Origin of the sequence: Curvibacter sp. APW13 (assembly GCF_032337135.1) — a bacterium.
Classification (GTDB): domain Bacteria; phylum Pseudomonadota; class Gammaproteobacteria; order Burkholderiales; family Burkholderiaceae_C; genus Allorhodoferax.
On record NZ_JAVXZZ010000001.1, the window covers coordinates 1,378,320 to 1,435,990 of the forward strand.

A 57,671-nucleotide genomic window follows, 5' to 3' on the forward strand; every position below is an offset into this window, starting at 1 on the left:
CCTGAGCCGCCCGCGGGTGCGCTGCAGGCTGGTCGTCGGGCCGCCAAGGTGACAGACAGCCGAGAGCAGGGGGAGCAGACTGGGTCAGCACTTGCGTGGCTTGTTGCCACCGGGCGTGAACCATGGAATTCAATTTCTCTCCAGAGACCCTGGCCTTGCGTGCACGCGTACGCAGCTTCCTCGACACCTATCTGCTGCCGTACAACGCGGCCTGGCACCAGGCCGTGGCGCAGGGCCAATATCCACCGCCATTTCTTGAAGACCTCAAGAGCCTGGCCCGCGAAGAAGGGCTGTGGAATTTCTTCCTCCCCGAATTGCCGCCCGGCGTCCCCGGCCAGGCCTTGTCCAACGTGGACTATGCGGCGCTGGCCGAAGTCATGGGTCGCCTGCCGTGGGCCAGCGAAGTCTTCAACTGCAGCGCACCGGACAGCGGCAACATGGAGTTGCTGCTGCGCTTTGCCAACCCGGAACAGGCACGGCAATGGCTGCAGCCGCTGCTCATGGGTGATATCCGCTCGGCCTTTGCCATGTCGGAGCCCGACGTGGCGTCCAGCGACCCCACCACGCTGCAGACCGAGTTGCGCAGTGGACCGGATGGCATGGTCCTCCATGGGCGCAAGTGGTTCATCACGGGGGCGGCCCACCCGGCCTGCCGATTGCTGATCGTCATGTGCCGCGATGCTGAGGTCGGCGAGGATTCCCACGCCCAGCACAGCATGGTGCTGGTTCCGATGGACTCCCCGGGGGTACAGGTGCTGCGCAATATTCCGGTGATGCAGCACCAGGCCCCCGAGGGCCACTGCGAGATCCGCTTCGAGAATGTCCGCATCCGGCCGGAGCAGGTGCTGGGAGCGCGCGGTGCCGGGTTTGCCATGGCCCAGGCGCGCCTGGGGCCGGGCCGCATCCACCACTGCATGCGCACCATCGGCCAGTGCGAGCTGGCACTGGAGTTGATGGCGGCGCGCGCGCTGGAGCGGCGCAGTTTCGGGCACTACCTGGGCGAGTTTGCCAACGTGCAGGAATGGCTGGCCGATTCGCGCCTGGAAATAGACCAGGCCCGCTTGCTGGTGCTGCAGGCGGCCTGGCGGCTGGACCAGGGCGGCCTGCAGCAGGCCCCGCACCAGGCCCGCGCCGATGTCGCCGGCATCAAGGTGGTGGCGGCGCGGCTGCAGACGCGGGTGGTGGACCGTGCGATGCAGGTGTTCGGTGCCATGGGGCTGTCGCCCGATACCCCGCTGGCCTACCTGTGGACCTGGGGACGGGCCATGCACCTGATGGACGGGCCCGACGAGGTGCATTTGCGTACCGTGGCCCGCCAGGTGCTGGAGCAGGCACGGGCCGTGCAAGGCGATACCGCGGCCTACTTCACGCTGCCGGAGCAGATGGCGGCGCCGCCACGCCTGCGCCTTTGAACGACAGCGGTGGATCTTGATGCAAGTCAAAGATCGCGCAACTGGCACCGTGGACTGCCAGCGAAAACCCGTGGCGAAATTGATCTGAATCTAGAATGACCACTTTGTTGTGAGGGTCTTGACATGCGCGGGCTTCGATCGTGGTCTCTTCTGGTTTGTCTTGCTGTCGGCAGTCACATGCTGTCGTCAACTGCTTTCGGGCAGACCACCAAGGCACGCGCCGAGGTCGATTACGCAGCCCGACTCAAGGAAGTGCAGGCCAACCCGAAGCAGCTGGAAGAGGCCATGAAGACCGGGCGCCGCGTGGCCGGCTTCTGTGCCAACTGCCACGGTGAGGGCGGCAACAGCACCAACCCCGATATCCCGAACCTGGCCGGTCAGAACCCGGGCTACCTGCTGGACCAGGTGCGCCAGTTTGCCGAAGGGCGGCGCAAGAACGAATTCATGGAAGGCATGATCCGCGCGCTCAAACCCGAGGAGACCATCGGCATGGTGGTGTTCTTCGGATCCCAAGCCGTGCTGCCGCACCGCAGCGGCGCCAACCCGGCCCAGGTGGCCAAGGGGCGTGAGCTGTTCAGCAAGAACTGTTTCCGCTGCCACGGCGAGAACGGCCTGGGCAGCGAGCGCTTCGCCCGCATTGCCGGTCAGCAAAGCGGCTACCTGGCCAAGACCATCAAACGCTACCGTGCCGGCAGCGTGCAGCGCAGCGACCCGCTCATGGCCGCTGCCACCAGCCTGCTCAGCGACGCCGACGTGGAGGCCCTGGCGGCCTATGTTTCCGGCATGGAATAGGCCGAATTCCTCGCTGATATTGTGTAGCTCGCTACGCTATTGGTAGCAACAGGGCACTGGCCAGCACCGCCAGTGCCGCCGTTTCGGTGCGCAGCACGCGCGGCCCCAGGCCGGTAGGAACAAAGCCACGCTGCAGCGCCAGCCGTTCTTCGTCGGGGCCCAGCCCGCCTTCGGGTCCGAGCAGGAAACACCCTTCCCCATCACCCACTGCCAGGGTTTGCAGCCGTGCCTGCAGCGGCTGGCTGCCCTGCGCCAGCGACAGTACGTGGCGCACGCCCGTGGCGGACGGCGCCGGTTGGTCCAGCCAGCGTGCCAGCGTCTGCACCGGGTGGATGAGGGGCACGCGATTGCCTCCGCACTGTTCGCAGGCGGACACCGCCACGCTTTGCCAGTGCGCTTGCTTCTTGTCGGCACGCTCGCCACTGAGGCGCAGCACGCTGCGCTCGGTCATCAGCGGCTGGATGCTGGCCACACCCAGTTCGGTGGCTTTCTCCACCAGCCAGTCCATGCGTTCATTGGCGGGCATGCCCACGGCCAGGTGGATGCGCAGGCCCATTTCGCGCTGCACCGGGTGGAATGCCCCCACTTCGACGTCCACGTCCGAGCGCCCCATGCGGGTGATGGTGGCGCTGAATTCACCTTCTGCACTGGCCTCGCCGGTGAACAGGGTCAGCGTCTGGCCAGGCTGCATGCGCAGCACCTGGACGTGGCGGGCCGCGCCCGGTGGAAGCGATACCTGGGCACCGGGCAGCAGCGGCAAGGGACAATGGATGCGTGGCACTTGCTATGCAATCAGTAGCTGCCTACGCAGTCAATATGCGGGCTAGGGGTTGATTTCATGCCTAAACCCGGCCAAAGGCGTAAGCGCTGGGGGCTTCAATGCCTTCGATGCTTTCCACCAGCCGCAGCAGCGGCTTGAGTTCGATGTAACGGCTGCAGGTGGCGCGGATATAGTGGATGAAGCGTGGGGTGTCGGCCAGGTATTTGGGCTTGCCGTCGCGCAGGGTCAGGCGGGCAAAGATGCCTGCCACCTTGAGGTGGCGCTGCAGGCCCATCCATTCCACGGCGCGGTAGAAATCGCCGAAATCGTCGCCCACGGGCAGGCCGGCCTTGCGCGCCTTGTCCCAGTAGCGGATGGTCACGTCCAGGCAGAACTCCTCGTCCCAGCTCAGGAAGGCGTCGCGCATCAGGCTGGCTATGTCGTAGGTGATGGGGCCGTAGACCGCATCCTGGAAGTCGAGTACGCCGAGCTTGTGCGTGAGCGGCGCTGGGCCGCCCCGAGCCGCGATGGCCCCCTCGGGGGGCAGCGAGGATGCGCCAGCGCCGAGCGTGGGGGCCACATCCACGCCCACCATCAGGTTGCGCGGCATGAAGTCGCGGTGCACATAGACGCTGGGGCTGGCCAGGTTGGCGCGCACGATGCGGGTGAAGGCTTCGTCGAGGGTCTTGCGCTGGGCTTCGTCGAGCGAAACGCCGCGGTGCTGGGCGATGTACCAGTCGGGGAACAGTTCCAGTTCACGGCGCAGCAGTGCCTCGTCATAGGGCGGCAGCACGCCTGGCTGCGAAGCCTTCTGCCACTGCACCAGGACATCGACGGCCTCCAGGTACGCCGCCAATGGCGGGGGAGCCTCGGGGTCGATGGTCTGCATCAGCGTCTGGCTGCCCAGGTCGGACAGCAGCATGAAGCCATGGGCCTCGTCCCAGGCCAGGATCTCGGGCACGCGCAGGCCTGCGGCCTGCATCAGCCGGTCGATTTGCACAAACGGCAGGCAGTTCTCCTTGTCGGGCGGGGCGTCCATGATGATGCGGCTGCCCTGGTCGCTGTCCACACGCAGGTAGCGGCGGAAGCTGGCATCGGCCGACGCCAGGCGCACGGTGTCGGTGCGCAGCCCATGCTGCGGCGCAATGGCCCACAGCCATTGCAGGAACAGGGCCTGGCGCACCGGGTCATTCCAGACTACAGGGGCTTCCGCCAAGGGAGAAGAGGAGGTGGGGGAGGGAGGTGTGGCACTCATGGATAATCCATTTTACAAAGCCGACCCTGCCGACCTTCCCTCTTCATGCGTTTACCGCCGCGCTGGCCGCGACCCCCTGCCCCCACCTTGCTGACACTGGCGCTGCTGTGTGTCGGTCAGGCTGCGTCTGCCCAGGACCCGGCGGAGACCCCCGATCCGCAGGAGCCCGCCGCCCTGCGCAGCACCAGCGCGATGCCGGAAGCGCTGCCGGCATCGCAGGTGCGCCAGAGTCCGGTGTTTCTGGAGGGCGACCAGTTGCAGGGGCGCCCGGAAAAGGAAACCGTGGTGGAAGGCGACGCCGTGCTGCGCCGTGCCGGTACCACCGTGCGTGCCGACCGGCTGGAGTACGACCCCGCCAGTGACCGGGCCCGGGCCACCGGCCAGGTGCGGGTGAACCGCATGGGCAACGTCTACGAGGGGCCGGTGCTGGAGTTGGGCGTGGAGAAATTCCAGGGCCACTTCGAGGCGCCACGCTACCAGTTCCTGCAGAACGATGCTCATGGTGAAGCGACACGCGCCGACTTCATTGATGAAAACCATACCGTGGTGCACAACGCGACGTACACCACGTGCCGGCGCAAGCCGGGCCCCGACTGGCTGCCGGACTGGATCCTGCGCGCCGACAAGCTCGAACTCGACAATGAGGACGATAGCGGCGTGGCGCATGGCGCGGTGCTGAGCTTCAAGGGTGTGCCCCTGCTGCCGGTGCCCGCCATCAGCTTTCCGCTGAGCGACAAGCGCCGCTCGGGTTTTTTACCGCCCACCATCGGGGCCGACAGCAACAACGGTACCGAAATCCTGGCACCCTACTACTGGAACATTGCGCCCAACCGCGACGCGACCATCACGCCCACGCTCATGACTGCGCGCGGGGTGGATCTGGGTACCGAGTTTCGCTACCTGGAGCCGCGCTACAGCGGCACGTTGCGCGCCAATTACATGCCTTCCGATCGGCTGCGCGGCATAGACCGGTGGGGTTACTCCCTGACCCACAACGGGAGCGTCGACACCGGTGTTGCGGCCATTGGCGACGTGGCCCTGTCCGTATCGCTGAACCACGTGAGCGACAACGACTACTGGACCGATTTCACGCGCAGCGGCACGCTGACCCAGCGCCTTCTGCCCAGCCAGGTGGTGACGAGTTGGGGGCGTGGCCCCTGGTCGGTCACGGCCAATGTGCAGCAGTACCAGACACTGCAGAGTGCTACCTCGCCGATCACGCCACCGTACGACCGCGTTCCGCAGGTGGTGGCCCGTTACACGCAGTACAACAACCACGGCATGGACTGGTCAGTCGAAGGCGACATGACGCGCTTCGAGTCGGACCCTACCAAGACCCTGCAGCCCAATGCCCAGCGGGCCTATAGCCAGATGCAGGCAGCCCTGCCCTTGGTCGGCGCCGCAGGCTACCTGACCCCCAAGGTGCAACTGCATGCTGCGGCGTACCAGTTCGATACCCCGTTGTCGGTGAATGGCGCCAGCAGCCAGAGCAGCGTGGTGCCGACTTTCAGTCTCGACAGCGGTGTGGTGTTCGAGCGCGACACGAGTTTCTTCGGCACGGGCTTTGTGCAGACGCTGGAGCCACGGGCGTTCTACGTCTACACGCCCTACCGCAACCAGAGCATGCTGCCCAACTACGACACGGGCATCAAGGACTTCAACTTTGCCAGCATCTATACCGAGAACGCCTTTGTCGGACACGACAAGATTTCCGACAACAACCTGCTGACCCTGGGCGTCAGCAGCCGCTTGCTCGATGCCGAGACCGGAGCGCAGTTCCTCAAGCTCGGCGTGGCCCAACGTTTCCGCTTCGAGGACCAGCAGGTCACCTACCTGAGCACCGATGCGCCCGCCAAGGCCGGTTTCAGTGACGTGCTGCTCGGCGCATCCGCCAACGTCAACGAGCGCTGGACCCTGGATTCGGTGGCCCAGTACAACGCGCTCAACGGGCTGTCCGAGCGTTCCACGGTATCGGCACGCTACAACCCGGGCCACTACCGCGTGCTCAACATGGCCTACCGCTTTGCCCGCAACCAGAGCGAGCAGGTTGACGTGAGCTGGCAATGGCCGCTCAACGACCTGTGGGGTGACAAGGGGCAGGACCTGGGCTATGGCCGTGGCCAGGGCGAAGGGCGCTACTACGCCGTCGGACGCATGAACTACAGCATGAACGAGAGCCGGCTGGTCGATACCGTGCTGGGGCTGGAGTACGATGCCGGATGCTGGCTCAGTCGCGTGGTGCTGGAGCGCACCTCGACGAGCGTGAACTCGGTCAACCAACGCATCATGTTCCAGCTCGAATTCGTCGGGTTCACCAAGCTCGGGATCAGCCCGCAACGTACCTTGACATCGAATATTTCACGCTACCAGAATCTGCGCGACGCTGGCACCAGCTACAGCCGATTCAGCAACTACGATTGATGACCATGAAAGTGAAGTTGGGGGCCTGGGCCCTGGCCTGTGCGATGGGAATGGCTGCGGTACCGGCGGTCTGGGCACAAAGTGCGCGTGCTGCCGATTACATCGTTGCCGTAGTCAACTCCGAGCCCATCACCAACGCCGAATTGCTGGCCGAAGTGGCGCGGGTGGAGCGCTCGCTGCGCCAGCAGAAGCAGGCCGTCCCCGCCCCGGCGGAGCTGCGCAAGCAGGTGCTCGAGCGCCTGATCAACGAGCGTGCGCAGCTGCAACTGGCCCGCGAAACGGGCATCCGGATCGACGCGGCATTGGTCGAGCAGGCCGAGCAGGCCGTTGCACGCCAATCCGGTGTCGACGTTGCCGAGCTGCACAAGCGCCTGGCCAGCGAAGGCTTGGATGTGAGCGCTTTTCGCGAACGGCTGCGCAACCAGCAGCTGCTCGAACGCCTGTACGAGCGCGAAGTGGGCAGCCGCAATCGGGTGAGCGAGCAGGACATCGACCAGTACCTGCAGGAGATGCAGGCCAAGAACAACGACCCGTTGACGATGGACATCAACCTGGCCCAGATCCTGGTGGCCCTGCCGGAAAAGGCCAGTGCCGAGCAGGCTGCGGCGCTGTTCGCGCAGGCCCAGAAGCTGCGCGAACGCATCCGTCAGGGGGAGTCTTTCGAGGCCTTGGTGCAGCAGGTCTCTGCGGCGGATCGCAGCAATGGCGGCCAGTTGGGGCTGCGCCGCGGTGACCGCTATCCGGGGCTCTTTGTCCAGGCTACCAAGGATCTGCCCATAGGCGGCGTCTCCGAGGTGGTGCGCTCGGGCGCCGGATTCCACATCCTCAAGGTGGTCGAGCGCCGTGCGCCCGAAAAGCTGACCCGATCGGTGGTGCAGACCCATGCGCGCCACATCCTCCTGCGTACCGGCCCGGAGTTGACGCAGGCCCAGGCCATCGAGCGTCTGGCTGCGGTGAAGAAGCGTATTGCGTCCGGTGCCACTAGCTTTGCTGCCGCGGCACGCGAGATGTCGCAGGATGGCAGTGCGGCACAGGGGGGCGATCTAGGCTGGGCCAACCCGGGCATGTTCGTGCCGGAGTTCGAAGAGGTCATGAACAAGCTCGATGATCTGGAAATCAGCGCGCCCTTGGTGTCGCGCTTCGGAGTGCACCTGCTGCAGGTGATCGAACGGCGCAAGGTGGATCTGAATCCCCGCGAGCTGCGTGAGCTGGCGCGCATGGAATTGCGCGAATCGCGGTATGAAAAGGCGTTCGAGTCCTGGGCCCAGGAAGTGCGCGGCCGGGCCTTTGTCGAGTACCGCGAGGCGCCGCAGTAAGCCATGCAGCACGTCGCACGCAAACGCTTCGGGCAGCACTTCCTGTGCGATGGCGGCATCATCGATGCCATTGTGGACGGTATTGCACCGCGCCCGGGCGACGCCATGGTGGAGATCGGCCCGGGGCTGGCGGCGCTGACCCAGCCGCTGGTGGAGCGCATCGGGCAATTGACCGTGGTGGAACTGGACCGCGACCTGGCCCGGCGACTGCGTGAACACCCGCAGTTGCGGGTCATCGAGTCCGATGTGCTGCGGGTGAACTTTGCTGACGTGGCCCAGGACCTGGGAGCGGTCGGTCGCCTGCGCATCGTCGGTAACCTGCCCTACAACATCTCCACACCGATCCTGTTCCACCTGCTGCAGTATGTCGACGTGGTGGCCGACCAGCACTTCATGCTGCAAAAGGAAGTCATCGACCGCATGGTGGCGCAACCATCCACCTCGGATTACGGCCGCCTGAGTGTCATGCTGCAGTGGCGCTACGCGATGGAAAATTTCCTGTTCGTGCCGCCGCAAAGCTTCGACCCCCCTCCCAGGGTCGACAGCGCGGTGGTGCGCATGGTCCCCCACGCCGCCCCCGCAGTTCTGGATGTACAGTGTCTGGAAACGCTGGTGCAGGTGGCATTCAGCCAACGCCGCAAGCTGCTGCGCCATACGCTGGGGCGCTGGTTGCAGGAGCAGGGTTTTGCGGGCACATTCGATGAACAGCGTCGCGCTGAAGAGGTACCGGTGCAGGAGTATGTAGCATTGGCACAGGCCCTGTCGGCGTCCAAGGCGGGGTGACCAACGCGTAAGCAAGGAGGTGCATGGATGAAGCGCAAGTTCCTGAAAACACTGCTGGCATGGGCAATCGTGGGGGCGACCGGTGCGGCGGCCCAGGCCCAAACCGCCACCTACACCTTTTCCCCGGTCAACCAGCACGACATCAACCTGACGGCGGCCTACTGGAATCCGATCATCAACTACGTGTACGAGAAGTCGGGCATCAAGCTCAATCTCAAGATCGGACGCACCTCGGCCGACACGACCAGCTACGTGTTGGCCAAGGAGGTGGAGTTCGTATTCACGAACCACCTTTTTTCTCCCGAACGTGAGCAGCTAGGGTGGAAGGTGTTCGGGCGCCGACAGACTCCGCCAGTGCATGGCGAGATCGTGGTGCCTGAAGATTCGCCGATCAAGGATCTGGCGCAGCTCAAGGGGCAGGATGTGGCCTTTGCCGGCCCCGAGGCTTTCCTCGTCTACAAGGTGCCCTATGCCCACCTGCTGTCCAAGGGTATCGATGTGAAGCCGGTGTTTGCCGGCAACCAGACTGCTGCCTTCGCGCAACTGTTCAGCGGCAAGGTGCCGGCCAGCGGTGGCAACTCGCAGCTGGTGGAGGCCTACGAGCGTCGCGAGGGCAAGAAGTTCCGGGTGCTGTGGAAGTCCGAGCCCTTCCTTGACCTCGCCCTCATGGCCTCGGCAAAGGTGCCTGAGAAGGACGTGAAGGCCGTGGCCAATGCCTTCTTCGAGATGGGCAAGGATCCCAAGGGCAAGGAAATACTGCATGAGGTCTCCAAGACCATCGGTTTGGGGCAGGATGCGGTCTTCATTCCGGCCAGCAATGCCGACTACGCAGCCTACCGGCGCTTCTACCAGACTGCCCCCAGCATCCTGCATTAAGCTGCCATGGGCCTGATCCGCCAGTTCCTGCCCAAGACGCTGGTCGGGCGGATCTTCGCCCTGTATGCCGCCACCTTGCTGGTGTTCACCTGCAGCGGTCTGCTGCTGTTCTATCGCTACCAGTTCGAACGCCACGTGCAGGAAGAGGTCCTGGCCGGCGAGATGATGATGAACGTGGCCGCTCCGTCGGTGGCCGACAGTGCCGTCATCGGCGATTACGACACCATCGGCAAGACCCTCGAACGGGCCATCGACCGGTCACCGTTTTCCCGGGCCCAGTTCATCGACACCTCCGGCGGCATCATCAAGGCTGAGCAATCCGGCACGCCGCGCTGGCGTGCTCCCGACTGGTTGCTGCAGCGATTGCAGGAACAATTGCTGGACATCAACCACAACATCCGTGTGGGCGGCAAGGACTACGGAGTCATGCGCCTGTCGTTCGATGTCGACCTCATCGCTGCGCAATTGTGGGAATTGTTGGTGCTGGTCTCAGGACTGGCCGCGGGTGCCACCCTGTGCGGAATGGGGCTCATGGGCATTCCGCTCAAGCGCTGGCTCGGCAATTTTGACCGCGTCCGAGCCCACGAAGATGCCATCCTGTCGGGTGCCGTGGAAGTGGGTGCCCTGTTGGATTCCGATGCGCCGGCCGAGATCCGGCATACCTTCGAGATCCTGAGTCACGCAGCCAGCAGCCTCGCGGCGCAGCGTACCCAGGCTTCCGTGATCCTCAATGCCATTGCGGATGGGGTTCTCAATGTTGGTGCGGATCTGCAGATTCGTAACTGCAATCCTGCTGCACAGATCATGTTGGGCGGCGGGGCGACCGACATCCTGGGACATCCGGTGAGCGATTGGCTTCCGGGGCTGGCCTTGCCGACGGTAGAGGCATTGGACTGGAAGCTCCAGCGCATGGAGTTGCAGGGGGCGCAGGGTCGCCGAACGGTGATCGACGTCACGATCTCTGCAATACATTCCGCCGATGGGCTCCGCTCGGGATTCGTGCTGGCATTGCGTGACGTGACCCAGCAATTCCTGGCAGACCAGCAGTTGCGGTCTGAGCTGCAGATGCGTCGGCGCGCGTTGGATGCATTGCAGCGCATCCTGCAAGACCTCGATTCCGCTCCGGCGGGCAAGACTCCCTCTTCGGAACCGGCCGACCTGGACGCCCTGGCTGAGCGGGTGGCCGCGCTCATGCGCGAGCGCGAACTGGGTCGCCGCGCGCTGGACAACCAGAAGTTCGCGCTGGATCAGCATGCGATCGTCAGCATCACCGATCTGCAGGGAACCATCACCTACGCCAATGACCGCTTCTGCGCCATCAGTGGGTACAGCCGCGAGGAATTGATTGGGTCGAATCACCGCATCGTGCGTTCCGGCGTGCACGACGCCGCTGTGTTTGCCGGGATGTGGGACACCATCACTCGCGGGCAGGTCTGGCATGGGGAGATCTGCAACCGGGCCAAGGACGGGCATGCGTACTGGGTGGCTGCCACCATCGTGCCCCTGTTGGGGCTGGATGGCTTGCCCGAGCAGTACATCGCCATCCGGACGGACATCACTGAGCGCAAGGCAGTCGAGACCAAGCTGGCGGAACAGCTGGGATTTGTCGAGGTCCTGCTGGATGCCACGCCCACAGCCATCTATCTCAAGGATCGACACGGACATTACCTGCGCTTCAACCGGGCGTTTGAAGAACTGTTCGGCATCGAGCGCAGCCAGTGGATCGGCAAGACGGTCTTCGACCTGGTGCCCGGCGATGCGGCGCAACTGATGCATGAGAAGGACATCGAACTGTTCGCGCAGGATCGCGTGCAGACCTATGAAGCCCAGTTCACCAATCGCCGCACCGGCGCCGTGCGTGACGGCCTGTACTGGAAGGCACCGGTGAAGAACATCGACGGTGAGATTACCGGCCTGGTTGGCACCATTCTGGATGTGACCGAGCGCAACCGCATGGCGGCTGAGTTGCGGGAATCGACCTTGCGCGCCGAAGCGGCCAGCCAGGCCAAGAGTGACTTCCTGGCCAATATGAGCCATGAAATCCGCACACCCATGAATGGGGTCATCGGCATGACGGAGCTGGCGTTGGACACCGAGCTCACGGCGGTGCAGCGCGAGTACCTGCGCACGGTCAAGAATTCGGCCCATTCGCTGATGGTGATCCTCAACGACATTCTCGACTTCTCCAAGATCGAGGCTGGCAAACTCAGCATCGAGTCGGTCGCCTTTGCGCCGCGTGAGCTGGTGCGTGATTGCCTGCGTAGCCTGCAGGCACGGGCCCAGGCCAAAGGGCTGCGGCTGGATCATGACCTTCCCCCCGGCTTGCCGGAGCAATTGCTTGGTGATCCGGTGCGCATCGGCCAAGTACTGACTAACCTGTGCGACAACGCGGTCAAGTTCACTGCGCAAGGCAGCATCACAGTCACCGTGACGGCGTTGCCGGGTGCCGAAGCGGCACATTGCCTGTTGCAGTTTTCGGTGCGTGACAGCGGCATCGGCATTCCCGCGGACAAACAGGCCAGCATTTTCGAAGCGTTCAGCCAAGCCGATACCTCGACGACGCGGCAGTATGGTGGTACCGGCTTGGGGCTGACCATCTGCGCCCGTCTGGTCGACCTGATGGGGGGGCGCATCTGGGTCGAGAGCGAGCCCGGGGCCGGAAGCACCTTCCATTTCACGGTCCGGCTGGAGCGACCTGCTGCAAGGCCGACGACATCCCCTGTTCCGGGTCCCGCTGCAGCCAACGAGGCACCAGCAAACGCGCCTGGGTTACGCATCCTGCTGGTCGAAGACCATCCGGTCAATCAGAAGCTGGCGGCGACGATATTGAAGAAGTGGGGGCACGAAGTGTCGATTGCCCACAATGGTCAGGAGGGTGTGGAGCAGGCGATCCAAGGTGGTTGGGACCTGGTCTTCATGGATATGCAGATGCCCGTGATGGGTGGCATCGAAGCGACCCTCGCGATCCGCGCCCATGAAGCCCAGCACGGCGGACATGTTCCCATCATTGCCATGACGGCCAATGCAATGGATTCAGACCAGCAGGCCTGCCTGGAGGCCGGGATGGACGATTTCGTGGCCAAACCTTTCAATGTGGCCACCGTCAAGGCTGCCATGGAACGCGTATTGCCGACCTGAAGTCGTCGGCCGCCCTGCACTTTCGCGAATGGGGGAAGCAAAAAAAACCGACCGAGAGGGCCTGGCCCCGTCGGTCGGTCTGATCGCGTCGCGCTCGCTCAGGCGGCGGTGAGCCAGTAGCCCGAATTGAAGGGGCTGCTCATGCGCAGTGCCAGGGGCGATACGTCCACCAGTTTGTCGGTGGGCATCTTTTCGCCACTGTCATCTTGTGCTTCGGCTGGGGTTGCGACTGCTGCGGTGTTAGCCTCGTTCGCCCGTTCTGCTTGGCTGGTTTGTGCAGAACGGGCTACAGAAAAGAATAGAAGCAGCGGAACGGTATTTTCCGGTCCCCCCAGTAGTCGGCTGTGTCGCGGAAGATGTCGAGCAACTGCTCACGGGCTTCCTTGTCGAATTTCACATTGGCCGGAATGTGCTCCAGCACCACGATGAAACCGGGCTGCGGGCCCGACTTGTGCACCGGGTCGGTGAGGCTGTCGTACAGGGCGTCGAAGTTCTTGCCCTGGTTGATGGTCAGCATGAATTGCTGACCGATCAGGTCGAGCACGTCCTGCTTGCTCTGGGCGGCAGCCAGATTGGCGTACAGGAAGTGGTGACCCAGGCCCTTGGCGGCGTCCTGGAGATCCTGCACCCGAAAGGCGCGAATCGATTGCACGATGTTCGTGCGCACGTTTTTCAGCGGTTGGTCCGCCGCAGCGACGCCCGCAGGCGCGGCATCCTGACGAAGTGGCATGTTCATTTCCCCTTCACTCTCCACAAAACAAGACATTCCTCACGGCACGATCCTGCGAAAACTATCGTAGTGATCGGCCGTGTAATAACAAACTTCCGGTGTGGTGGCTGGCCCTCCACACACAATGCGTCGTGCGCCGCGGTCCTTGGATCTTGGCGTCTTGACCGTGTACTCTCGGTAGTAGCCGCGCTTGTTGGCGGGCAACAGCCGTTCCCGATTGCCAAACACGGAACCGTCCTTCTCGAAGGGAAAAGGACCGCCACGGAGAATCAACTGGTACGTTTCCTGACCCTGGGCAGGCAAAGCCTGCAAGGGAATGACAGCCTGGCTGGCACTGGTGCTGGATTCCTTGCCCACGGCGGGCGCCATCGCAAGGAAGGCGCCGACCAGTGTGCAGGCAAGTGCTAACTTTGTTGTGCCCCAGCGCACTGCGATACCCTTTGTTGTATTCGGGTAAACCCGAAAAGATCAGGAGGCGTAGTGTGCTGGATTTGGTCCTAAAAAGCAAGTACCTGCACAAAAAACGGGCATGATTTCCGCAAGAAAATCAATTCGAAGCGAGCGCTAACTTTTCCTGAGACCTCCTATCGGTGGACATTGGCATCGGCCACTGTCAGTGCGGTCATGTTCACAATACGACGAACCGTGGTGCTGGGGGTCAGGATATGCACAGGTTTTGCACAGCCTAACAACACGGGGCCAATGGCGATGTTGCCACCAGCGGCAGTCTTGAGCAGGTTGTAGGCGATGTTGGCAGCGTCCAAAGAGGGAAGCACCAGCAGATTGGCGTCACCCTGCAGGCTGGTGTTGGGCATCAGGGCGGTGCGCGCGGCGCCATCAAGAGCCACATCGCCGTGCATCTCGCCATCGACTTCCAGCCAGGGCGCCTGGGTACGCAGCAGTTCCAGTGTCTGGCGCATCTTGACCGCACTGGGCTCATTGCTGGAGCCAAAGTTGGAATGCGACAGCAACGCCACCTTCGGGTTCAGGCCAAAGCGCTGCAGCTCATGGGCAGCCATGATCGTGATCTCGGCCAGTTGTGCTGCGGTGGGGTCGTAATTGATGTGGGTATCGACCAGGAATACCTGGCGCCCGGGCAACATGAGGCCGTTCATGCAGGCATAGATGCTGGCACCCTCGCGGTGCCCCAGGACCTGGTTGATGTAGGACAGGTGCAGTGCGTGATTGCCCCAGGTGCCGCAGATCAAGCCATCGACGTCCCCCTTGTGCAGCAGCATGGCACCAATGAGGGAAAGACGGCGGCGCATCTCGATCTTGGCCATGGACTCTGTCACGCCCTTGCGTTCCGTCATGCGGTGGTAGGTTTGCCAGAAGTCACGGTAGCGGTGGTCCTGTTCCACGTTGACCACGGCGTAGTCCAGACCTTCGCGCAGGCGCAGGCCGAAGCGCTCAATGCGCTTGGCGATGACCGCGGGTCGTCCGATCAGCGTCGGCAGGGCCACGCCTTCGTCGACCACGATCTGCGCGGCGCGCAGTACGCGCTCATCTTCGCCTTCGGAGTAGGCAACACGCTTCTTCAACGCCCGTTTGGCCGCAGCGAAGATGGGCTTCATGGTCGTGCCCGAGGCATAGACAAAGGTCTGCAGCTTCTCGCGGTAGGCAGCCATGTCTTCCACCGGGCGTGCGGCCACACCACTGTCCGCGGCGGCTTGCGCAACGGCCGGTGCGATCTTCATCATCAGGCGCGGGTCGAAGGGCTTGGGGATCAGGTACTCCGGGCCGAAGGCCAGCTTCTCACCCGCATAGGCGGCCGCGACCACCTCACTCTGCTCGGCCTGGGCCAGCTCGGCGATGGCATGGACCGCCGCAATCTCCATCTCCAGCGTGATCGTGGACGCACCGGCGTCGAGCGCGCCACGGAAGATGTAGGGGAAGCACAGGACGTTGTTGACCTGATTGGGGTAATCAGAGCGCCCCGTTGCGATGATCGCGTCCGGGCGCACTTCCTTGACCTCCTCGGGCATGATTTCCGGGGTCGGGTTGGCCAGCGCAAACACCAGCGGACGTTCAGCCATGGTGGCGACCATGTCTTTCTTCAGTACGCCACCGGCCGACAGACCCAGGAACACGTCCGCACCGGCGATCACCTCGCGCAGGGTGCGCAGTTCGGTCTTCTGGGCGAACTGCGCCTTGTCCTCGTCCATGAGCTCGGTCCGACCCTCATACACAACGCCGGCCAGGTCAGTCACGAAGATGTTTTCGCGCGGGATCCCCAGTTTGACCAGCAGGCCCAGGCAGGCCAACGCAGCGGCACCGGCACCGGAGGTCACCAGCTTGATCTTCGATGGGTCCTTTCCCGCCACCTTGAGACCGTTGAGGATGGCGGCCCCGACACAGATGGCGGTGCCATGCTGGTCATCGTGAAATACCGGAATGCTCATGCGCTCACGCAGCTTGCGCTCGACGTAAAAGCAGTCGGGTGCCTTGATGTCTTCCAGGTTGATACCGCCGAAGGTGGGCTCCAGCGCGGCGATGATGTCGACGAGCTTGTCCAGGTCCTGCTTTTCGTTGATCTCGATGTCGAATACATCGATGCCAGCGAACTTCTTGAACAGTACGCCCTTGCCCTCCATGACCGGCTTGGCCGCCAGTGGTCCGATGTCGCCCAGGCCCAGTACGGCCGTGCCATTGGTCACGACCGCGACCAGGTTGCCACGGCTGGTGTACTTGAAGGCGTTGTTCGGGTCCTTGACGATTTCTTCGCAGGGTGCGGCCACGCCGGGGGAGTAGGCCAGCGCGAGATCGTGCTGGTTGATCAGCTGCTTGGTGGCCGACACCGCGATCTTGCCGGGTGTGGGGCGCTGGTGGTAATCAAGGGCAGCCTGGCGCAGTTCAGCGCGCTTGTCTTGGTGCGAAGTGGCAGCGGTCATCGTGAAACTCGTGGGCAGAAGACTTCCGGAAAACCCGACTGTGCCACGGACCGGGCATGGACGGGGGATGGGGCTGCGCATTGTAGGCTTCTAATCCATAAAGTAAACTGGCCTTTCGTAATGTGCAATATGGCACGACGTACACTAACCAGCGTCACCCCTTTTCAGGCTCAGCATGCATTACGTCGTCTTCAATCAAAAAGGTGGGGTCGGGAAATCCACCATCGCCTGCAACCTCGCTGCCATCAGTGCGGCCCAGGGTCTGCGCACCTTGGTTATCGATCTGGATTCCCAGGGCAACGCCACCCGTTACCTGCTGGGCCACGAACTGCCGGACGATCTGCCCAATGCCGCGCAGTTCTTCGAACAAAGCCTCAAGTTCACGATACGCGACAAAGGGGCCCAGGACTTCGTCGTGAGCTCGCAGTGGGACAACCTCGATGTATTGCCGTCCAGCCCCGAGCTCGACGAGTTGCATGGGAAGCTTGAATCCCGCCACAAGATCTACAAACTGCGCGATGCACTCGAACACCTGGGGCAGGAGTACGACCAGATATTCATCGACACGCCGCCAGCATTGAATTTCTACAGTCGCTGTGCCCTGATCGCCGCGCAGGGCTGCCTGATCCCGTTTGACTGTGATGACTTCTCGCGCCGTGCGCTCTATACCCTGCTCGAAAACGTGCAGGAAATCCAGGCCGACCACAACGAAGGACTGCATGTTGCTGGGATCATCGTGAACCAGTTCCAGCCGCGCGCCAACCTGCCCCAGCGCATGGTGCAGGAACTGATCGAAGAAGGGTTGCCGGTATTGCAGCCCTATCTGAGCGCATCCGTGAAGGTCCGCGAGTCCCACGAGCAGGCGACGCCCATGGTCCACCTTGACCCACGCCACAAGCTCACGCAGGAATACGTGGCATTGCATGACGCCTTGCGCGCCAAAGCCAAGAAGCGCTGAACCCGCGCTGCCCCGTCACCACTGCAACTTCGCCAGCAAAGCGATCCGGATGGGGGGCAAGTTCCTGCAAGGGAGCATTCAGGGTGTCCAGAGTGTGTGGGCCTGAACCTGCAGCGGCCCAGCCCACGCACTCCGAACGGCGTCTGGCGAGCTCTTCGGGAGTCAAACCTGCGGCAGCAGGAAACGCCGCTCCCAGGCGCTGATCTCGGTCAGGTAGCTGTCGTACTCCAGCGACTTCACCGCGGTATAGGCGGTCACGAATCCGTCGCCCATCAGCCGGCGCGCGCTAGCACTTTGCTGCATCTGCTCCAGCGCCGGCAAAAAGCTGCGGGCCAATCCGTGGCCCTGGTCGTAGCCATTCTCCCCGGCGGCCATCGGTGCCGTGGGCTGCAGCTTCTCGTCCATGCCGGCAAGCCCTGCAGCCAGTGTCGCGGCGATTGCCAGGTAGGGGTTGGCGTCAGCCCCGGCGATGCGGTTCTCGACGCGGCGCGCCACCGGGCTGGAATGGGGCACGCGCAGCCCGCTGGTACGGTTGTCGTACCCCCAACCGAGATGGATCGGCGCCTGGCTGCCTGAAACAAAGCGGCGATAGGAATTGACGTGCGGTGCGAACACCAGCATCAGGTCGGGCACGTAGGTTTGCAGTCCCGCGATGTAGTGGCGGAAGGCCGCGGTCTCACCGCCTTCGGCATCACTGAAGATGTTCACGCCTTGGCTGTCCACCACACTCTGGTGCAGGTGCATGGAGCTGCCCGCCTCGCGGGCAATCGGCTTGGCCATGAAAACGGCATTGAGCCCGTGCTTGATGGCGATCTCCTTGGCGGCGTACTTGAACAGGAAGGCCTGGTCAGCCACCTCCACCGGGTCGCCGTGCAGCAAGTTGATCTCGTACTGCGTGGGGCCGACCTCGTGGATCCAGGTGTCAGCCCGCACGCCCAGCCCGTCTAGTGCGTCACGGAATTCGTCCCAGAAGGGAGCGAGCTCGTTGAGCATGTTCATGCTGAAGGCCGACTGGCCTACTTCGGCGCGACCATTGCGGGCAGGCGGCATCTGCAGCGGTTGCGACGGATCGGTGCAGGCGGCAGTCAGGTAAAACTCGATCTCGGGAGCGACCACGGCCTGCAGGCCCTGGGCGGTGTAGCGCTCCACCACCGTCTTGAGCACGGAACGCGGCGCAAAGGCGCAGTGGCTGCCATCGAGCTCCATGCAGTCGTGGATGGCGAAGGCGCGCGGTACGCTGGACCAAGGGGCGAGCTTGAGCGTGCGATAGTCGGGTACCAGGCGAACGTCGGGGTCGGAGTCCGGGAAGATCGGGTCGTAGGAGTAGTCCCCGGTGACGCACTGCATGGGAATGGCTTGCGCAATGCGCAGCTCACCACCGGCGGCGAAGTTGGCGGCGGGCATGAGCTTGCCGCGGGGGTAACCCGACACATCGGGGAAAAGGCATTCGACGTCGCGAACACCGTGTTGTGCAAAGAAAGCCTGACGTCCTGCTGGAGTACTGAGTGGCATAAAAGATAAAAAGTGGCGAAAGCCCCCGAGGACACTGCGCAGCACACTACGAAAACGGGAGCAAGAGAAAGACGCACAGGAATGCGCCGGGCTGCACCAGTCCATTGTGTGCCGGGAGCTGGCACTCAGGCAAGGCCCGCTTTTGGCAAACGCAGGGAGCCAATCCAGCCTGCGGGGTCAAAGCGCGTCAAACAGGCCGGGGGCACCGAAGCGGGCATGTTCGACCTGAAGCATGCGCAGTTTGGTGTCCACGCCACCTGGGGCCGAGAAGCCACCGGCCGATTGGCCTTTGGCCAGAACGCGGTGGCAAGGCACGATGGGGGCGAAGGGGTTCGCGCCCAGGGCCTGGCCCACGGCGCGGGCGGCGCCGGGCTGGCCCAGCAGTGCAGCCAGTTCGCCATAGCTCAGTGTCTCTCCCATCGGAATGTGCCGGGCTGCCTCCCAGACCTCGCGATGGAACGGTGGAGCGAAGCTCATGTCAAGCTCCACCGTGCCCAGCCGGGCGTGGGCGTCGGCATCGCCCGCAAGCAAGCCCGCCACATCCGCCATGACCACCTGAACCCACGGCGGAGCGCTCACCGCGCCCAGCCCCGGAAAGCGCTCTTCCATGCGTTGCAGCGTCAGGGTCGGCGTGGCTTCGGGCAGTTGGCAGCCGGTGATTGCCCGTTGTGACCACGCTAGGCCGCAAGGCCCCAGCGGAGTAGGGAACAGGGCGAAGCCCAAAGAGGGGGATCCAGTCCGATGCATGGCCCATTGTGACTGATTCTGAGCAATAAATCAGCCCCTAACCCGCGTGAGGATTGCGCAAACAGCTACCAAAAAGGTAGCGACACCAATCGCCTGCGCGACAGGACCAAACCGCTTTCGACATTGCCTCGGCCTACACTGGCGCCTGTGGTCCGCTGGCGGACCCGTTCTACGACCTCCGGAGCCTTTGCATGCACCCTGCTGCCCCCCTGTTCACGCCATTCCAGCACAAGACCCTGAAGCTGCCGAACCGGATCGTCATGGCCCCCATGACCCGTTCCTTCTCGCCCAACGGCGTGCCCGGTGCCGATGTGGCCGAGTACTACCGCAAGCGCGCCGCGGCTGCCGTGGGCCTGATCGTGTCGGAGGGCACCGTGGTGGAGCGCCCCTCCAGCCGCAATGACCCAGGCGTCCCGTTCTTCTGGGGCGAGGAAGCGCTGGCGGGTTGGAAAAACGTCATCGACACCGTGCACGGAGCGGGGGGCCTGATGGCACCGCAGCTGTGGCATGTGGGCGCGGCGCGCAACCCGCGCACCACCTGGACAGCGCCCCCGCCCGTGGACTCCCCCTCGGGCCTGTCACGCCCGGGCAAGCAGTTTGGCGAACCCATGACCGACGAGGCCATTGCCGACACCATTGCCGCCTTTGCGCGCGCAGCCGGGGCGGCCAAGCGTCTGGGCTTTGATGCGGTGGAGTTGCACGGCGCCCATGGCTACCTGATCGACCAGTTCTTCTGGGAGGGTACCAACCAGCGCAGCGCACCCTACGGTGGCAGCCTGGCCGCCCGCGGCCGATTTGCGGCCGACATCCTGCGCGCCGTGCGTGCCGAGGTGGGCCCCGACTACCCGGTCATCATCCGCGTATCGCAGTGGAAGCAGCAGGACTACAGCGCCCGCATTGCCCAAACGCCCGAAGAGATGGCCGCCTGGCTGCAGCCCCTGGTGGATGCCGGGGCCGACATCCTGCACTGTTCGCAGCGCCGCTTCTGGGAAGCCGAGTTCGAGGGCTCGGACCTGAACTTTGCCGGCTGGGCCAAGAAACTCACCGGCGTGCCCACCATCTCGGTCGGCTCCGTGGGCCTGAGCGGCGAATTCATTGCGGCGTTCGGTGGCGAGTCCAGCCAACCCGCTTCGCTGGACGAACTGCTGCGCCGCTTCGACCGAGGCGACTTCGATCTGGTGGCGGTAGGCCGCGCGCTCATCACCGACCCGGACTGGGCTGCCAAGGTGCGCGACGGACGCAACGACGAGCTCCACGCCTTCAACCCGGCTTCGCTGGCGCAGCTGGTCTGACGGGGGCGGTGCGCGCCACCGGCTGGGCGGGTGCATACTGGTGCACCTTGTCCACGCTGTCGAAGGAGCCCTGTGAGCGCGCACGCCTTGCCTCGTACCGCCTTGTCCCTGGTCATCGATCCCGATACGCTGGGGTTTGCCGATACCACGGAGTTACTGGAAGAAACGGTGCCGTGGATCGGGCAGGAACGCGCCCAGGAGGCAGCCCGGTTCGGTCTGACCATGGAGCAGCCGGACTACAACCTGTTCGTTCTCGGAGAAGTGGGCAGCGGCCGTTCCACCCTGCTGGTGCAACTTGTCAACGCCATCGCGGCGACGCGGGCCGTTCCGGCCGATCTGTGCTACCTGCACAACTTCGATGTTCCCGAGCGCCCGCGGGCCCTGCGCATGCCCCCGGGCCAGGGGCGCGAGTTGCGCCAGCACATGGTGGCGCTGTGCCAGACCTTGCAGCGCGAGATTCCCCTGCGCCTGTCGGGCGAGACCTTCAAGGCCGAGAGCGAGCGCATCCGTGCCAGCTACAAGGGCAGTGAGGCCAAGGCCTACGAGACCTTGGATGCCTTTGCCGAGGCCCGCCATTTCGTGCTGTACCGCGAGTCGGGCCACCTGGTGTTCACGCTCACGGGGGAAGACGGCAAGGCCCTGACCGAAACCGAGGCCCGTGCATTGCCCAAGGAGCGTCGGCTGGAAATGGAGCGCGACGAGCAGGCCCTGCGCGCCGAGATCGACCGATTTCTGGAAGTGGTGCGGCCGCTGGAGCGCACCATGATGGAGTCGCTGGTGACGCTGCGCCGCCAGCTGGTCAAGCCCCTGCTCGAGCGCGAGATGCAGGAGATCCGCGTCGGGCTGAAAAAGCAGATCAAGGACAGCTTCAAGCTCGGGGCCTACCTGGATCAGGTGCAGCATGACGTGCTGGAGCACCTGGAACTGTTCACGACCCAGGAAGACGAGGAAATCGAATCGACCCGGCGCGAAGCCCTGCAGTCCGTGCTGCAGCGCTACACGGTCAATCTGGTGGTCGACAACTCGGGCCGCACCGGCGCGCCGGTGATCGTGGAGCAGAACCCGGTGGTGCGGGCCCTGTTCGGTGGCATCGACTACCAGGCCGAAGAAGACGTCATGGTGACGGACTACACCCGCATCCGTGCAGGCAGCCTGCTCAAGGCGCATGGCGGGTTCCTGGTGCTGCACCTGCGTGACCTGCTGGCGGATGAGCTGGTGTGGGAAAAGCTGCGCCGCTTCCTGCGCAGCGGGCGGGTACAGATCGAGGAGCCGGCGGCGGCGGTCATGCCGTTGGCCAGCGTGGCCATGGTGCCCGAGGCGGTCGATGCCGACGTCAAGCTGGTGCTGATCGGCTCCGTGGAGCAGTACTACGAACTCCAGGAGGCCGACCCCGAGTTTGCCCGGCGCTTCCGCGTCAAGGTGGACTTTGCCGAAAGCATTGCAGCCACCGACGAAACCCGCCACGGGACGGCGGTGCTGGTCGCGCACACCTGCCGGCGCCTGGGGCTGTCCCACTTCAGCAGCGCAGCGGTGGCGGCGGTCATCGAGCAGTCGCACCGCGCGGTCGACGACCAGACCCGCCAGAGTGCCGTGTTTGCGCAGACCGAGGCACTGGTGGTGGAAAGCGCCAGCCAATGCAGCCAGCGTGGTGCCGCTCTGGTGCAGCCGGCGGACGTGGCCGCGGCGCTGCAGGCCAGGCGCTTGCGCCACGACTACCCGGAGCAGCGCCTGCGGGAGTCCATCGCGCAGGGGGATTGCATCATTTCGCTGCAGGGCATGCAGGTGGGCCAGGTCAACGGGCTCACGCAGATCGACCTGGGCGACTGGCGCTTCGGACTGCCGGTGCGCCTGACGGCCCGTACCTTTGCCGGCACCCAGGGCGTGCTCAACATCGAGCGCGAAGTCAGCATGTCCGGTCCGATCCACGACAAGGGCGTCTTCATCCTGCAGACCTATCTGCGCGCCCTGTTTGCGCACCTGGCGCCGCTGGCGCTGAGTGCTTCGGTGGTGTTCGAGCAGGAGTACATGGGCGTCGAGGGTGACTCGGCCTCGTGCGCTGAGCTCTACGCCCTGCTGTCCGCTCTTTCCGGTATGCCCCTGCGCCAGGGAATCGCCGTGACGGGCGCGGTGAACCAGCATGGTGAGGTGCTTCCGGTGGGAGGCCTCAACGAAAAGATCGAAGGCTGGTTTCGCGTCTGTGCTGCCCAGGGGCTCGATGGCGAGCAGGGCGTGCTCATTCCGCGGCGCAACGCGCGCCACCTCATGCTTGACGCCAGTGTGCGTGATGCCGTCGATCAGGGGCTGTTCACGGTGTATACCGCCGACCATGTGCGCGACGGCATCGAGCTGCTCACGGGCTTTGCCAGCGGGCTGGAGCTATCCGTCGAAGTTGGCCCGTTCGATCCCGATACGGTGCTGGGCCGCGCCCAGGAGCGCTTGCAGGAGTATCGCCGTGCCTGCCAGTCGGCAGTGCGCCACCATCGACGCCTGCGCAGGGAGTGAACCGTGAGATCGTTGTGTTCGACGGTGTTGGTTTGGGCCTGCGCGGCCCTGTCTGCGTGGGCCCAGGCCTCGGCGCAAGTCGTGGACCTGCCTACGCGGCCCGGCGTGAGCCAGCGCCTGCTGGTGCTGGCGCCCGAGTCCCCGAAGGCCGTGGTGGTCAACTTTGCCGGAGGGCACGGTGGTTTGCAGATCAGCCCTACCGGAACGCTGGGCTGGGGCGAAGGCAACTTCGTGGTGCGTACCCGCAAGCTCTGGGTCGAGCAAGGCTTGGCGGTGCTGGTCATCGATGCACCTTCCGACCGGCAGGTGCCACCGTACCTTGCGGGCAACCGACAAACCCCCGAACACGCGGCCGACGTGGGCGCCGCGGTGGTCTGGGCGCGTGAACGCTTTCGTCAGCCGGTATGGCTGGTGGGCACCAGCCGGGGCACCCAGTCCGTGGCCTACCTGGCCACCGAACTCCAGGGTGCCCAGGCACCGGACGGCATCGTGCTCACTTCCAGCATCGCCACCGACCCCAAGGGCCGTTCGGTGAATGCCATGCCACTGGAGCGGGTGCGCGTGCCGGTGCTGGTGGTACACCACGAAAAGGACGGCTGCAGCCTGTGCGCATTCAGCGATGTACCGCCCATTCTCGACAAGCTGACGCAGTCCCCGCGCAAGGAGCTGATCAGCTTCACCGGTGGTGTCAGCCGCGGCGACCCCTGCGAGGCCATGGCGTTCCACGGCTACAACGGAATCGAGGCCGAAGTGGTGGCGCGCATTGCGGCGTGGATCGCGCCGCGCTGAACCGACCCTGAGGAGCCTGGGCGGCAGAAGTGCATCAGCTGCAACGGGTGGAGAAAAGTCCCACTTCGCACCCATTTCTCCGGCGGTAGCGACGGCTACCGTCCTAAAAAGTGGGCCCAAACTGGACTCTTTTCCCACCCGTTTCGCTACGATGCCTTCTACCGCCCAGGCTCCTAACCGCGCATCAGCGCCTCGATGGCGTCGGCCTCCACGGGCACGCCGCGGGTGATGAGTTCGCATCCCTGCGCGGTCACCACCGCGTCGTCCTCGATGCGGATGCCGATGTGGTGGTACTGCGCCGGTACTTCAGGTGCGGGGCGGACGTAGATACCGGGCTCGATGGTGAGCACCATGCCTTCGCGCAGGATGCGGCTGGGACGCTGCACCAGGCGGTTGCCGGTCAGCGGGTCCATGCGTTCCGTCGTCTCGTTCAGTTGCGTCGGTTCGTTGTAATCGCCGCAGTCGTGCACATCCAGGCCCAGCCAGTGGCTGGTACGGTGCATGTAGAACTGGGTATACGCCTTCTTCTCGATCACGTCATCCAGACCGCCGACCTGGTTGCGGTCTAGCAGCCCGAGGTCGAGCATGCCCTGCGACAGCACCCGCACCGTGGCGTCGTGCGGGTCATTGAAGCGCGCGCCGGGTCGTGTGGCGGCCACCGCCGCCTGCTGGGAGGCGAGCACCAGCTCGTAGAGCGCGCGCTGGGGGCCGGTGAAGCGGCCGTTGGCCGGGAAGGTGCGGGTGATGTCGCTGGCATAGCCATCCAGCTCGCACCCGGCATCGATCAGCACCAGGTCACCGTCCCGGATCGGCGCCGCGTCGGCACGGTAGTGCAGCACGCAGGCGTTGGCACCGGCCGCAACGATGCTGCCGTAGGCCACGCTTTGCGCGCCGTGGCGACGGAACTCATGCAGCAGTTCGGCGTCCAGATGGAATTCGCGCAGCGCACGGCCTTCGCGCAGCCATTGGGCGCTCTTCTGCATGGCGCGTACATGGGCTCCGGCACTGATGCCCGCGGCCCGGCGCATGGTGGCCAGTTCGCTGGCGTCCTTCACCAGCCGCATCTCGTCGAGCACGGCGCACAGGTCGCGTTGCATCGGGGGTGCCAGGGCACCCTGGCGGGCCTTGCCACGTACAGCCGCAAGCCACTTCTCCACCTGCGCTTGCAGACCCTCTTGCGCGCCGTAAGGGAACCACACACCGTCCTTGCCGTCCAGCAAGGCAGGCAGTTCGGCATCCAGCGTTTCCACCGACAGCGCCGTGTCCACGCCCAGCGCAGCGGGGGCCGCGTCCGGCCCGAGGCGGTAGCCGTCCCAGATTTCGCGCTCCAGATTGCGGGGCTGGCAGAACAGCGTGCTGCGCCCCGAGCCTTCGATCACCAGCCAGGCATGGGGTTCACCGAAGCCGGTCAGGTAGTGGAAGTAGCTGTCGAAGCGGTACGGGTGGTCGCTGTCGCGGTTGCGTGGGCGCTCGGGCGCCGTCGGAACGATGGCGATGCCGTGGGGGCCGATCTGGCGTGCCACGGCCGCGCGGCGCGAGCGGTAATCAGGGGATGGCGCATTCATGGGAAGCAGTCGATTCAGTCGGCCGCGTTGAGCTGGGCCAGGCGTTCGGGCGTGCCAACGTCGGTCCAGCGGCCTTCATACAGCGTGGCGGTGACACGGCCGGCGTCCATGGCTGCGCGCAGTACCGGGGCCAGCGCGGCCTTGACGCCATGCGGGTTGCCGGGCGGGATGTGGCAGTACGGCGGGGCAAACAAGCCCGACCTGTATAGCCCGATAGTGCTGAAAGTGTAGCGTGGCGCCGCGCTGGTGGCGTGCAGGTTCAGCGCCAAGCCGGTCTGGGCTTCCAGACCGAAGTCGCCCCCGGGGTTGTGCTCGGGGTTCGGCACCAGCCAGATGTGGGCCAATGCCGTGCTGGCCAAGAAGCGATCGACGTCGGCCTGCGCAAAGGGGAAGTCCGGGGCGTACACGTCACCGGCCAGGGCCCAGAAGACATCATGGCTTCGACCGACGTTTGAGCACAGCCGTGGCAGGGCCCGCACAATGCCGCCAGCGGTTTCCAATGCGCCACCGAAGTCGATTCCTTCGTGGGAATACTGCAACACCATGGTGTGCTGCAGTTGCTCCGAAAATGAGAGCGGTTCACGCTTGTTGTATGCGGGGTGTGGGTCGAAATTATCACCAAAAGTAGCCGAGATCTGCTCCCCGAGCCAAGCCGTGTTGATGAGCACCCGTGGGCAACCGGCGCGTGCCAGCGCTTCCAGCGGCCACTGCATCAGGGGTTTGCCACGCACCTGCAGCAGGGGTTTGGGGGTACTGTCGGTCAGCGGTCGCATGCGCTCGCCGCGGCCTGCAGCCAGCAGCATGGCGGGTACCGAGGTGGGGTTCATTTGTAGACGAAGGTAATGGCCGGAACCTGCTTGACACCGGCTTGGCTGATGAGCAGCGCACGCAGGCTCTCGGCGAGTTTGCGTTCGCACAAGGCGCACAGGGCCTCTTCGGTGGCAATGGCCTCGGCCTGCTTCTGGGCGATGGCGATGAGCTTCTGCTGAATCTGCTTGACCGTGACCGGCTCGTTCTCCAGCACACCCTCGTTGGTGATTTCGTGCGCCACGGGGCGTGAATTGGCAATGCCCTGCAGCGCGGGCTTGCCATGCAGGTGCACTTCCAGCCCCGCAGGCGTGGCCACGAGTTCGAAGCCGCCCTGCTTGAGGTCGAACGCGAACTGGGCCTCGACGTTGTAGCGCTGGATGACCGTGACCGGCGCCTTGAGCGTCTTGGCCTCACGGTTGAACGTCTCGGTGTAGGTGTATTCGCGAACGATCTTGGCATGTAGATCGCGGGCATGGTCCAGCAGGTGTGCCTTCGCTTGCGGCAGGTAGTCCGCAAACTTGGTGTATCCAATCAGTTCCTTGCGGACAGCGTTGGCCTCGGTCTGGTGCTTGAGCACTTCCTTGCCCACTTTCTGGCGTTCGCCGAAATGGTGGTATTCCATGACCACGTAGACGCCCCCTGCACACAGCAGGGCGGCAGCAGTGCCAATGATGACGGCTGTATCCATGACCTGATTCACACGCTTGAAGAGCCGCCACCATGGCAGCAACAGGGTCTATGGTACTAGCTGAGCTCGGGGAGGTTTGCCGAGCCGTAGCGGCCTGCCTAGAATGCCACACCTCCGACGCAGATCGGCGGATAACCTAACGACGAGGAGAAATCATGGGAAAGCAGATTGGTATCCGCTGGATCAAGATGGCCGCGATCTACCTGGTGGTCGGGGTGGCGCTGGGCATGCACATGGGCAAGTCGCATGACTTCCTGCTGGCGCCGGTGCATGCGCACATCAACCTGCTCGGGTGGGCCACGATGGCACTCATGGGCTTGCTGCATTGCCAGTTCTCGGCGCAGCTGGGCAATAGGCTGGCGCAGGTGCAGTTCTGGCTGCACCAATTGTTCACTCCGGTGATGCTGGTTGCCCTGGCACTCATGCTGCTCGGTAACACAGCCATCGAGCCCGTTGTGGGGATCTCGTCCACGATCGTTGGTGTGTCCGTTTTATTGTTTTTGGTCAACGTGCTGCGCAGCCTGCGGGTCAGCGGTTGAGCCTGCGTGTGGATGCGGTTCCGCTGGCGCTCTCCTGGCTCCCCTTGTGCAGGCACGCAGTTTGCTTGCGCCTGATGTATGTTTGGATCCGACGTGCTTGACTTCACACAGAAACCCACCATCCTGGTAGTGGATGACACCCCTGCCAACTTGGCGCTCATGGCCTCGTTGCTCAAGGGACACTACCGGGTAAAGGTTGCGAACAATGGGGAAAAGGGGCTCGAGTTTGCCCGCACTGCCCCGGTCCCCGACCTGATCCTCCTGGACATCATGATGCCGGGACTGTCCGGCTACGACGTCATCAAGGTGCTCAAGTCGGATGGTGCCACGCGGCACATCCCTGTGGTCTTTCTCACCGCCATGGGCTCTGCCGATGACGAGACCCTGGGCCTGGAACTGGGAGCGGCGGACTACATCACCAAGCCGATCAACCCTGCCGTAGTGATGGCCCGCGTGCGGACCCAGCTGGAGAACAAGGCCGCCGCTGACTTCTTGCGTGACCAGGCCAGTTTCCTGGAAACCGAGGTGGCCGGCCGGACCGCCGAATTGGGGGCCTTGCAAGACGTCACGATCCTCGCCATGGCATCGCTGGCCGAGACGCGCGACAGCGACACCGGCAACCACATCCGCCGCACACAGCACTACGTGCGGGTGCTGGCGCGCCAGGTCCAGAGTCATCCGCGCTTCGGTTACTTCCTGGACGACACCACGATCGATCTGCTGTTCAAGTCAGCACCCCTGCATGACATTGGCAAGGTGGGCATTCCGGATCGCATCCTGCTCAAACCCGGACGCTTCACGCCGGAAGAATTCGAGATCATGAAGACCCACACCACGCTGGGGCGTGATGCCATCGTGGCCGCGGAGCGGCAGCTGGGCAAGGAGGTTGAGTTCCTGCGCCACGCCAAGGACATTGCCTACTACCACCAGGAAAAGTGGGACGGCTCTGGTTATCCCGAAGGGCTGGCGGGAGACGCCATTCCGGTTTCCGCGCGCCTGATGGCCGTAGCCGACGTCTACGACGCCCTGATCAGCCGCCGTGTCTACAAGGACGGAATGCCCCACGAAAAGGCGGTCGCCATCATCACCGAGGGGCGAGGCACCCATTTCGACCCGGACCTGGTCGATGCCTTTCTTGCCGTGCAAGACGAGTTCCGCGCCATTGCCGCGCGCTATGCCGACAGCGATGCCGACCTGCAGGCGAAAGCCGCGCAGCTCGACCGCCTCGGACCGCAATAGATCAGGGGGAGACCATGGAAGCACAGGGCGTAGACGCGCAGCGGCGTCAGTACAACAAGTGGGTGGCGAACGAGTCAATCGAAGATTACGCCCTGCGCTATTCACCAACCAGTTTTCGCAAATGGTCGCCCGCCGTTATTGGCGCCACCATGATCGGCACCAATTCGGCCCTCTCGTATGAGGCGATTGGTGCGCTCCTGTTGCTGGATTTCGGCTTTCAGAACGCCATTTGGGCGCTGGTCTTTTCGGGCCTGGTCATTCTTGCTGTCGGTTGGCCCATTTGCCACTATTCGGCCAAGCACAGTATCGACATGGACCTGCTGACCCGGGCCAGCGGCTTTGGCTACGTCGGTTCCACGTTCACTTCCCTGATCTACGCGTCGTTCACGTTCATCTTCCTGGCCTTGGAGACCGCCATCATGGCCCAGGCGGTGAAGCTGTGTTTCGGCATCCCGCTGTGGCTCGGCTACATCCTTTGTACCGTGGTGGTGATTCCGATCGTGTTCTATGGCGTGACCGCGATCAACCGCTTTCACCAATGGACCCAGGTGGTATGGATCGCATTGCTGGTAGCACCGTTCTACTTCGTGTTCACACGCCAACCTGACGCAGTCACGGCGCTATTGAATTTCAGTGGCGACGTATCCAAGAGCCGCGAATTCGACTGGATGCATTTCGGCATCGCGGCGGGCATTTCCTTTTCCCTGATCGCCCAGATCGGTGAGCAGGTCGACTACCTGCGTTTCATGCCCGAGCGCGGAAAACACAACCGGGTCAGCTGGTGGTTTAACATGTTCACCGGGGGGCCCGGCTGGATTCTCATTGCCTTCATCAAGCAACTGGGCGGCGCGCTGCTGGCTGCTTCGGCCGTGGTGGCGGGCTTGGCCATTGCCGATGCCAAGGAGCCGATTCAGATCTTCAACCACGCGTACCAATTCGCCATCAGCAACCCGGACACTGCCCTGTTGATCAGCGCGCTGTTGGTCATCGTCTCCGAGCTGAAGGTCAATGTGACCAATGCCTACGCAGGTTCGCTGGCGTGGTCCAACTTCTTCTCGCGCCTCACACATTCCCACCCGGGTCGCGTGGTGTGGCTGGTGTTCAACTGCGGTATTGCACTGCTGCTCATGGAAATGGACCTGTTCGAGGCCATGAACAACGTCCTGGGCATGTACTCCAACATTGCGGTGGCTTGGATCTGTGCCGTGGTCGCCGACCTGGCCGTGAACAAGCCCTTGGGCCTGAGCCCGCCGATCGTCGAGTTCAAGCGCGCCCACCTCTACAACGTGAATCCGGTGGGCGTGGTCAGCATGGTGGTGGGGTCCATCGTCGCCTCTATCGCCTTTGCGGGTTGGATGGGTGAACTGGCACAGGCCTATTCCTGGCTCATTGCCGCAGTGGTGGCCTTCGCGCTGTCTCCGCTCATGGCCTGGTGGACCAAGGGCCGCTACTACATTGCCCGTCAAAGCCATTTTCCCGTGCCGGTCAAGACCATGGTGACCTGCACCGTGTGCGGTCAGGACTACGAGGTGGCCGATTCGGCCCATTGCCCACACCATGGCGGCACGATCTGTTCGCTGTGCTGCACGCTGGAGTCTGCCTGCCATGACAGTTGCAAGCCCACCATCAAGGGACCGATCACGCACTACCGTGAATATGTGCATCGGATCCTCAATCAAGTGTGGCCGCGCCCGCTGAGTGCCCGCACGACCTTGCGCGTGGCGAACTTCCTGCTGATCTGGACGTTCATGCTGGCCTTGCTTGCAGCGGCGTTGTGGGGAACGCAGCCGGTGCTGGACAAGGTGTTCACGTCCGAGGCGGCAGAGATCGTGCGCAGCTTCGTGCTGCGGGCTTTCGTGGGGTTGGCGCTGTTGTCGAGCCTGGCCACTTGGTGGATCGTGCTGGTGTCCGAGAGCCGAGACTTGGCCGAGGGAGAACTTCGCTCTGCGAAGGAGCGCGCCGAAGAGGCTACGCGGGCCAAGAGCGACTTCCTGGCCAACATGAGCCATGAAATCCGTACGCCCATGAACTCCATCATCGGCATGTCCTACCTGGCCCTGCAGACTGAGCTCACAGCGCGGCAGCGCAACTATGTCGAAAAGGTACACCGCTCGGCCGAGAACCTGCTGGGCATCATCAACGACATCCTTGACTTCTCCAAGATCGAGGCCGGCAAGCTTGCAGTCGAGAAAACCGACTTCTACCTGGAAGACGTGCTCGACAACTTGGCCAACCTGGTGGGATTGAAGGCGCAGGACAAGGGCCTGGAACTGCTCTTCGAAGTCCATGCCGATGTCCCGCAAGCCTTGGTTGGGGACCCTTTGCGTTTGGGGCAGGTCCTCATCAATCTGGGCAACAACGCGGTCAAGTTCACCGAACAGGGCGAGGTGGTCGTCGCGGTGCATGGTCGCAAGGACGCCGAAGGTGTCGTGACCCTGGAATTCGAGGTGCGTGACACGGGCATCGGCATGACACCGGAGCAGCAGTCGCGCCTGTTCCAGTCGTTCAGCCAGGCTGATGCCTCAACCACCCGCAAGTATGGTGGCACCGGTTTGGGGCTGGCCATTTCGAAGGAGCTTGTGGAACTGATGGGCGGACACATCGGCGTCCGTTCGGTGGCCGGCAAGGGATCGACTTTCCACTTCGCCCTGCCGTTCACCTTGCAGGCGCGCCAGGAACGCTCCCAAAGCCTGGCGCACAGCTTCGCTGGCCTGCGCGCACTCGTGGTGGACGACAACCGCAATGCGCGCGAAGTGCACAGCGCGCTGCTGTCTGAATTGGAGTTGGTGGCGGACGTCGCGGTGGACTCGACCCAAGCCCTGGAGATGATGGCGGCCGCCGTCGCAAGCGGCCAGCCCTACAGCGTGGTGCTGATGGACCTGCAGATGCCCGGCTTGGATGGCTTGCAGTGTGCAGCAGCCATGCGTGAGCGTTGGGGAGAGGGCACGCCACCGGTGGTACTGGTGACCGCCTACGGGATGGACCACATGGCCCATGTGCCGGCAGAGTTGGTCTCTACCGTGCGCACCGTCCTGACCAAGCCCATGACGCTGCTGGTGCTGGAGCGGACCCTGCAGCAAATCATGGGTGGTGGCGATGTGCTGGAGGCGAAGCTGCGCATCGGTCAGGTTTCCGAACAGATGCAGGCCGACATCGCCCGCGTGCGTGGTGCCCGCGTATTGCTGGCGGAAGACAACGCCATGAATCGCGAGCTTGCCGTCGAGCTGCTGCAGAACGCAGGCCTGCAGGTGGAGGTGGCCGAGAACGGCTTGCAGGCGCTCGAACGTTTGCGCAGCGATGCCGTGTTTGACGCGGTGCTGATGGATGGACAGATGCCGGTGATGGATGGCTACCAGGCCGCCCAGGCGATTCGCCAGCTGCCCCGCTGCGCGGACTTACCGATCATCGCCATGACCGCGGACGTGATGGCTGCGGATCGGGAGCGCGCCCGTGCCGTGGGCATGGTGGATCACATTTCCAAACCGCTCAACGTGGGGCAGCTGTTTGCCACGCTGGCACGCTGGATTGCCCCCCACCCCCAGCGCGCTGCCCAAGGTGCAGTGCCACCCGTGGTGCCGTTGGTCGCACCGGCGTCAAGCGCCCGCGTACGGCCAGAAATCCTGTCCATTGTCGGGCTGGACGTGCGTGCCGGGCTGCTGACCACCGCGGGTGATGTGCAGCTGTACGAACGTCAGCTGCGTCGGTTCATCGAGACCTTCGCGTCGTTCGGTCCGGAGTTCGAGGCTGCCTTGGATGGCGATGACATGCAATTGCCGGTTCGGCTCGCACATACGCTCAAAGGCCAAGCGGCGAGCGTGGGCGCCAAGTCCTTGGCGACATTGGCCATGGATCTGGAGCAGGCCTGCCTGGATGCGGTTGTCCCGGCAGTTCTTCAAGCCCAGAAGGAGCGTGTACTTGACGAACTGGGTCCTTTGCTGGGCCATTTGCGGCGCGTCTTCCAGACAAGCCCTGAAACACCACCGGCAATCGAGCAGGATTTTGCGGGGGGCTCGTTCTGGCCCAATGCAGGCGCGCGCACCGCAGCGGAGTCCCTGTTGCAGCAGTTGATAGCAGGTGATGCAGAGGCGGAAGATGCGGTGCGCGCGTTGTTGGAGAAGTGCGCAGACACGCCGGCTGGCCGTGCCTTGCAGCCCGTCCAGCGTGCAGTAGATGCGTTTGACTTCGATTCAGCGATTCGCCAGCTCAAACCCTTGCTGGATCAACACATGGACTGACCCGCGCGCTGCACGCCGCAAGCAAAGCGCTGGTGCGGCGCTTGGGAAGAAGTGGGGTGGCCTGCCCGCTATCCCTGGTCTTCCACGCGAGCCCGTGGCAGTGTCAGCGTGATGGTGGTGGTGTCGGTCTCATCATGCACGGAAACCGCAATGCTCCCTCCCTGTGCCTCGGTGAGGAGGCGGGCCGAATAGGTCCCCAATCCGGTACCACCCTCCTTGCCTTGCGTGGTGTACTTGTCGAAGAAGCGGTCACGTATGGCCTGGGGCACAACGCCCGAGTTGGTGATCACAATGCGGAGTGGGTCCTGGTCATAGAGTTGGACACGGATGCGGCTTCCCGAAGGAGCGGCTTCACAAGCGTTCTTCAACAGGTTCTGGAAGATGGAGTAGCACAGCATGGCGTCACCGAGAGCCTGAAGCATGGTGGTGTCACCCCGCTTCTCCGTTTCGACTGAAATGGTCAGGTCCTTGGAGCCGAACGTGATGCGGTCAATTTCCGCGACCCGGCGCAACATGTCTTCCACTGGAACCGGCTTCGGATCCAACGCGTATTGCCCATTCTCGATTTTGTACAGCTCGCTAGAGAGGTTGACCATTCCGAGCACTTGCAAAGCGGTCTCTTCCACGATCTTGAGTTGTTCAACGTGCTGCTGGGCCATGCTGCTGTCCAGCATCAGCCCCTGCACAACGGCCAGGACCCCGGCTAACGGACCCTTCAAGTCGTGCCGGGTGATGTGCTCTACGTCCTGGCGCAGTTGTGCGGCTTCAACCATTTGGTCGTAGTCAGCCTGCAGGTTCCGTCGCAACTCGACGTAGCGCATGAAGTTGCGCACGCGCGGTTTCAGGATGTCTGGGTTGATCGGTTTGGTGATGAAGTCCACTGCACCGAGTTCCATCCCCTTGACGCGCGCATCGGTGTCGGTCATTGCAGTGACGAATATCACCGGAATGGACTCCGAACTGGGGTGTTCACGCATGCGCTGCGCGACTTCAAACCCATCCATGCCCGGCATCATGATGTCCAGGAGTACCAGGTCCGGTGGGCTGTCACCGGTGCAGACCTCGAGTGCTTTTGCGCCGCTCTGAGCCACACGCACACGGTAGTCGTCCTTGAGCAGTTGGGTGAGCAGCATCAGGTTGTCTGGCGTGTCGTCCACGATCAAAATCAGAGGGCGATCGCGCGTACCACTTCCCATGCTCGGGATCGCCTTTGGGTCCTGTCCAGGCGGCGAAGCACCCGCCTTCGCTGAATCCTGCGAACTCACGGATCCCAAGCGCCGCGGACGCCACTCGAATCCCTTCTGGATTCTGGACATGAGCTGTCTGGGTGAATAGGGCTTGAGCAGCATCGAGGACACACCGTTGGCAATCGCCAACTCGACACGTGGTCGTTCGGCTTCCGCGGTGATCATGATGAATGGGATGCCGGCCAGCTTGGCGTCCGCCCGAACGGCGAGAAGCAGGCTTAACCCATCCATGACCGGCATGTTCCAGTCCGACAAAATCATGTCGACGGGCTGGTGACGCAACAACCGCAAGGCTTCTATGCCATCGCGTGCCGCGAGAATCTTTTCGGCGCCTAAGAGCCGAAGTTGATTGACGGTGACACGGCGCATCGTGTCAAAGTCATCAACCACCAGGAACACGGATTCCTTCGACAAGTTTTCCGGGTGGGGGCTGTTGTACATCGTCATCGCTCCTTCATGCCATATGGCAGGGGGCGAGCCACTATCTCAAAGTGATTCCCCCGAGGTTGAATGCGATGGAGTGTGCCTGAACTCAGAACCTTTGTGGACTGCGCTCAAATCTGAAAAGCGCTCTTCGCTGAGCGCTTCACGACGGAATCACTTGGTCTCAAAGACTACGTAGGTCTTGCGGGTGCGCTCGACCACCTGCCAGGTGCCCTGGAAACCGGCCGGAATCACGAAACGGTCTCCCGCGCGTACGGTCACGGCAGTGCCGTCGTTGGCAGTGATGACGCTTACGCCCTCGATGATCTGGCAGAACTCTTCTTCGGTGTAGTTCACCTGCCAGGTTCCGACGTCACCGGCCCATTCACCCACGGCGAATTGCCCTGTCTTGTCGCTGTAGTGCTGCCAGACGGTCAGCTGTGGGTTGCCTGCCAGCAGGCGCTCGGGTTCCTTGCGGTAATGTTCTGCGGGAACGTCCTTCGATCCGAATACATAGATGGGCTGGGTCACAGTGTCTCCTGTTGCGCGATGAAATGGGTTTCGCCGAGGCTAACGCGCGCAGCGCCCCCCAAGGGGGCCACTTGCGCGCAGCCCGGCGGTGGCGCCTCCGTCAGAGCCCGGACTTGAAGCTGGTGTAGGTGCGTGCCATGAGGCGACGCACCTCGTTGGTCAGCGGTGCCGGCGACACCATCTTGGCCATGTCGGCCTCGGTCAGGAAGATGGTATGGTCATTCGCCACTTCAGGTTTCACGAACGGTTTGGAGGCCAGGTTGGGGTTGGCGTAGCTGAGCTTGTTCGACAGGTTGGCATGCACTTCGGGGCGCAGGATGTAGTTGATGAACTTGTGCGCATTCGTGGGATGGGGGGCATCGGCCGGGATCACCATGCCGTCGAAGAACAGCATCGTGCTGGTCTTGGGAATCAAGGTCTGGATCTTGTTGCCGTTCTTGGCTTCCAGGGCCATGCGACGCGCCTTGCCCAAGTCGCCCGACCAACCAATGGCCACGCAGTTCGTGCCCGATGCCAGGTCGTTCATGTAGCCTGCAGAGTTGAACAGCGTCACATAGGGGCGGATGCTCTTGAGCAAGGCCCCTGCGGCGGCATAGTCGGCCGGACTCTTGGTGTCCACCGACTTGCCCAGGTAGAGCAGGGCCAGCGGAACGATTTCGGACGGGGAGTCCAGAAAGGACACGCCGCAGCCCCTGAGTTTGCTGATGTATTCGGGCTTGAACACCAAATCCCAAGCGTCATCGGGCAAGGGCTTGCCACCGAGTGCAGCCTTGACCTTCTCTGTGTTGATGCCCACCGTGGTGTAGCCCCACAACCAGTTCACCATGTACTGGTTGCCCGGGTCCGCAATGCCCAGCTTCTCCTGCAAGGCCGGGTCGAGGTTCTTGAGATTGGGCAGCAGACTCTTGTCGAGCTTTCGCAGCAAGCCTCCGTCGATCTGCTGGCGCACGAAGGTGGACGAGGGCACGACGATGTCGTAGCCGGTCTTGCCCGCGACCAGCTTGGCATGCAGGATTTCGTTGCTGTCGAAGGTGTCGTACACGACCTTGATGCCGGTTTCCTTCTCGAAGTTCTTGAGCGTGTCATCGGCGATGTATTCCGACCAGTTGGCCATGTGCAGGACTTTTTCCTCGTCCTGCGCCTGGGCGACCAGACAGGCGCAGGCTGCGGCAGTGGCCGCCAACCATCGGGTCAATCGGTGTTGCATGAATGTCTCACTTTCTGTGGAGTTGGGTGAAAAGATCAGGCCAGCGCGTCCTTGAGCCGGTACCAGCCCATGCCCAGCACCAGTGCCGGGGTGCGCAGCCAGGGGCCACCGGGGAAGGGCCGGTGGCGCAGCCGCGAGAACACGTCAAAACGGGCAGCGTCGCCGGCGATGGCTTGGGCCACCATGCGGCCAGCCATGCCGCTGAGCGCCACGCCGTGGCCGCAGAAGCCTTGCAGGTAGTACACGTTCTGGTGCGGGCCCAGGCGGCCGAAGTCCGGCGCGCGGTTCATGGTGATGTCCACGTAGCCGCCCCACTGGAAGTCGATGTGGGCACTGGCCAGGGCCGGGAAAGTGCGCACCATGCGTGCGCGCATGACCGCGGCGTAGTCGGGCGGTGGCGTGCGCCCGAACCCGACCCGTCCGCCGTAGAGCATGCGCAGGTCCGGGGTGGTGCGGAAATAGTCCAGCACCACGTTGTTGTCGGACACCGCAGCCCCGCTGGGCACCAGGCTAACCACCAGTTCGCGGTCCAGGGCTTGGGTGGCGATGATGTAGGACGCCACCGGCATCACGCGGTCGTGCAGCGGCGCGTCGATGCCGTGCAAGTGCACATTGCCTGCCAGCACCACACGCTGCGCGCGCACCGTGCCTGTGGGCGTTCGCAGGGTGCAGGTCTCGCCGGGCAGCAACCGCTGTACCGGACACATCTCATGCACCACGACACCCAGGCTGCGCGCCGCCCGCGCCAGCCCCAGTGTGTATTTGAGCGGGTTGATGTGGCCGCACAGCGGGTCGTACACCCCTGCCAGGTAGCGTGGCGAGTTCACCCAGTCCGGCATCTCGCTGGCGCTGATGCGCCGCTGCACATGGCCGTAGCGCCGCTCCAGGATGTCCGCGTCGTCCATCAGTTCGCGGGCTTTGCGGGGCTTGACCGCGACACTGACATAACCCGGTTGCCAGTCCGCATCGATGCTGAACTCGGCGCAACGTTGCTGCAGCAGGTGGATGCTTTCCACGGTGGTGTGGAACACTTCCCGTGCCGCGTCGGCACCGAGTTGGCGTTCCACCACGCCGAGGTCGCAGGCCAGGCTGTGCAGCACCTGGCCGCCATTGCGCCCGCTGGCACCGAAGCCCAGGCGCTGGCCTTCGAGCACGTGGACCGACAGGCCCCGCTGCGCCAGCTCGATGGCGGTCGATAGGCCCGCAATGCCGCCGCCCACTACGGCCACATCGCAGTGCACCGTGCCCACCAGCGGCTCCTGCACCGGGGGCAAGCTGGTGGTGCACGCGTAGTAAGACCCCGCAGCCAGGCTGCGGTCGAGTTCCAGCAGGCTCGTCATGTCAGTCCTTCATGCCGAAGGCGTCTGCGTCGGGGTAGGGGAACCACTCCTCGTCGTCCAGGGCCTGCGGGGCCATCATCACCATCTTGGAGCGGCGGAACTGCTCCAGCCCTTCGGCACCCAGCTCGCGGCCACTGCCGGTCATCTTGCGTCCCCCGAACGGCACGCAGTCGTTGTCGTTGAGGGGGGTGTTCACCCACACGATGCCGGATTCGATTTCGGCCACGGCCCGCATGGCTTCATTCAGGTCGTGGGTGTAGATGTTGGCGCCCAGGCCGAACTCCGAATCATTGGCGTAGCGGATCGCTTCGTCCAGGCTGGCCACCTTGCACACGGGGGCAATGGGGCCAAAGATTTCCTGGTGCATGATTTCCATGTCGTGCCGCACTTCCAGCACGGTCGGTTCCCAGAACCAGCCCTTGTTCAGTTGGGGCGGGCGGCGGTTGCCGCAGCGCACCACGGCACCTTGCTCGACGGCGCGAGCCAACACCCGCTCCACGCGCAGCAGCTCGCGCTCGTTGGCCAGCGGCCCCATGTCAACCTTGTCCAGCCCGTGGCCCAGGCGCAGCGCCTGGGCATGGCGGGTCAGCGCCTGCACAAAGGGCTCATACACGGCCTCATGCACGTAGAAGCGCTCGGCCGAGGTGCAGACCTGGCCACAGTTCAGGAAGGCAGCAAACGCCGCCCCGCGGGCCACGACTTCCACCGGAGCCGAGGGCATGACGATGAAGGGGTCGTTGCCCGAGGCTTCGCTGAGCACAGGCTTGAATCGCTCGGCCGCTGCCTTGGCCACCGCCTGCGCGGCGCGTACGCTGCCGGTGAAGGCGATGCCATGGGTGTGCTCGTGCGCCACCAGCTGCGCCCCCACGGCCGCGCCACCGGTCAGCAGTTGCACCAGGCCCGGGGGGAGCTCGGCAAAGGCCTCCATCAGCATCAGCAGGGTCAGCGATGTCAATTCGGAGGGCTTGACGATGACGGCATTGCCCGCCGCCAGGGCTGCTGCGGCCTGCCAGCCAAAGAGCAGGGCCGGAAAGTTGTAGGGCACGATGGACACGATGGTCCCGAGCGGCTCCTTGAAGGTCATGTGCCACTGTCCGGCGACGGCCGGCCCAGCGACCCGGCCCTGGTCGTGGCGGGCCAACTCGGCGTAGTAACGGAAGGCCGAGGCGCTGGCACCCGCTTCCCAGTGGGCCTCACGGTAGGGCTTGCCCATTTCGCGTGTCAGGCACTCCCCGACTTCGGCGGCGATGGCTTCCATGCGGTTGGCCACGGCGTGCAGTGCCTCGGCGCGCTCGGTGCTGCTCAGCGCCCACCAGTCGCGCTGCGCGGCACGGGCGCAGGCTACAGCCTGGTTGACTTCCGCCTCCGTGGCATCGGCGTAGTGGCCGAGGTGCTCCAGCGATGCGGGGTCGGTGATCGGATGCGTGGCGCCGGTGCCGGCGAGGAACTGGCCGTGGATGTAGTGCTGGCCGCTGAGGGCGCGCATGCGGTCTTGGGTGGGGGTGCTCATGGTGAAAAAGACAGAAGGCTGGGACAGTAGTAACGGGTGCCATGGTGCGCGGCGCACGTGCGTTGCGCAACACGGATTTCGTGCCAGAGGGTGTTAAAAAAATGCACAGCTGGCGGCGCCAAAAAACGGGGGTCTTGCAGTGGAGTGACGGACCGCAAGACCCCATGGCGCCAGTGCGGCGCCGAAAGCGTTCAACCGGAGAGAACCTCGCTGGCAGCGCGCAAGCCCGACAGGTAGGCCCCGTGGGCGGTAGCGAAGTTGGTCTTTTCCGTGGCCTCACCGGCAAAGTACAGGCGCTTGGCCACGTTGGCCGCGAGGTTGGTGCGCATGGTCGGGGTCGAACCCAGCACGTTGCACGAATAGGAGCCGCCCGCGTACGGGTCGGATGCCCAGCGGGTAATGGCCCAGCTGGTCGGCGCCGGAATGCCATCGCCATACATGGTTTTGAGCGTGTCCATGGCGTCGGTCACGATCTCCTGGTCAGTCCAGGACTCGATCGTCTTGCCAAAGGCAGCGGCGTTGAAGCCGAGCAGGATGGGTTGCCCGGTGGGGCGCGCAAAGCTCACCCACTCGGCCCACTGGCCATAGTAGGTGCGCTCGGGGATGTACTCAATCCAGTCCACCTGGGTGTTCCAGAACGCATAGGGGAAGCGCAGGTAGCACTTGTTGTACACGCCCATGCCGAGCTTGCTGATGGCGGTCTGCTTGGCCGCGGGCAAGGCTGGCGAGAAACTCACCGAGCCCGACTGTAGTACGCCCAGCGGCAGGGTCACGACCACGCGGCTGGCGGCAAAGCTGCCGGACTTGGTGGTCACGGTGACACCGGCGCTGTCATAGGCAATGCGCGTTACCACCTGGCCGAAGCGGATGTCCAAGCCCGAGGCCAGTGCATCGAGCAACACCTTGTAGCCGTCCAGGAACAGTGCGTCATTGCCCGCGTACTCGCTCATGTTGTCGTACCAATAGGTCGACAGTTTGGTGGCGTCGCCAGCGTACTCGTGTTCGATGGTGCTGTTGACCAGGAAGTCGATGCGCTTCTTGTCGGCTTCCGAGCGGGTGCCATAGCCCAGGCCAGCGCGGGCAGCATCACGCACCGATTGGTCGGTGGAGGCGTCCTGTGCCGTGGCCAGTACATTCTCCATCTGGGTCTGCAGCTTCTTGAGCTGGCTGCGCGCCGTGCTCCCGAGCTTGGTGCCATCGGAGTCGAAGGTTTCATAGCTGGTGTAGCTGGTCGTCGCCAGCCGTGCTCCGATGGAGCGTGCCAGCACGGCCAGCGGGTTGCTGTCGCTGTCGCCGTGGATCCAGGTGGCCCCCATGTCCACCCGCGCATCGCTCCAGCCGGTATACGTGTCGATGCGCCCGCCGATGCGGGTGCGCGCTTCGAGCACCACCACCTCCTTGCCTGCCTCGCGCAGTTTCTTGGCCGCAGCCAGGCCCGACATGCCGGCCCCGATGACCAATACCCGCTCTGGTGCCGCCGCGAGCAGGGGCGCTGCCCCCGCCTGTGCGGGCAGCACACTGGCCCCCACGCCGGCCGACCCTGCAGCCAGAAAACCACGTCGTTTCATCGTCATGCACTTGTCCTTGTAAGAGTTGAGTTGGCGGTGGCCCCAACGCCGGCCGTGCGGGTGGCGGTGTTTGCCCGATCCGTGTTGCACTGGATCGCGAAAGGCGACTTAGGCACGTGACGTCAGGGGCAAAAACAGGGCGCGATGGTGCGGGCTGCAGGGGGGGCGGCGCAACACGCAATAAGTGCTGGTGGATAATAGAAAAAGTAACATCTGCCGTTCCCATGACACGACGCACGCTTCCCCCGCTCAATGCGGTACGCGCTTTTGAAGTGGCGGCCCGCCTGGGCAGCTTCGTGGCGGCGTCGCAGGAGCTGCATGTCACGCAGCCGGCGATCGGACGCCACGTCAAGGCCCTGGAAGACAACCTGGGAACGTCCTTGTTCGAGCGCACGCCTCGCGGCGTGGTATTGACGACGGCCGGGCAGCACTATTTCGAGCAGGTCAGTGCCGCCTTGCAGGCCATTGCCGAAGCCTCGGTGGACCTGCGGACCCGCGCCAGGAAACCGAGCCTGCGCCTGGTGGTGGTTCCAGGGTTTGCGTCGCGTTGGCTGCGCCCGCGTCTGGCGGCTTTTCGCCAGCTGCATCCGGGGGTACGCATCAGTGTCGAATTCAATGCCGGCTTTGGTGATCCGGCCGAGCACCGGGCCGACCTTGGCATTGGCTACGGTGAGCCGGAGGAATACAGCGGCACGGTAGAGACCCTGGTCCGCCCGGCCATCTTTCCGGTGTGTTCGCCGGCCTTTCTCGCGGGCCTGGAGAAACCGCTGCGCCATGCCTCGGAGTTACCGCGACTGCCCTTGCTGCACGAAGACGATGGCACATGGTGGGGGCAGTGGCTCAAAGCGTGCGGGGTGCGCGCCAAGGCCCATGCCGAGCTGACCTACGACAGTGCCGACCAGGTCATAGCCGAAGCCGTGGCCGGAGAGGGCGTGGCCCTGTGCAACGAGTACCTGGTGGCGCAGGAGCTGCGCGACGGCCGCTTGGTGCGCCCCTTGCCCGATGCCCCGGCCCTGCAGGCCTACGTGCTGGTGTTTCCCCCCGCAACGGCCAGCCCGATCACGCGCTCGTTCACACACTGGCTGCGCGAAGCGCTGGCGCGCTAGGCGGGCAACTCACGCACGGCGCGCCAGGCGCCGTCAATGGCAGCGTCCATGTAGGCGCGGCCTTCACTGTCGGAGCCTGCCATGGCGATGCGCCCCAGTGGCTTGGCCGCCAGTCGGTGGGCGGGCTGGCCGCGGTAGCGTGCGTCTTCCCACACATAGCCGTGTCCCCAGCGGTTCACGGTGATGGCGGCAATGTCGCGCTGTGCGTCCAAGCCTTGCGCACCGTACATGCCCTGCAACTGCCGGGCGATGGCCTCTTCGTAGTAGGCAAAGTCCTGACCCAGCAGCTCGGCGCGACCGGCGCGGAAGATGTCGGGGGGCGCCGCCTCGGTGAACACTGGGCCGGGTACGCGGATCATCAGCAGGCAGGCCGGTTCGTCCGGGTGTGCGGGAGGGCCGTAGCGGCCCATGCGCACCGGGAAGTCCATCTGGCAGAACTGGAACGGCGATGCGGGCGCATAGCTGACCGCCACGCCGGATTTCTTCAGGGCATGCCAGCGCCGCAGCACCACCTGGGCATAGACCATGGGCATCTTGAGGTTGGCGCGCAGCGCCTCCTTCTGGCTGGTGGGCAGGCCCTGCACCACATGGGCGGTGTTGCTGCTCCAGCCTGCCATCACCACATGGCGGGCCTGGGTCAGGCGGGTGCTGCCGTTGTGCACATAGCGGACCTGCACCCCCTTGCCGGTGTTGGCCACCGACACCGCGGTACTTTGCAGGCGGATGTTGACGGCTTGCAGCTGCGGGCGGTCGAGCTGGCGGTAGTCGAACCGCGCTTCCACGCATTGCGCGGCCGTGCCGAAGCGGGCCACGCCGGGCACCAGGCGCTGCAGCAGCAGCCGCGCTAGCGTGGCACCGCCATCGGGAAAGTGGAACAGGTAGCCATCCAGGTCTTCGTCATCGTCGTTTTCCGGCGCGGCATCGGCCACCCGCTCGCGCCGTTCCGTGCCGAACCATTGGTGGCGCTGTGCGGCGCTGCCCAGGCCCAGCAGTCCGCCATCCGCCGCCGCTTCCATCGACACGGCATAGCCACCCAGCGCGGAGTCCTCGGCCATGGCCATCGACAGCAGGGCCACCAGCGCCGGGTCGCTCAACCGGTAGGTGTCGCGCAGGAAGGCCACGTAGTTGTCGGCCTCGGTGACATCGCGCTGGCGCAAGCCCCTGGGCGGTGTGTTGGCCAGCACCTGCCGCAGAAGGTGCTGCTGTGCTGCACTCAGCGGTGCATGTGCCAGCGTGGTGTGAAACGCAGGTGGCGCAACCATGCCAGGCACGTAATGGCGGCTGTAGTACAGCGGTGCACGCAGCGTGGGCGGGGTGCTGGCCACGAGCGCGTCGCGGCCGAACATGGCCGCGTCATAGTGCACGCCCATGCCCAGACCGTGCTGGCGGAAGTAGTCCAGGTTGTAGGCGCGGCGCAGCGCCACCATGTCCACCCCCAGCTCCTGCAACAGGGCGCGGGCCTGGGCGCTGTAGTTCTGCGGGGCGTCGAAGGACTGGGTGCCGCCATAGCTCAGCAGGCTGCGCCCGCCGACGCTGAATTCGTTGCGCCGCGCGTGACCACCCACATCGTCGTGGTTGTCCAGTACCAGGATGCGGGCTTGGGGCTTGATGCGCTGGCGGTAGAAGTAGGCCGCGCTCAGGCCGCTGATGCCGGCGCCCACCACGATCAGGTCCCAGGGCGGTCCATCGCTGTCGGGTGTGCCGGTTTCCACACCGCCACCCCAGGCCAGTGCATGGGCCGCGTCCATGGTGCCTGGGGCACTGCCGCGCAGGCCCGTCAGCGCAGGAGGGTAAGGGGCTGCAGCCCCTGCGCCCTGGGCCAGTGCCCAGCTGGGCCCGAGCCATGCCATGCCATTGAGAAAGTCGCGTCGCTGCAAGGGGACTCCAGTGAATGTGTCGCTGCGGGTACGCATGATGCCGCCCCGACAACGATGGGACAAGTGCCGCTAGATGGGGGCGATAATTCCCGACGATCGCGCGCCGGACGGATTTCACCTTCTTTCCGTTGGCGCGCCACTGCATCTGCCCCATGTCCCCTGTCGCGCCACCGCCCGTCCGCACCGAGCTGTACACCCATTGGGGCGATGGCTCCACCGTGGCAGCGCGCTGGCACGAAGCACAGCGCGACACCATGTCCCTGCACCTGGTGGCCCTGTCCGCTGGCGTGCCGCCGCCGCCGCTGCTGGGCGCCGGGAGGCTGGCCGACTGGCTGGCGGGAGTGAACGCCCCTGGTGTCTACCACCACAGCGCCGATGGAGGGCGACTGCGGCTGAGCCTGTGGGTCGGCGAGTGGGAACGACTGCTGCCCGAGCTGCGTCTCCAGGCCGATGCGGTGGTGCTGGGAGATGGCGCGTGGGCGACCGGCCCGCAGGCACTGGCGCTGTGCAAGGCCCTGACCCGCTGCGCCCGCCGTGGCACCACGCTGCGGGCGGCCACCGTAGAGCCTGTGGCCTTGCAGGCATTGGCGCCCGTGCTGCAAGCCACGGGCTGGCAGGCCCCGACCGATGCCACCAGCGCCTGGCAATGGCACCCGACCTGGACGATCAAGACCGACCGCGAGCCCTGGCGTACCTGGGTGCGCCCCGCAGGCCATTGCGCCGTGGTGGGTGCCGGCATTGCCGGAGCGGCGGTGGCAGCGGCCCTGGCGCGCCAGGGTTGGAGCGTGCAGGTGCTCGATGTCGGCGACGACGTGGCCGCCGGAGCCTCGTCGCTGCCCGTGGGCCTGGCCACCGAATATCGCAGTGCCGATGACGCGCCCTTGTCGCGCCTGACGCGCCAGGGGGTGCGGGCCTTGAACGCGGCCGCACGGACCCTGCTGGTGGAGGGGCGGGATTGGGCGCCCAGCGGGGCGCAGGAGTTGCCGCTCGGGGGCGCACCCGGTGCCTGGAGCTCGCAGCCCGAAGCCTGCTGGGTCAAGCCGCGCGCACTGGTGCAGGCCTGGATGGCGACTGCAGGCGTTCAGTTCCAAGGCAACGCCACGGTGCATACGGTGCAGCGCGACGGTGCTGCCTGGTGCCTGCGTGATGCGCAGGGGGCCGTAGTGGCGCGTGCGGACCGTGTGGTGCTGGCTGCGGCCAGCGGGGTGGCGGACCTGCTGGTGCAATCGCCGGACTTGCGTGACGCGGGGGCCGGGCGGGGCTGGCCGCCACTGCACACGGTGCGGGGGCTGGTGAGCTGGGGGCGCCACAACGTGCCGGAAACGCGCCCGTTTCCCGTGCAGCCCGTGCACGGCAACGGCAGCCTGATTGCCCAGGTGCCTTTTTCGGACGGTGCGCGCTGGTTTGTCGGTGCCAGCTACCAACCCGTGCATGTTGGAGAGCCGGAATGGCCCGACGACAAGAACCATGGGGCCAATGCATTGCGCCTGGAAAAACTGGCGCCGGCATTGTTCGCGGCCCTGACGCCCGCGCTGGAAGCCGGGACATTGCAGGCTTGGAAAGGCCAGCGTTGCGTTACCGGGGACCGCATGCCCTTGGTGGGGCCGGTCGCAGCGCAATTGCCCGACGTGTGGGTGTGCGCCGGCTTTGGCTCGCGCGGCCTGAGCCTGGTCGCCGTGTGCGCTGAGCTGCTGGCCTCGCAATGGAGCGGCCAACCCTGGCCCCTGCCCGCGAGCCTGGCCCAGCTACTGTTACCCTATCGAAAACGCCAGTAGCCCGCACAAATAGTGCGTAGACAGCTATGAAACCTATAGCGACACACCGGAGACGCCTGCATGCCTGATCCTGACCACGTCGTACCCGCCCCTTTGCAGGGGCATTGCCACCCGCACTTTGCCGGGGTGGCACGGCAGTTCGCGCGGTCGTTTGTGGACGGCGAAGAGATCGGCGCCGCACTGTGCGTGTACCACCGGGGTGAGTGCGTGGTGGACCTGTGGGGGGGCTGGGCCGACCGCGAACAGCGCGTGCCCTGGCAGGCCGACACCCTGATCGTGGTGTTTTCCGTCACCAAGGGCCTCGCGGCCATGGCGCTGAACCTGGCGGCCGAACGCGGTGCCTTCGACTGGGATGCGCCGGTGGCGCGCTACTGGCCGGGCTTCGCCCAGAACGGCAAGGCGGACATCACGGTGCGCCAGCTCTTTAACCACCGCGCCGGGCTGCATGCCCTCTCCACCCCGCTGACCCTGGAACAGTGCTTTGACGCCACCCAGCGGGATGCCGTGCGCGCCGCACTGGAGCGGCAGGCGCCAGCCTGGAACGCCGGGGTCGACCAGGGCTACCACGCGCTGACATTCGGCTTGTACGCCAGCGCGTTCTTTCGGCAGGCGGTGGGTGAGCCGCTGGAGGCATTCCTGCACCGCGAGTACCTCGATCCGCTGGGGGCCGATGTGCACCTGGGCACGCCGCCGTACGAGGACGCACGCATCGCCACGCTGTATCCGGGGTCAGACGCGGCGCGTGTCGGCCGCATGGTCTGGGCGGCCTTGCGCGGGGGCAGCACCGAGTCCAACGTGGCGCGCTCCTTCCTCGCGGGCCAGGATGCCAAGGGTGCGTTTTCCAACCCGCCCGCCCCAGGCGGCTTCGGTGTCTACAACCAGCCGCCGGTGCGCCGTGCGGCGCTCGCGTGGGCCTCGGCCACGGCCAGTGCGCGGGGCTTGGCGCGGGCCTATGTGCCGTGGTCGGTAGGTGGCACCTGGCAGGGGCGCCAATGGCTGCAGCCGCAGACCATCGCTCCCTTGCTGGAGCGCCAGGGTTGGGCTGAGCCCGACCGGGTGCTGGGCAAACCGCTGGGCTGGTCGCAGGGCTTTCTCAAAGAGGAAACCACGGTGTTCTCCCCGAACCCGGAATCCTTCGGCCACAGCGGCATCGGTGGCACGCTGGGCTGGTGCGACCCGAAGGCGCAGCTGGCCATCGGCTACGTGATGAACCGCAGTGACTGGCGCGTGCGCTCACCGCGCGCGCTGGCGCTGTGCCGGGCGCTGTACCAGTGCACGCTGGATTGACCTAGCGCACGCCGACCGCCACCTTGCCGAACACCTGTGCTGCCTCGCGCGGCAGGGCCCGCCAGTAAGGCGGGTGCCCCTGGACTTCTCCACCCAGCGCGGCGGCAGCCTGCCAGCCCCAGCGCGGGTTGTAGAGGAAGGCGCGGGCCAGGGCCACGAGGTCGGCATCACCTTGCTGCAGCACCGCTTCGGCCTGGGCCGCTTCGGTGATGAGGCCGACACCGAAGGTGGCGAGTCCGCTGGCGGCGCGGATCTGGCGCGCAAACGGCAACTGGTAGCCGGGCCCGAGGGTGATCTTCTGCAAGGGCGAAACGCCCCCGCTGGAAACGTGGATGAAATCGCAGCCTGCGGCCTTCAGGGCCTGGGCCAGCGCCGTGCTCTGCTCCACGTCCCAGCCGCCTTCCACCCAGTCACTGGCAGAGATGCGCACCCCCAGCGTGCCTTGGTAGGCGGCGCGCAGCGCAGTGAAGACTTCAAGCACATAGCGCATGCGGTTTTCCAGCGCGCCGCCGTAGGCGTCGGTGCGCTGGTTGGCCAGCGGCGACAGGAACTCGTGCAGCAGGTAGCCGTGGGCCGCGTGCAGTTCGATGGCATCGACACCGATGGCCTCGGCGCGCCGTGCGGCAGCGATGAAAGCGTCCTTCACCCGGGCCATGTCGTCGGGCGTTATGGCGGTGGGTGGCGCCTCCTGCGGCAGGTGTGGCAGTGCCGAAGGCGCAAAGGTCTCCCAACCGCCCTGTTCGCGCGACAGTAGCTGCGCACCTTGCCAGGGCAGTGCGCTCGACGCCTTGCGCCCCGCGTGGGCCAGTTGGATGCACACCGCCGTTTTCGGAGCCAGGGCACGCGCGCGGTTCAGCGTGTCGCCCAGGGCGCGTTGCGTCGTGTCGTCCCACAGGCCCAGGCAGGCCGGGGTGATGCGGCCTTCGGGCACCACGGCCGTGGCTTCGATGGTGAACAGGCCCGCCCCGCTGTTGAGCAGGTTGCCCCAGTGCATCAGGTGCCAGTCGGTGGCGCAGCCGTCCTGTGCCTGGTACTGGCACATGGGGGCAACAACGATGCGGTTGGGAAGGGTCAGCCCACCGCGAGGCGAGGGCAGGGTGAAGGGGGAAAACAGCAGGCTCATGGCGCAATACTGGTGGGGGTGAAGGACGACCCTATTGTGCCGTGCGGTGCAGCGGGCCAAGGGGTGGCACGCACCACAGGGCTGTGTATGATGGCCCGCCACCCCTGGCACCACACTGACAAGGAGAGCTGCACCATGGCCCTGATGGACTTCATCAAGAAACAGTTCATTGACGTCATCCAATGGACCGAAGAGGACGACGGTACCCTGGCCTGGCGCTTTCCCATGGCAGGCATGGAAATCCAGAACGGTGCCCAGCTCGTGGTGCGCGAGTCGCAGTTGGCGGTGTTCGTGAACGAAGGCCAGGTGGCCGATGTGTTCGGCCCCGGCACCCACAAGCTCACCACGCAGACCCTGCCGGTGCTGACTTACCTGAAGAACTGGGACAAGCTGTTCGAGTCGCCCTTCAAGAGCGACGTGTACTTCTTCAGCACGCGCCAGCAGCTCGACTGCAAGTGGGGTACACCCCAGCCCATCACGGTGCGCGATGCCGACTTTGGCGCCGTGCGCCTGCGCGCCTTCGGCAACTACGCCTTCCGCATTGCCGACCCCAAGCGCTTCCACACCGAAATTTCAGGCACGCGCGAAGCCTATACCGTGGCCGACATCGACGGTCAGCTGCGCGGCCTGGTGCTGCAGAACATCAGCAATGCCATCGCCTCCAGCGGCATCGCCTTCCTGGACCTGGCAGCGAACCAGCTCACCTTTGCGCAGGCACTCGCCCGCCAGCTCGCGCCCGAGTTCGAGAAGATCGGCCTCCAGTTGGAGGGCATGACGGTGCAGAACGTGTCGCTGCCCGAAGAGCTGCAGAAAGTGCTGGACCAGAAGATCGGCATGGGCATGGTGGGCAAGGACATGGGCCAGTTCATGCAGTACCAGACCGCGCAGGCGATTCCGAAGATGGCCGAAGGCGGCGGTGGCAGCGGCATTGCGGGCGATGCCATGGGGCTAGGGGCCGGCGTGGCGCTGGGACAGGTGCTGGCGCAGAACCTGGCGGCTGGCTTGCATCCGGCGGCGGCGCCTGTTGCTGCGGCGGCGGCTGCCGTTGGAATCAAGCCGGAAGAGGTGATGGCGACGTTGGAGAAGTTGGGTGATTTGAAGGCCAAGGGCATTCTCACCGAGGAAGAGTTTTCGGCGAAGAAGGCGGAGTTGTTGAAGAAGCTTGTTTGATGCTTTCGTTGCATCCAGTCGTGGTGCTGCGCTGGCTGTTCGGAGACTTTGCTTGAGTTCTTTTTTTCCTCACTCCACCCCCATACCCCCCCGCCCCTTTCCACCCTCGCCAGGGCGGAAAGGGGAGCCCAACAGCCGATTTGGCCGCGTGTCCCAACAAGGGGAGTGCACGCGCCAATTGGCGTTGGGGCAGGGGTGGAGGGATTTGGTAGTGAAATTGGCCTCTAGCCCACGTATTCATTGCGCAAGCAGCTATCAATTCGGTAGCGACTCCGGCTCCCTCCCCGCCTGCACAGCGCCGACGTACCGGCTGCGCGTGTACTTCCCTTGTTTACCGCGACAGCCAAATGGGGCTGTTGGGCTCCCCTCTTTCGCCCGGCGGGGCGAGAGAGGGGCGGGGGGGAGTGAGGGGGGCGTGAGGAAAAAACAAAACCAAGCATTCCCTCCGAACCAAGAAATCGCCCCATGGTTCCCTCCAAAAACTGGAGCCCATTGACCATGGCAACGGAGTCCAACACCCTACGTTCCTACCGCGCCCCCTGCCCCGGCTGCGGCGCCCCGGTGGAATTCCGCTCCGCCCAGTCCACCCACGCCGTCTGCGCCTACTGCAGCAGTACGGTCGTGCGGGAGGGCGAGGTCTTGAAGCGCCTGGGCAAGATGGCCGAGCTGTTCGACGACCACAGCCCACTGCAGCTCACCGCCAGCGGCAAGTACCAGGGCCGTGCCTTCACGCTGCTCGGGCGGCTGCAATACAAGTCGGCCGATGGCACATGGACGGAGTGGAATGCCCTGTTCGACGATGGCAGCACGGGCTGGCTCGCCGAGGACAACGGGGCTTACGTCTTCAGCTTTGCGCTCAAGACCCAAAGCGCGGTGCCGGAGGCGGCGCGTTTCCGCATCGGTGCGCGTACCGCCATCAACGGCCAGCCCTACACGGTGGCCAGCAGCGGTTCGGTGCAGCTCATCAGTGCCCAGGGCGAACTGCCCAAGCTGCCTGCACTGGGCCAGCCCTTCGATCTGGTGGAGCTGCGCGGCGACGGTGCCGAGGTGCTCAGCATCGACTACACCCAGCAGCCCCCCACGGTCTCCCAGGGCCTGGCAGTGCAGCTCGATGATCTGGCCTTGGCCGGGCTGAAGGACGAATCGACCAAGGAGGAGAAAGGCCGCCAGTTCGACTGCCCGCACTGCGGGGCACCGGTGCAGGTGACGCTGGCCACGACGAAGTCGATTACCTGCGCCAGCTGCAACAGCCTGATCGATGTGAGCGCAGGCCTTGGCGGCGAGCTGCGCAGCGCCATCCAGGACGAACCGATCAACCCGCTGATCCCACTGGGCAGTGTGGGCACGCTGCAAGGCACGTCCTGGCAGGTGGTGGGCTTCCAGCACCGCATGGGTGTGGCGCCCGGTGACGATGAGCACTTCGGCTGGAGCGAGTACCTGCTGTACCACCCCAAGAAGGGCTTCTGTTTCCTGGTCGACTCGGAAGAGGGCTGGAGTCTGGTGCGGCCGACCACGGGTGCGCCCAGGCTGGGCAGCAGCCTGGCCAACAAGGCCAGTTACCTGGGCTCGGTGTATACGCTCAAGTACAGCTACGAGGCCGAGACCAACTACGTCTGTGGCGAGTTCTACTGGCCCGTGGTGCGGGGCCAGAAGACCTCCAACAAGGACTTTGCCAACGGCAAGCGCCTGCTGTCGATGGAACAGAGCGCCACCGAGCTGGTGTGGTCGTACGGCGAGCAGATCAGCAGCGATGCCGTAGCGCAGGCATTCAAGCTCAAGGACAGGCAGGACCTGTTCAAGCGCGACGTGGCGCCCTTCAGCGCGGCGCCCAGTGTCAGTGTGGGGACGGTGATCATCGTGCTCATCGTCATCGTGCTGCTGCTCAGTGTGCTGGGGCGCTGCTCCAGCTGCGACCCGCAGGTGGAAAACTGCAATACCAGCTACCGCACCTCGGGCGGCTCCTGGGGCGGCTTCTCGGGCGGCGGTGGACACAAATGATTTTTTTCGCAAGGAGATGGATATGGGTTACGAACTGATCAAGCCGGGCGCGGTGCTGGCCTCGCTGCTGTTCGCCCTCTTGGGCGTGGCAGTGTTCTGGCTGTGCTTCCTCATCATCGACAAGATCACGCCCTACGACCTGTGGGGCGAGATCGTCGAGAAGCAGAACGTGGCACTGGCCCTGGTGGTCGCTGCCATGAGCCTGGGCATCTGCATCATCGTGGCGGCCGCCATCCACTAGCCCAGGGGGCCGCCGCCCGGTGGCCCCGCTGCTCTTCGCCTTGAACCCGGAATCCCGCACCGGAGCCCAGCGCTCCCTGCAAGTCACGCTGCTGGCCAGCGTGTTCGTCATTGCCGCCTGTGGGCTGGTGTACGAACTCGCCGCGGGCGCCCTGGCCTCGTACCTGCTGGGCGACTCGATCCTGCAGTTCTCCACCGTCATCGGCTGCTACCTGTTCGCCATGGGCGTGGGCTCGTGGCTGTCGCGCTTCTTCGAGCGCCAGCTGCCGGCACATTTCCTGCGCATCGAGCTGCTGGTGGCCCTGGCCGGGGGGTGCCTGCCTGCACTGCTGTTCCTCACCAATGCCTATGTGCCCGGAGCCTTCCGCCTGGTGCTGTACCTGCTGGTGGCGCTGGTGGGCGTGCTGGTGGGGCTGGAGATCCCGCTGGTCATGCGCATCCTGCGCCGCGAGGTGGCGCTCAAGGAGCTGGTCTCGCAGGTGCTCACCTTCGACTACCTGGGTGCCCTGGCGGTTTCGGTGGCCTTTCCGCTGCTGCTGGTGCCGCAGCTGGGGCTGATCCGCACGGGTCTGTTCTTCGGACTGCTCAATGCGGCGGTGGCCGTGTGGGCGCTGTGGGTGTTCCGCCATGAGCTGCGCCGCCACAGCGCCCATGCCCTGGCCTGCGCCCTGACCGTGCTGGTGCTGGGCGCCGGCTTTGCCGCAGCCGACCAGATCAGCGCGCTGGCCGAGGACAAGTTCTACCACGAGCCCATCGTGCTCTCGGCCACCTCGCCCTACCAGCGCATTGTGGTCACCCACGGGCGCACGGGCTACAAGCTGTTCCTGAACGGCAACCTGCAGTTTGCCGAGCGCGACGAGTACCGCTACCACGAGGCCCTGGTGCACCCGGCCATGGCGGCGTTCGGTGCGCCGCGTCGGGTGGCCGTGCTCGGCGGTGGCGACGGCATGGCGGTGCGCGAGATCCTCAAGTACCCCAGCGTCGAGTCGGTCACCCTGGTCGAACTCGACCCGCACATGAGCACCCTGTTCGCCCAGGACGCGGCCATGGTGCGCCTCAATGCGGGTGCGCTGCGTTCGCCCAAGGTCCAGGTCGTCAACACCGATGCTTTCCAGTGGCTGCAGGACGGTCTGGCAGCGAATGACACGTTTGACGTGATCGTGGTCGACTTCCCCGACCCGACCAACTTCTCCATCGGCAAGCTCTACACCCAGAGCTTCTACGCCTTGCTGGCACAGCGTCTCTCGGCCAGCGGTTATGCGGTGGTGCAGACCACTTCGCCGCTGGTGGCGCGCCAGAGCTACTGGACCGTGGTGCAGACCATCGAAGCGGCCGGCCTGCGCACCACGCCCTACCACGCCAATGTGCCCAGCTTCGGTGAGTGGGGCTACGTGATTGCCAGCCACCGCCCCTGGCGCCGGCCCTCCGCCCTGCCAGCGGGCCTGCGCTTCCTGGACCTGCCTACCTTGGATGGCCTGCTGCAGTTTCCGGCGGACACGGCCCGGGTCGATGCGCCGGTCAACCGCTTGTCGAACCAGGTGCTGGTGCAGAGCTACGAGACGGAGTGGGGGCGCGTGGCGCCATGAAGCGGCGCACGGTGCTGGGTGCAGGCCTGGGCGTTGCGGGGCTGGCTGCCTGCGGTGCCGAGGGGGCGTCCGGCGCGCACATCGAAGGCGGGTTCACCGGCATTGCCATCGAACGTGGCCATGCCCTGCGCGACGGTGGGGCACCGCGCGCACTGCCAGGGGCGAAAGTGCGCCGCACCCAGGTGCTGATCCTGGGCGGCGGCGTGGCCGGGCTGGCTGCGGCACGCGCGCTGCGGCTGCGCGGCGTGGACGACTTTGCCGTGCTGGAGCTCGAAGACAGCGCCGGCGGCAACGCCCGCGCTGGCCGCATGGGTGGAATCGACTGCCCGCTCGGTGCCCACTACCTGCCCCTGCCCAGCGACGAGGCGCCCGAGGTGCAGGACTTGCTGGAGCAGCTGGGGCTGCGCCAGCGCGTGGCCGGGCGCTGGCAGTACGACGAGCGCCACCTGTGCCACAGCCCGCAGGAGCGACTGTTCCTGCACGGTGCCTGGCAGGAGGGGCTGCTGCCTTGGCAAGGCGTGGGTGCGGACACACGCGCCCAGTACGCGCGCTTTGCTGCGCTGGTGGCCCAGGCCCAGCGCGCCGCACGCTGGACGCTTCCGGTGCAGAACCGGCCTGCGGCACCGATGCAACGTGCTCTGGCAGCCATTACGTTCGAAACCTACCTGGCCCAGCACGGGCTCGACGACACCTACCTGCGCTGGTACCTGGACTACTGCTGCCATGATGACTTTGGCGCCGGTATCGCCACCGTGTCAGCCTGGGCCGGCATGCACTACTTTGCCAGTCGCCACGGCTTCCATCCCGGCGGCGAGGCGGGGGCCGAGCGCGAGGGCGTACTGACCTGGCCCGAAGGCAATGCCTGGCTGACACAGCGCCTGGCGGCTCCCCTGGGCGAGCGCCTGCACACGGCCCGGGTGGTGCTGCGCGTGGAGAGCCAGCGCCACGGCGTGGCGGTGGAGGCCCTGCATGTGCCGAGCGGCACGGTGGAACGATGGCAGGCCGAGCACGCCATCGTGGCCTTGCCGATCTTCGTGGCCGCACGCGTGGTGCAGAACCCGCCGGACTTCCTGCGCCAGGCACTGCAGCGCAGCGCCTATGCGCCCTGGCTGGTGGCGAACCTGCAGGTCAGCGCGCCCCTGCACGACCCGCCCGGGGCCGCTCCGAGCTGGGACAACGTGCTCTACGGCACTTCCACGCACTGGGGCTTGGGGCTTGGCTATGTCGATGCCCGGCACCAGAGCCTGCGACCCGTGCCCGGCCCCACGGTGCTCACGCACTACCGCGCCCTGGGGCAGGTCGCGGGTGTCGGTGCCCCGGTGGGGCAGGCCGGGCGCCTGCGGCTGGCCCAGGGCCGCTGGCAGGACTGGCGCGACGCCATCCTGGCCGAGCTGTCGATCGCGCACCCGGACCTTGGCGCCAAGACCACGCGCCTGGAACTCACGCGCTACGGCCACGCCATGGCCGTTCCCGTGCCCCAGCCAGATGGTCAAATTGGGCTCTGGCCCGCGGAAATACTGCGTGAGCAGCTATCAAAACAGAAGCGACTGCGGAGTGGCGGGCCGCCCCGACCGGTGCTGGCCTGGCAGCGCCTGTGCTTTGCCCACAGCGACTGGGCAGGCTATTCGGTGTTCGAGGAAGCCTTCACCGCGGGCCACGCGGCGGGGCTCAGTCTGGGCTAGGCGCCTGACCGCGGTGCAGCGCATGCGCGTGCAGTCGTTGCGGCAGGAACAGCGCCACCACACTGTCGCGCAGGGCCTGGGCCTTGGCGGAGTGGTCGGCGCCGAAGTTGCACACATAGACATCGAGCGTGGCAGAACAGGTTTCGGGCCAGGTGTGCACGCACAGGTGTGACTCGGCCAGCAGCACCGTGGCCGTGATGCCGCCGGGGCCATGGGGCGAGTCCGGAAAGCGATGCGCGAGTTGGGCTACGGGCTGCAGACCCGCGGCCTGCACCAGGGCCACGCAGCGCGCCAGCACGGCATCGGCATCGGTGAGCCAGCGCTGTTCGCAGGTGCAGTCGAATAAGTCGGCAGTGAGGTGCAGGCCATGCATGGCGCGCACTGTAGCGCATGGGCCCAGGGCGTTCGTAAGCCTGTCCACAAGCCAGCCGGTAAAATGCAGGGTTTTCCCCATCACCAACCCACACGGAGTCGCCCTGGATGGCCACCACCCCCAACACCCAACAAATGGCCAGCGCCATCCGCGCCTTGGCCATGGACGCTGTTCAACAAGCCAACTCGGGCCACCCCGGCGCGCCCATGGGCATGGCCGACATGGCCGTGGCACTGTGGGGTGAGCACCTGCGCCACAACCCCGCTAATCCGCAGTGGGCCAACCGCGACCGTTTCGTGCTGTCCAACGGCCACGGCTCGATGCTGATCTACGCCCTGCTGCACCTCACCGGCTACAAGCTGCCGATGGCTGAGCTGAAGAACTTCCGCCAGTTGCACAGCAAGACCGCGGGCCACCCCGAAGTGGGCATCACCCCCGGCGTGGAAACCACCACCGGCCCGCTGGGCCAGGGCATCACAAATGCCGTGGGCATGGCGCTGGCAGAGAAGCTGCTGGCCAACGAATTCAACCGCGAAGGCCACGCCGTGGTCGACCACAACACCTACGTGTTCCTGGGCGACGGCTGCATGATGGAAGGCATCAGCCACGAAGCCTGCGCACTGGCCGCGAGCTGGAAGCTGAACAAGCTGATCGCCCTGTACGACGACAACGGCATCTCCATCGACGGCCAGGTCGGCCCCTGGTTCTCCGAACAGGTGGCCCTGCGCTTCCTGGCCTACGGCTGGAACGTCATCGGCCCCGTGGACGGCCACGACACCGCCGCCGTGTCTGCCGCCATTGCCCAGGCCAAGACCAGCACCGACAAGCCTTCGCTGATCGTCTGCAAGACCCACATCGGCAAGGGCAGCCCCAACCGCGCCAACACGGCCAAGGCCCACGGCGAACCCCTGGGTGCGGAAGAGATCAAGCTCACCCGCGAATCCATCGGCTGGAGCCATGCCCCCTTCGTGATCCCCAAGGACGTGTACGCCGACTGGGACGCCAAGGCCAAGGGCGCTGCCGCCGAGAAGGCCTGGAAGGAAAAGTTCGAGGCCTACAAGGCGGCCTACCCGGCCCTCGCCAAGGAACTGCTGCGCCGCCTCAAGGGTGACCTGCCCAAGAACTTCGTGCAGGTGGCGGTGGACACCGTCATCAACGCCCACGAAAAGGCCGAGACCGTGGCCAGCCGCAAGGCCAGCCAGCTGGCGCTGGAAGCCTTCACCGCCGCCCTGCCCGAACTGCTGGGCGGATCCGCGGACCTGACCGGCTCGAACCTGACCAACACCAAGTCCACGCCCAACCTGCGCTTCGACGGCCAGGGCAATGTGGTGAACACGGAAGCGGGTGTGGGTGGACGCCACATCAACTACGGCGTGCGCGAGTTCGGCATGGCCGCCATCATGAATGGCGTGGCCCTGCACGGCGGCTTCATCCCCTACGGTGGCACTTTCCTCACCTTCTCCGACTACAGCCGCAATGCCATCCGCATGGCTGCGCTGATGAAGCAGCGCGTGATCCATGTGTTCACGCACGACTCCATCGGCCTGGGTGAAGACGGCCCGACCCACCAGTCGATCGAACACGCCGCTTCGCTGCGCCTGATTCCGAACCTGGACGTCTGGCGTCCTGCCGACACGGCCGAGACCGCCGTGGCCTGGACCGTGGCACTGCAGAACGAGACCAAGCCGACCGCCCTGCTGCTCTCCCGCCAGAACCTGGCCTACGCCCCCAAGGGCGACTCGGCCGAGGCGCCCGACGCCAGCGGCCTGGACGCCATCACCCGCGGTGCCTACGTGCTGTCCGAGCCCTCGGACATCGGTGTGAAGAAAAAGGCCCAGGCCGTGATCATCGCCACCGGCTCCGAAGTGCAACTGGCCCTGGCGGCGCAGAAGCAACTGGCCGAACGCAAGATTGCCGTGCGCGTGGTTTCCATGCCCTCCACCACCACCTTCGACCGCCAGAGCAGCGACTACAAGTCGCAGGTGCTGCCGGCTGGCTTGCCGCGCGTGGCCGTGGAAATGGGTTCGACCGACGGCTGGTGGAAGTACGGTGTGTCTGCCGTGGTCGGCATCGACACCTATGGTGAGTCCGCCCCGGCGCCGGTGCTGTTCAAGCACTTCGGCTTCACCCCCGAGAACGTGGCCGACACCGTGGAAGCCGTGCTGGCCAAAGCCCGCCGCAAATAAGTTGCCTGCATCGATTTCAGTGTTTTAACTTCGGAGAAAAAGCAAATGGCTATCAAGATTGGTATCAACGGCTTTGGCCGCATCGGTCGCAACGTGCTGCGCAGCGCGATCCAGAACTTCTCGGACATCGAAGTGGTCGCCATCAACGACCTGCTGGAGCCCGATTACCTGGCCTACATGCTGCAGTACGAC

Annotated in this window: 44 protein-coding genes (2 of these 44 cut by a window edge); 25 read left to right on the top strand and 19 right to left on the bottom strand. The window is 64.9% G+C overall.

What is annotated here, in order from left to right:
* From RQP54_RS06410 to RQP54_RS06420, 3 genes are all read left to right on the top strand, one after another.
* A protein-coding gene (locus RQP54_RS06410; RefSeq protein ID WP_315677340.1) for a hypothetical protein crosses the window boundary here: on the top strand, positions 1 to 5 show its 3' end. Its footprint begins 148 nt before the window's first position; 5 of the gene's 153 nt are visible here — the last part of the coding sequence; its start codon lies beyond the left edge, outside the window; it ends in the stop codon at positions 3 to 5.
* A gap of 117 nt (positions 6 to 122) precedes the next feature.
* Complete coding sequence (locus tag RQP54_RS06415; RefSeq protein WP_315677341.1) at positions 123 to 1,412, top strand: acyl-CoA dehydrogenase family protein; 1,290 nt, start codon at positions 123 to 125, stop codon at positions 1,410 to 1,412.
* 177 nt (positions 1,413 to 1,589) lie between these two features.
* Positions 1,590 to 2,204, top strand: coding sequence for a c-type cytochrome (locus tag RQP54_RS06420; protein WP_315677342.1), 615 nt, complete (start codon positions 1,590 to 1,592; stop codon positions 2,202 to 2,204).
* 31 nt (positions 2,205 to 2,235) lie between these two features.
* On the opposite strand, the gene RQP54_RS06425 is transcribed toward RQP54_RS06420, so the two are convergent.
* Positions 2,236 to 2,985 (bottom strand): 16S rRNA (uracil(1498)-N(3))-methyltransferase, encoded by a 750-nt coding sequence (locus RQP54_RS06425; RefSeq protein WP_315677343.1) that lies wholly within the window; start codon positions 2,983 to 2,985, stop codon positions 2,236 to 2,238.
* A gap of 61 nt (positions 2,986 to 3,046) precedes the next feature.
* Complete coding sequence (locus RQP54_RS06430) at positions 3,047 to 4,219, bottom strand: aminoglycoside phosphotransferase family protein (RefSeq protein ID WP_315677344.1); 1,173 nt, start codon at positions 4,217 to 4,219, stop codon at positions 3,047 to 3,049.
* 45 nt (positions 4,220 to 4,264) lie between these two features.
* Between RQP54_RS06430 and RQP54_RS06435 the strand changes: the two genes are divergently transcribed.
* The 5 genes from RQP54_RS06435 to RQP54_RS06455 are packed head-to-tail and all read left to right on the top strand — an operon-like array spanning position 4,265 to position 12,753.
* Entirely contained in the window at positions 4,265 to 6,640 is a 2,376-nt protein-coding gene (locus RQP54_RS06435) for an LPS-assembly protein LptD (protein WP_315677345.1), read from the top strand.
* A gap of 5 nt (positions 6,641 to 6,645) precedes the next feature.
* A complete protein-coding gene (locus RQP54_RS06440) occupies positions 6,646 to 7,956 on the top strand; it encodes a peptidylprolyl isomerase (RefSeq protein ID WP_315677346.1) in 1,311 nt (436 codons plus the stop codon).
* Positions 7,957 to 7,959: 3 nt separating this feature from the next.
* Positions 7,960 to 8,739: a 16S rRNA (adenine(1518)-N(6)/adenine(1519)-N(6))-dimethyltransferase RsmA gene (gene rsmA, locus RQP54_RS06445; RefSeq protein ID WP_315677347.1), complete on the top strand. Its 780-nt coding sequence runs from the start codon at positions 7,960 to 7,962 to the stop codon at positions 8,737 to 8,739.
* 27 nt (positions 8,740 to 8,766) lie between these two features.
* Positions 8,767 to 9,615: a phosphate/phosphite/phosphonate ABC transporter substrate-binding protein gene (locus tag RQP54_RS06450; RefSeq protein ID WP_315677348.1), complete on the top strand. Its 849-nt coding sequence runs from the start codon at positions 8,767 to 8,769 to the stop codon at positions 9,613 to 9,615.
* A gap of 6 nt (positions 9,616 to 9,621) precedes the next feature.
* Complete coding sequence (locus RQP54_RS06455; RefSeq protein WP_315677349.1) at positions 9,622 to 12,753, top strand: PAS domain S-box protein; 3,132 nt, start codon at positions 9,622 to 9,624, stop codon at positions 12,751 to 12,753.
* Between the two features lie 286 nt (positions 12,754 to 13,039).
* Here the strand turns inward: RQP54_RS06455 and RQP54_RS06460 are convergent, their stop codons facing one another.
* From RQP54_RS06460 to RQP54_RS06470, 3 genes are all read right to left on the bottom strand, one after another.
* A complete protein-coding gene (locus RQP54_RS06460) occupies positions 13,040 to 13,489 on the bottom strand; it encodes a barstar family protein (RefSeq protein WP_315677350.1) in 450 nt (149 codons plus the stop codon).
* A 33-nt stretch (positions 13,490 to 13,522) separates the two neighbouring features.
* Entirely contained in the window at positions 13,523 to 13,852 is a 330-nt protein-coding gene (locus RQP54_RS06465; protein ID WP_315677351.1) for a ribonuclease, read from the bottom strand.
* Positions 13,853 to 14,067: 215 nt separating this feature from the next.
* The gene (locus tag RQP54_RS06470) at positions 14,068 to 16,374 is read right to left on the bottom strand and encodes an NADP-dependent malic enzyme (RefSeq protein ID WP_315677352.1); all 2,307 of its coding nucleotides are present in this window, start codon (positions 16,372 to 16,374) and stop codon (positions 14,068 to 14,070) included.
* 175 nt (positions 16,375 to 16,549) lie between these two features.
* Here RQP54_RS06470 and RQP54_RS06475 point away from each other — a divergent pair, with 175 nt between their 5' ends.
* Entirely contained in the window at positions 16,550 to 17,332 is a 783-nt protein-coding gene (locus RQP54_RS06475) for a ParA family protein (protein WP_315677353.1), read from the top strand.
* 162 nt (positions 17,333 to 17,494) lie between these two features.
* On the opposite strand, the gene RQP54_RS06480 is transcribed toward RQP54_RS06475, so the two are convergent.
* Positions 17,495 to 18,763: a glutamine synthetase family protein gene (locus RQP54_RS06480; RefSeq protein WP_315677354.1), complete on the bottom strand. Its 1,269-nt coding sequence runs from the start codon at positions 18,761 to 18,763 to the stop codon at positions 17,495 to 17,497.
* A gap of 258 nt (positions 18,764 to 19,021) precedes the next feature.
* The gene (locus tag RQP54_RS06485; protein ID WP_315677355.1) at positions 19,022 to 19,591 is read right to left on the bottom strand and encodes a methylated-DNA--[protein]-cysteine S-methyltransferase; all 570 of its coding nucleotides are present in this window, start codon (positions 19,589 to 19,591) and stop codon (positions 19,022 to 19,024) included.
* 191 nt (positions 19,592 to 19,782) lie between these two features.
* On the opposite strand from RQP54_RS06485, the gene RQP54_RS06490 reads away from it, so the two are divergent.
* The 3 genes from RQP54_RS06490 to RQP54_RS06500 all read left to right on the top strand — a co-directional run bounded on the left by RQP54_RS06490 (position 19,783) and on the right by RQP54_RS06500 (position 24,174).
* Positions 19,783 to 20,883 (top strand): NADH:flavin oxidoreductase, encoded by a 1,101-nt coding sequence (locus RQP54_RS06490; RefSeq protein WP_315677356.1) that lies wholly within the window; start codon positions 19,783 to 19,785, stop codon positions 20,881 to 20,883.
* Between the two features lie 72 nt (positions 20,884 to 20,955).
* On the top strand, positions 20,956 to 23,385 hold the full coding sequence (locus RQP54_RS06495) for a Lon protease family protein (RefSeq protein WP_315677357.1): 2,430 nt from the start codon (positions 20,956 to 20,958) through the stop codon (positions 23,383 to 23,385).
* Between the two features lie 3 nt (positions 23,386 to 23,388).
* The gene (locus tag RQP54_RS06500) at positions 23,389 to 24,174 is read left to right on the top strand and encodes an alpha/beta hydrolase (RefSeq protein ID WP_315677358.1); all 786 of its coding nucleotides are present in this window, start codon (positions 23,389 to 23,391) and stop codon (positions 24,172 to 24,174) included.
* Positions 24,175 to 24,347: 173 nt separating this feature from the next.
* Here the strand turns inward: RQP54_RS06500 and RQP54_RS06505 are convergent, their stop codons facing one another.
* The 3 genes from RQP54_RS06505 to RQP54_RS06515 are packed head-to-tail and all read right to left on the bottom strand — an operon-like array spanning position 24,348 to position 27,237.
* Positions 24,348 to 25,739, bottom strand: a complete 1,392-nt coding sequence (locus RQP54_RS06505; protein WP_315677359.1) for an aminopeptidase P N-terminal domain-containing protein — start codon at positions 25,737 to 25,739, stop codon at positions 24,348 to 24,350.
* Between the two features lie 14 nt (positions 25,740 to 25,753).
* A complete protein-coding gene (locus tag RQP54_RS06510; RefSeq protein ID WP_315677360.1) occupies positions 25,754 to 26,566 on the bottom strand; it encodes a nucleotidyltransferase family protein in 813 nt (270 codons plus the stop codon).
* Positions 26,563 to 27,237, bottom strand: a complete 675-nt coding sequence (locus RQP54_RS06515; RefSeq protein ID WP_315677361.1) for a hypothetical protein — start codon at positions 27,235 to 27,237, stop codon at positions 26,563 to 26,565. Before RQP54_RS06515 ends, RQP54_RS06510 begins: the two co-directional genes overlap by 4 nt.
* 155 nt (positions 27,238 to 27,392) lie before the next feature.
* Here RQP54_RS06515 and RQP54_RS06520 point away from each other — a divergent pair, with 155 nt between their 5' ends.
* From RQP54_RS06520 to RQP54_RS06530, 3 genes are all read left to right on the top strand, one after another.
* Positions 27,393 to 27,776: a hypothetical protein gene (locus tag RQP54_RS06520; RefSeq protein WP_315677362.1), complete on the top strand. Its 384-nt coding sequence runs from the start codon at positions 27,393 to 27,395 to the stop codon at positions 27,774 to 27,776.
* Between the two features lie 78 nt (positions 27,777 to 27,854).
* Positions 27,855 to 29,015, top strand: coding sequence for a two-component system response regulator (locus tag RQP54_RS06525; RefSeq protein WP_315677363.1), 1,161 nt, complete (start codon positions 27,855 to 27,857; stop codon positions 29,013 to 29,015).
* Between the two features lie 14 nt (positions 29,016 to 29,029).
* The gene (locus tag RQP54_RS06530; RefSeq protein WP_315677364.1) at positions 29,030 to 33,250 is read left to right on the top strand and encodes a response regulator; all 4,221 of its coding nucleotides are present in this window, start codon (positions 29,030 to 29,032) and stop codon (positions 33,248 to 33,250) included.
* Between the two features lie 68 nt (positions 33,251 to 33,318).
* On the opposite strand, the gene RQP54_RS06535 is transcribed toward RQP54_RS06530, so the two are convergent.
* The 6 genes from RQP54_RS06535 to RQP54_RS06560 all read right to left on the bottom strand — a co-directional run bounded on the left by RQP54_RS06535 (position 33,319) and on the right by RQP54_RS06560 (position 41,082).
* Complete coding sequence (locus RQP54_RS06535) at positions 33,319 to 34,938, bottom strand: response regulator (protein ID WP_315677365.1); 1,620 nt, start codon at positions 34,936 to 34,938, stop codon at positions 33,319 to 33,321.
* A gap of 156 nt (positions 34,939 to 35,094) precedes the next feature.
* A complete protein-coding gene (locus RQP54_RS06540) occupies positions 35,095 to 35,451 on the bottom strand; it encodes a cupin domain-containing protein (RefSeq protein WP_315677366.1) in 357 nt (118 codons plus the stop codon).
* Positions 35,452 to 35,551: 100 nt separating this feature from the next.
* Positions 35,552 to 36,658: a polyamine ABC transporter substrate-binding protein gene (locus RQP54_RS06545; protein WP_315677367.1), complete on the bottom strand. Its 1,107-nt coding sequence runs from the start codon at positions 36,656 to 36,658 to the stop codon at positions 35,552 to 35,554.
* A 35-nt stretch (positions 36,659 to 36,693) separates the two neighbouring features.
* A complete protein-coding gene (locus RQP54_RS06550) occupies positions 36,694 to 37,998 on the bottom strand; it encodes an FAD-binding oxidoreductase (protein ID WP_315677368.1) in 1,305 nt (434 codons plus the stop codon).
* Between the two features lies 1 nt (position 37,999).
* Positions 38,000 to 39,508 (bottom strand): aldehyde dehydrogenase family protein, encoded by a 1,509-nt coding sequence (locus RQP54_RS06555; protein ID WP_315677369.1) that lies wholly within the window; start codon positions 39,506 to 39,508, stop codon positions 38,000 to 38,002.
* 191 nt (positions 39,509 to 39,699) lie between these two features.
* Positions 39,700 to 41,082, bottom strand: a complete 1,383-nt coding sequence (locus RQP54_RS06560) for a flavin monoamine oxidase family protein (RefSeq protein ID WP_315677370.1) — start codon at positions 41,080 to 41,082, stop codon at positions 39,700 to 39,702.
* A 218-nt stretch (positions 41,083 to 41,300) separates the two neighbouring features.
* On the opposite strand from RQP54_RS06560, the gene RQP54_RS06565 reads away from it, so the two are divergent.
* Positions 41,301 to 42,182, top strand: coding sequence for a LysR substrate-binding domain-containing protein (locus RQP54_RS06565; RefSeq protein ID WP_315677371.1), 882 nt, complete (start codon positions 41,301 to 41,303; stop codon positions 42,180 to 42,182).
* On the opposite strand, the gene RQP54_RS06570 is transcribed toward RQP54_RS06565, so the two are convergent.
* Positions 42,179 to 44,095, bottom strand: a complete 1,917-nt coding sequence (locus RQP54_RS06570; protein ID WP_315677372.1) for an NAD(P)-binding protein — start codon at positions 44,093 to 44,095, stop codon at positions 42,179 to 42,181. The genes RQP54_RS06565 and RQP54_RS06570 overlap by 4 nt on opposite strands.
* A gap of 689 nt (positions 44,096 to 44,784) precedes the next feature.
* On the opposite strand from RQP54_RS06570, the gene RQP54_RS19805 reads away from it, so the two are divergent.
* Together RQP54_RS19805 and RQP54_RS06580 are read left to right on the top strand one after the other, a co-directional pair.
* A complete protein-coding gene (locus RQP54_RS19805; RefSeq protein ID WP_409997543.1) occupies positions 44,785 to 45,834 on the top strand; it encodes an FAD-dependent oxidoreductase in 1,050 nt (349 codons plus the stop codon).
* Between the two features lie 60 nt (positions 45,835 to 45,894).
* A complete protein-coding gene (locus RQP54_RS06580) occupies positions 45,895 to 47,121 on the top strand; it encodes a serine hydrolase domain-containing protein (protein WP_315677374.1) in 1,227 nt (408 codons plus the stop codon).
* Between the two features lies 1 nt (position 47,122).
* Here the strand turns inward: RQP54_RS06580 and RQP54_RS06585 are convergent, their stop codons facing one another.
* A complete protein-coding gene (locus RQP54_RS06585) occupies positions 47,123 to 48,244 on the bottom strand; it encodes an NADH:flavin oxidoreductase/NADH oxidase (RefSeq protein WP_315677375.1) in 1,122 nt (373 codons plus the stop codon).
* Between the two features lie 135 nt (positions 48,245 to 48,379).
* Here RQP54_RS06585 and RQP54_RS06590 point away from each other — a divergent pair, with 135 nt between their 5' ends.
* The 5 genes from RQP54_RS06590 (at position 48,380) to RQP54_RS06610 (ending at position 54,920) form a co-directional block, all read left to right on the top strand.
* On the top strand, positions 48,380 to 49,414 hold the full coding sequence (locus tag RQP54_RS06590; protein WP_315677766.1) for an SPFH domain-containing protein: 1,035 nt from the start codon (positions 48,380 to 48,382) through the stop codon (positions 49,412 to 49,414).
* A gap of 498 nt (positions 49,415 to 49,912) precedes the next feature.
* Positions 49,913 to 51,412, top strand: a complete 1,500-nt coding sequence (locus tag RQP54_RS06595) for a DUF4178 domain-containing protein (protein WP_315677767.1) — start codon at positions 49,913 to 49,915, stop codon at positions 51,410 to 51,412.
* Positions 51,413 to 51,434: 22 nt separating this feature from the next.
* Positions 51,435 to 51,653, top strand: a complete 219-nt coding sequence (locus tag RQP54_RS06600; RefSeq protein WP_315677376.1) for a DUF350 domain-containing protein — start codon at positions 51,435 to 51,437, stop codon at positions 51,651 to 51,653.
* 40 nt (positions 51,654 to 51,693) lie between these two features.
* Positions 51,694 to 53,238, top strand: coding sequence for a polyamine aminopropyltransferase (locus RQP54_RS06605; RefSeq protein ID WP_315677377.1), 1,545 nt, complete (start codon positions 51,694 to 51,696; stop codon positions 53,236 to 53,238).
* The gene (locus RQP54_RS06610) at positions 53,235 to 54,920 is read left to right on the top strand and encodes an FAD-dependent oxidoreductase (RefSeq protein ID WP_315677378.1); all 1,686 of its coding nucleotides are present in this window, start codon (positions 53,235 to 53,237) and stop codon (positions 54,918 to 54,920) included. Before RQP54_RS06605 ends, RQP54_RS06610 begins: the two co-directional genes overlap by 4 nt.
* Here the strand turns inward: RQP54_RS06610 and RQP54_RS06615 are convergent.
* A complete protein-coding gene (locus RQP54_RS06615) occupies positions 54,907 to 55,293 on the bottom strand; it encodes an S-adenosylmethionine decarboxylase (protein WP_315677379.1) in 387 nt (128 codons plus the stop codon). The genes RQP54_RS06610 and RQP54_RS06615 overlap by 14 nt on opposite strands.
* Before the next feature lie 107 nt (positions 55,294 to 55,400).
* On the opposite strand from RQP54_RS06615, the gene tkt reads away from it, so the two are divergent.
* Together tkt and gap are read left to right on the top strand one after the other, a co-directional pair.
* The gene (gene tkt / locus RQP54_RS06620; RefSeq protein ID WP_315677380.1) at positions 55,401 to 57,479 is read left to right on the top strand and encodes a transketolase; all 2,079 of its coding nucleotides are present in this window, start codon (positions 55,401 to 55,403) and stop codon (positions 57,477 to 57,479) included.
* 45 nt (positions 57,480 to 57,524) lie between these two features.
* Positions 57,525 to 57,671: the beginning of a type I glyceraldehyde-3-phosphate dehydrogenase gene (gap, locus tag RQP54_RS06625; protein WP_315677382.1), read on the top strand. 852 nt of this gene lie beyond the right edge of the window; only the first 147 of its 999 coding nucleotides appear in the window; it begins with the start codon at positions 57,525 to 57,527; its stop codon lies beyond the right edge, outside the window.

What these genes read in the sequence shown, in the direction of transcription:
- RQP54_RS06415 (WP_315677341.1), top strand. Translation starts at nt 123, where the DNA reads ATGGAATTCAATTTCTCTCCAGAGACCCTGGCCTTGCGTGCACGCGTA.
- RQP54_RS06420 (WP_315677342.1), top strand. Translation starts at nt 1,590, where the DNA reads ATGCTGTCGTCAACTGCTTTCGGGCAGACCACCAAGGCACGCGCCGAG.
- RQP54_RS06430 (WP_315677344.1), bottom strand. Translation starts at nt 4,219, where the DNA reads ATGAGTGCCACACCTCCCTCCCCCACCTCCTCTTCTCCCTTGGCGGAA.
- RQP54_RS06435 (WP_315677345.1), top strand. Translation starts at nt 4,265, where the DNA reads ATGCGTTTACCGCCGCGCTGGCCGCGACCCCCTGCCCCCACCTTGCTG.
- RQP54_RS06440 (WP_315677346.1), top strand. Translation starts at nt 6,646, where the DNA reads ATGAAAGTGAAGTTGGGGGCCTGGGCCCTGGCCTGTGCGATGGGAATG.
- rsmA (WP_315677347.1), top strand. Translation starts at nt 7,960, where the DNA reads ATGCAGCACGTCGCACGCAAACGCTTCGGGCAGCACTTCCTGTGCGAT.
- RQP54_RS06450 (WP_315677348.1), top strand. Translation starts at nt 8,767, where the DNA reads ATGAAGCGCAAGTTCCTGAAAACACTGCTGGCATGGGCAATCGTGGGG.
- RQP54_RS06455 (WP_315677349.1), top strand. Translation starts at nt 9,622, where the DNA reads ATGGGCCTGATCCGCCAGTTCCTGCCCAAGACGCTGGTCGGGCGGATC.
- RQP54_RS06460 (WP_315677350.1), bottom strand. Translation starts at nt 13,489, where the DNA reads ATGAACATGCCACTTCGTCAGGATGCCGCGCCTGCGGGCGTCGCTGCG.
- RQP54_RS06465 (WP_315677351.1), bottom strand. Translation starts at nt 13,852, where the DNA reads ATGGCGCCCGCCGTGGGCAAGGAATCCAGCACCAGTGCCAGCCAGGCT.
- RQP54_RS06470 (WP_315677352.1), bottom strand. Translation starts at nt 16,374, where the DNA reads ATGACCGCTGCCACTTCGCACCAAGACAAGCGCGCTGAACTGCGCCAG.
- RQP54_RS06475 (WP_315677353.1), top strand. Translation starts at nt 16,550, where the DNA reads ATGCATTACGTCGTCTTCAATCAAAAAGGTGGGGTCGGGAAATCCACC.
- RQP54_RS06485 (WP_315677355.1), bottom strand. Translation starts at nt 19,591, where the DNA reads ATGCATCGGACTGGATCCCCCTCTTTGGGCTTCGCCCTGTTCCCTACT.
- RQP54_RS06490 (WP_315677356.1), top strand. Translation starts at nt 19,783, where the DNA reads ATGCACCCTGCTGCCCCCCTGTTCACGCCATTCCAGCACAAGACCCTG.
- RQP54_RS06505 (WP_315677359.1), bottom strand. Translation starts at nt 25,739, where the DNA reads ATGAATGCGCCATCCCCTGATTACCGCTCGCGCCGCGCGGCCGTGGCA.
- RQP54_RS06510 (WP_315677360.1), bottom strand. Translation starts at nt 26,566, where the DNA reads ATGAACCCCACCTCGGTACCCGCCATGCTGCTGGCTGCAGGCCGCGGC.
- RQP54_RS06515 (WP_315677361.1), bottom strand. Translation starts at nt 27,237, where the DNA reads ATGGATACAGCCGTCATCATTGGCACTGCTGCCGCCCTGCTGTGTGCA.
- RQP54_RS06520 (WP_315677362.1), top strand. Translation starts at nt 27,393, where the DNA reads ATGGGAAAGCAGATTGGTATCCGCTGGATCAAGATGGCCGCGATCTAC.
- RQP54_RS06525 (WP_315677363.1), top strand. Translation starts at nt 27,855, where the DNA reads ATGTTTGGATCCGACGTGCTTGACTTCACACAGAAACCCACCATCCTG.
- RQP54_RS06530 (WP_315677364.1), top strand. Translation starts at nt 29,030, where the DNA reads ATGGAAGCACAGGGCGTAGACGCGCAGCGGCGTCAGTACAACAAGTGG.
- RQP54_RS06535 (WP_315677365.1), bottom strand. Translation starts at nt 34,938, where the DNA reads ATGTACAACAGCCCCCACCCGGAAAACTTGTCGAAGGAATCCGTGTTC.
- RQP54_RS06545 (WP_315677367.1), bottom strand. Translation starts at nt 36,658, where the DNA reads ATGCAACACCGATTGACCCGATGGTTGGCGGCCACTGCCGCAGCCTGC.
- RQP54_RS06550 (WP_315677368.1), bottom strand. Translation starts at nt 37,998, where the DNA reads ATGACGAGCCTGCTGGAACTCGACCGCAGCCTGGCTGCGGGGTCTTAC.
- RQP54_RS06555 (WP_315677369.1), bottom strand. Translation starts at nt 39,508, where the DNA reads ATGAGCACCCCCACCCAAGACCGCATGCGCGCCCTCAGCGGCCAGCAC.
- RQP54_RS06560 (WP_315677370.1), bottom strand. Translation starts at nt 41,082, where the DNA reads ATGACGATGAAACGACGTGGTTTTCTGGCTGCAGGGTCGGCCGGCGTG.
- RQP54_RS06565 (WP_315677371.1), top strand. Translation starts at nt 41,301, where the DNA reads ATGACACGACGCACGCTTCCCCCGCTCAATGCGGTACGCGCTTTTGAA.
- RQP54_RS06570 (WP_315677372.1), bottom strand. Translation starts at nt 44,095, where the DNA reads ATGCGTACCCGCAGCGACACATTCACTGGAGTCCCCTTGCAGCGACGC.
- RQP54_RS06580 (WP_315677374.1), top strand. Translation starts at nt 45,895, where the DNA reads ATGCCTGATCCTGACCACGTCGTACCCGCCCCTTTGCAGGGGCATTGC.
- RQP54_RS06585 (WP_315677375.1), bottom strand. Translation starts at nt 48,244, where the DNA reads ATGAGCCTGCTGTTTTCCCCCTTCACCCTGCCCTCGCCTCGCGGTGGG.
- RQP54_RS06590 (WP_315677766.1), top strand. Translation starts at nt 48,380, where the DNA reads ATGGCCCTGATGGACTTCATCAAGAAACAGTTCATTGACGTCATCCAA.
- RQP54_RS06595 (WP_315677767.1), top strand. Translation starts at nt 49,913, where the DNA reads ATGGCAACGGAGTCCAACACCCTACGTTCCTACCGCGCCCCCTGCCCC.
- RQP54_RS06600 (WP_315677376.1), top strand. Translation starts at nt 51,435, where the DNA reads ATGGGTTACGAACTGATCAAGCCGGGCGCGGTGCTGGCCTCGCTGCTG.
- RQP54_RS06610 (WP_315677378.1), top strand. Translation starts at nt 53,235, where the DNA reads ATGAAGCGGCGCACGGTGCTGGGTGCAGGCCTGGGCGTTGCGGGGCTG.
- RQP54_RS06615 (WP_315677379.1), bottom strand. Translation starts at nt 55,293, where the DNA reads ATGCATGGCCTGCACCTCACTGCCGACTTATTCGACTGCACCTGCGAA.
- tkt (WP_315677380.1), top strand. Translation starts at nt 55,401, where the DNA reads ATGGCCACCACCCCCAACACCCAACAAATGGCCAGCGCCATCCGCGCC.